The organism is Cellulosimicrobium sp. EB106-03-01-XG111 (assembly GCF_058792115.1).
The window spans coordinates 162,063-219,733 of the sequence record NZ_JBYTEQ010000002.1 but is presented as its reverse complement, the minus strand read 5'-3'; the positions used below and the strand labels follow the sequence as shown (position 1 = coordinate 219,733).

The 57,671-nt window shown below is 74.9% G+C and carries 49 protein-coding genes; 36 read left to right on the top strand and 13 right to left on the bottom strand.

What is annotated here, in order from left to right:
- Positions 1-74: 74 nt before the first annotated feature.
- Positions 75-722: a TetR/AcrR family transcriptional regulator gene (locus tag AC3WT4_RS03010; protein ID WP_492314677.1), complete on the bottom strand. Its 648-nt coding sequence runs from the start codon at positions 720-722 to the stop codon at positions 75-77.
- A 226-nt stretch (positions 723-948) separates the two neighbouring features.
- On the opposite strand from AC3WT4_RS03010, the gene AC3WT4_RS03005 reads away from it, so the two are divergent.
- The 6 genes from AC3WT4_RS03005 to AC3WT4_RS02980 all read left to right on the top strand — a co-directional run bounded on the left by AC3WT4_RS03005 (position 949) and on the right by AC3WT4_RS02980 (position 8,209).
- Complete coding sequence (locus tag AC3WT4_RS03005) at positions 949-2,508, top strand: MFS transporter (protein WP_492314676.1); 1,560 nt, start codon at positions 949-951, stop codon at positions 2,506-2,508.
- A gap of 97 nt (positions 2,509-2,605) precedes the next feature.
- Complete coding sequence (locus tag AC3WT4_RS03000; protein WP_492314675.1) at positions 2,606-4,492, top strand: metallophosphoesterase family protein; 1,887 nt, start codon at positions 2,606-2,608, stop codon at positions 4,490-4,492.
- A 54-nt stretch (positions 4,493-4,546) separates the two neighbouring features.
- The gene (locus tag AC3WT4_RS02995) at positions 4,547-5,251 is read left to right on the top strand and encodes a YceI family protein (protein ID WP_257416842.1); all 705 of its coding nucleotides are present in this window, start codon (positions 4,547-4,549) and stop codon (positions 5,249-5,251) included.
- A 34-nt stretch (positions 5,252-5,285) separates the two neighbouring features.
- Entirely contained in the window at positions 5,286-6,014 is a 729-nt protein-coding gene (locus tag AC3WT4_RS02990; RefSeq protein ID WP_108050244.1) for a metal-dependent transcriptional regulator, read from the top strand.
- Positions 6,015-6,127: 113 nt separating this feature from the next.
- Positions 6,128-7,405, top strand: a complete 1,278-nt coding sequence (locus AC3WT4_RS02985; protein WP_492314674.1) for an MFS transporter — start codon at positions 6,128-6,130, stop codon at positions 7,403-7,405.
- A gap of 147 nt (positions 7,406-7,552) precedes the next feature.
- Complete coding sequence (locus AC3WT4_RS02980; protein ID WP_400113382.1) at positions 7,553-8,209, top strand: vitamin K epoxide reductase family protein; 657 nt, start codon at positions 7,553-7,555, stop codon at positions 8,207-8,209.
- 85 nt (positions 8,210-8,294) lie between these two features.
- Here AC3WT4_RS02980 and AC3WT4_RS02975 read toward each other — a convergent pair whose 3' ends face one another.
- Positions 8,295-8,741 carry a YbjQ family protein gene (locus AC3WT4_RS02975; RefSeq protein WP_051028118.1) on the bottom strand — a complete coding sequence of 149 codons (447 nt, stop codon included), beginning with the start codon at positions 8,739-8,741 and terminating at the stop codon, positions 8,295-8,297.
- 67 nt (positions 8,742-8,808) lie between these two features.
- Between AC3WT4_RS02975 and leuS the strand changes: the two genes are divergently transcribed.
- Positions 8,809-11,808 (top strand): leucine--tRNA ligase, encoded by a 3,000-nt coding sequence (gene leuS, locus AC3WT4_RS02970; protein ID WP_492314673.1) that lies wholly within the window; start codon positions 8,809-8,811, stop codon positions 11,806-11,808.
- A 91-nt stretch (positions 11,809-11,899) separates the two neighbouring features.
- On the opposite strand, the gene AC3WT4_RS02965 is transcribed toward leuS, so the two are convergent.
- Positions 11,900-13,852 (bottom strand): helicase HerA-like domain-containing protein, encoded by a 1,953-nt coding sequence (locus AC3WT4_RS02965; RefSeq protein WP_492314672.1) that lies wholly within the window; start codon positions 13,850-13,852, stop codon positions 11,900-11,902.
- A gap of 157 nt (positions 13,853-14,009) precedes the next feature.
- On the opposite strand from AC3WT4_RS02965, the gene AC3WT4_RS02960 reads away from it, so the two are divergent.
- The 6 genes from AC3WT4_RS02960 (at position 14,010) to holA (ending at position 21,860) form a co-directional block, all read left to right on the top strand.
- Positions 14,010-14,621: a TetR/AcrR family transcriptional regulator gene (locus tag AC3WT4_RS02960; protein ID WP_492314671.1), complete on the top strand. Its 612-nt coding sequence runs from the start codon at positions 14,010-14,012 to the stop codon at positions 14,619-14,621.
- Between the two features lie 99 nt (positions 14,622-14,720).
- A complete protein-coding gene (locus AC3WT4_RS02955; RefSeq protein WP_074809755.1) occupies positions 14,721-15,692 on the top strand; it encodes a DUF5692 family protein in 972 nt (323 codons plus the stop codon).
- 106 nt (positions 15,693-15,798) lie between these two features.
- A complete protein-coding gene (locus AC3WT4_RS02950) occupies positions 15,799-16,680 on the top strand; it encodes a DegV family protein (protein WP_492314670.1) in 882 nt (293 codons plus the stop codon).
- Between the two features lie 120 nt (positions 16,681-16,800).
- Positions 16,801-18,087: a ComEA family DNA-binding protein gene (locus AC3WT4_RS02945; RefSeq protein WP_492314669.1), complete on the top strand. Its 1,287-nt coding sequence runs from the start codon at positions 16,801-16,803 to the stop codon at positions 18,085-18,087.
- Complete coding sequence (locus AC3WT4_RS02940) at positions 18,084-20,792, top strand: ComEC/Rec2 family competence protein (protein ID WP_492314668.1); 2,709 nt, start codon at positions 18,084-18,086, stop codon at positions 20,790-20,792. Before AC3WT4_RS02945 ends, AC3WT4_RS02940 begins: the two co-directional genes overlap by 4 nt.
- A gap of 57 nt (positions 20,793-20,849) precedes the next feature.
- Complete coding sequence (holA, locus tag AC3WT4_RS02935) at positions 20,850-21,860, top strand: DNA polymerase III subunit delta (protein WP_074809752.1); 1,011 nt, start codon at positions 20,850-20,852, stop codon at positions 21,858-21,860.
- A 251-nt stretch (positions 21,861-22,111) separates the two neighbouring features.
- Here the strand turns inward: holA and rpsT are convergent, their stop codons facing one another.
- The 3 genes from rpsT to AC3WT4_RS02920 all read right to left on the bottom strand — a co-directional run bounded on the left by rpsT (position 22,112) and on the right by AC3WT4_RS02920 (position 24,185).
- Positions 22,112-22,372 (bottom strand): 30S ribosomal protein S20, encoded by a 261-nt coding sequence (gene rpsT / locus AC3WT4_RS02930; protein WP_043659362.1) that lies wholly within the window; start codon positions 22,370-22,372, stop codon positions 22,112-22,114.
- A gap of 303 nt (positions 22,373-22,675) precedes the next feature.
- The gene (locus tag AC3WT4_RS02925; RefSeq protein WP_492314667.1) at positions 22,676-23,356 is read right to left on the bottom strand and encodes a type II toxin-antitoxin system PemK/MazF family toxin; all 681 of its coding nucleotides are present in this window, start codon (positions 23,354-23,356) and stop codon (positions 22,676-22,678) included.
- Between the two features lie 250 nt (positions 23,357-23,606).
- The gene (locus AC3WT4_RS02920; protein WP_108051312.1) at positions 23,607-24,185 is read right to left on the bottom strand and encodes a type 1 glutamine amidotransferase domain-containing protein; all 579 of its coding nucleotides are present in this window, start codon (positions 24,183-24,185) and stop codon (positions 23,607-23,609) included.
- Between the two features lie 205 nt (positions 24,186-24,390).
- Between AC3WT4_RS02920 and lepA the strand changes: the two genes are divergently transcribed.
- The 3 genes from lepA (at position 24,391) to AC3WT4_RS02905 (ending at position 28,881) form a co-directional block, all read left to right on the top strand.
- A complete protein-coding gene (gene lepA, locus AC3WT4_RS02915; RefSeq protein ID WP_074809749.1) occupies positions 24,391-26,283 on the top strand; it encodes a translation elongation factor 4 in 1,893 nt (630 codons plus the stop codon).
- The gene (gene hemW, locus AC3WT4_RS02910) at positions 26,280-27,572 is read left to right on the top strand and encodes a radical SAM family heme chaperone HemW (RefSeq protein WP_492314666.1); all 1,293 of its coding nucleotides are present in this window, start codon (positions 26,280-26,282) and stop codon (positions 27,570-27,572) included. Before lepA ends, hemW begins: the two co-directional genes overlap by 4 nt.
- 193 nt (positions 27,573-27,765) lie before the next feature.
- Positions 27,766-28,881, top strand: coding sequence for a DUF2189 domain-containing protein (locus AC3WT4_RS02905; RefSeq protein ID WP_492314665.1), 1,116 nt, complete (start codon positions 27,766-27,768; stop codon positions 28,879-28,881).
- A 61-nt stretch (positions 28,882-28,942) separates the two neighbouring features.
- On the opposite strand, the gene AC3WT4_RS02900 is transcribed toward AC3WT4_RS02905, so the two are convergent.
- Positions 28,943-29,806, bottom strand: coding sequence for a DUF3097 domain-containing protein (locus tag AC3WT4_RS02900; RefSeq protein WP_492314664.1), 864 nt, complete (start codon positions 29,804-29,806; stop codon positions 28,943-28,945).
- A gap of 155 nt (positions 29,807-29,961) precedes the next feature.
- Here AC3WT4_RS02900 and AC3WT4_RS02895 point away from each other — a divergent pair, with 155 nt between their 5' ends.
- The 19 genes from AC3WT4_RS02895 (at position 29,962) to AC3WT4_RS02805 (ending at position 51,508) form a co-directional block, all read left to right on the top strand.
- Complete coding sequence (locus tag AC3WT4_RS02895) at positions 29,962-31,425, top strand: MFS transporter (protein ID WP_492314663.1); 1,464 nt, start codon at positions 29,962-29,964, stop codon at positions 31,423-31,425.
- A 79-nt stretch (positions 31,426-31,504) separates the two neighbouring features.
- On the top strand, positions 31,505-32,521 hold the full coding sequence (gene hrcA / locus AC3WT4_RS02890) for a heat-inducible transcriptional repressor HrcA (protein ID WP_074809911.1): 1,017 nt from the start codon (positions 31,505-31,507) through the stop codon (positions 32,519-32,521).
- A 106-nt stretch (positions 32,522-32,627) separates the two neighbouring features.
- Positions 32,628-33,752: a molecular chaperone DnaJ gene (gene dnaJ, locus AC3WT4_RS02885; RefSeq protein WP_043651775.1), complete on the top strand. Its 1,125-nt coding sequence runs from the start codon at positions 32,628-32,630 to the stop codon at positions 33,750-33,752.
- An 11-nt stretch (positions 33,753-33,763) separates the two neighbouring features.
- Positions 33,764-34,576, top strand: coding sequence for a 16S rRNA (uracil(1498)-N(3))-methyltransferase (locus AC3WT4_RS02880; protein WP_108051318.1), 813 nt, complete (start codon positions 33,764-33,766; stop codon positions 34,574-34,576).
- The gene (locus AC3WT4_RS02875) at positions 34,573-34,935 is read left to right on the top strand and encodes an HIT domain-containing protein (RefSeq protein WP_021482946.1); all 363 of its coding nucleotides are present in this window, start codon (positions 34,573-34,575) and stop codon (positions 34,933-34,935) included. The genes AC3WT4_RS02880 and AC3WT4_RS02875 overlap by 4 nt, the downstream gene beginning before the upstream one ends.
- Positions 34,936-35,057: 122 nt before the next feature.
- Positions 35,058-36,155 (top strand): PhoH family protein, encoded by a 1,098-nt coding sequence (locus tag AC3WT4_RS02870; protein WP_108051320.1) that lies wholly within the window; start codon positions 35,058-35,060, stop codon positions 36,153-36,155.
- Positions 36,152-36,604: an rRNA maturation RNase YbeY gene (gene ybeY, locus AC3WT4_RS02865; protein WP_021482948.1), complete on the top strand. Its 453-nt coding sequence runs from the start codon at positions 36,152-36,154 to the stop codon at positions 36,602-36,604. Before AC3WT4_RS02870 ends, ybeY begins: the two co-directional genes overlap by 4 nt.
- The gene (locus AC3WT4_RS02860) at positions 36,601-37,935 is read left to right on the top strand and encodes a hemolysin family protein (protein ID WP_108051322.1); all 1,335 of its coding nucleotides are present in this window, start codon (positions 36,601-36,603) and stop codon (positions 37,933-37,935) included. The genes ybeY and AC3WT4_RS02860 overlap by 4 nt, the downstream gene beginning before the upstream one ends.
- The gene (gene era / locus AC3WT4_RS02855; RefSeq protein ID WP_074809742.1) at positions 37,932-38,882 is read left to right on the top strand and encodes a GTPase Era; all 951 of its coding nucleotides are present in this window, start codon (positions 37,932-37,934) and stop codon (positions 38,880-38,882) included. The genes AC3WT4_RS02860 and era overlap by 4 nt, the downstream gene beginning before the upstream one ends.
- A 77-nt stretch (positions 38,883-38,959) precedes the next feature.
- Positions 38,960-40,555 (top strand): alpha/beta hydrolase family protein, encoded by a 1,596-nt coding sequence (locus tag AC3WT4_RS02850; RefSeq protein WP_492314662.1) that lies wholly within the window; start codon positions 38,960-38,962, stop codon positions 40,553-40,555.
- A gap of 94 nt (positions 40,556-40,649) precedes the next feature.
- A complete protein-coding gene (locus tag AC3WT4_RS02845; RefSeq protein WP_492314661.1) occupies positions 40,650-42,314 on the top strand; it encodes an outer membrane protein assembly factor BamB family protein in 1,665 nt (554 codons plus the stop codon).
- Positions 42,315-42,485: 171 nt separating this feature from the next.
- Positions 42,486-44,702 carry a DUF7937 domain-containing protein gene (locus AC3WT4_RS02840; protein WP_492314660.1) on the top strand — a complete coding sequence of 739 codons (2,217 nt, stop codon included), beginning with the start codon at positions 42,486-42,488 and terminating at the stop codon, positions 44,700-44,702.
- Between the two features lie 257 nt (positions 44,703-44,959).
- Positions 44,960-46,741 carry a 2-isopropylmalate synthase gene (gene leuA, locus AC3WT4_RS02835; RefSeq protein WP_175008366.1) on the top strand — a complete coding sequence of 594 codons (1,782 nt, stop codon included), beginning with the start codon at positions 44,960-44,962 and terminating at the stop codon, positions 46,739-46,741.
- A 120-nt stretch (positions 46,742-46,861) separates the two neighbouring features.
- Positions 46,862-47,983: an ABC transporter permease gene (locus AC3WT4_RS02830; RefSeq protein ID WP_492314659.1), complete on the top strand. Its 1,122-nt coding sequence runs from the start codon at positions 46,862-46,864 to the stop codon at positions 47,981-47,983.
- Complete coding sequence (locus AC3WT4_RS02825; RefSeq protein ID WP_492314658.1) at positions 47,980-48,690, top strand: ABC transporter ATP-binding protein; 711 nt, start codon at positions 47,980-47,982, stop codon at positions 48,688-48,690. Before AC3WT4_RS02830 ends, AC3WT4_RS02825 begins: the two co-directional genes overlap by 4 nt.
- Positions 48,691-48,810: 120 nt before the next feature.
- Positions 48,811-49,383, top strand: coding sequence for a TetR/AcrR family transcriptional regulator (locus AC3WT4_RS02820; protein ID WP_257419162.1), 573 nt, complete (start codon positions 48,811-48,813; stop codon positions 49,381-49,383).
- Positions 49,384-49,440: 57 nt separating this feature from the next.
- Positions 49,441-50,259 carry a DNA repair protein RecO gene (recO, locus tag AC3WT4_RS02815; protein WP_074809734.1) on the top strand — a complete coding sequence of 273 codons (819 nt, stop codon included), beginning with the start codon at positions 49,441-49,443 and terminating at the stop codon, positions 50,257-50,259.
- Positions 50,259-51,062, top strand: coding sequence for an isoprenyl transferase (locus tag AC3WT4_RS02810; protein WP_492314657.1), 804 nt, complete (start codon positions 50,259-50,261; stop codon positions 51,060-51,062). The genes recO and AC3WT4_RS02810 overlap by 1 nt, the downstream gene beginning before the upstream one ends.
- Before the next feature lie 68 nt (positions 51,063-51,130).
- Positions 51,131-51,508 carry a VOC family protein gene (locus AC3WT4_RS02805; RefSeq protein WP_074809910.1) on the top strand — a complete coding sequence of 126 codons (378 nt, stop codon included), beginning with the start codon at positions 51,131-51,133 and terminating at the stop codon, positions 51,506-51,508.
- A 29-nt stretch (positions 51,509-51,537) separates the two neighbouring features.
- Here AC3WT4_RS02805 and AC3WT4_RS02800 read toward each other — a convergent pair whose 3' ends face one another.
- The 6 genes from AC3WT4_RS02800 to AC3WT4_RS02775 are packed head-to-tail and all read right to left on the bottom strand — an operon-like array spanning position 51,538 to position 56,028.
- On the bottom strand, positions 51,538-52,215 hold the full coding sequence (locus AC3WT4_RS02800) for an alpha/beta fold hydrolase (protein ID WP_492314656.1): 678 nt from the start codon (positions 52,213-52,215) through the stop codon (positions 51,538-51,540).
- 30 nt (positions 52,216-52,245) lie between these two features.
- A complete protein-coding gene (locus tag AC3WT4_RS02795; protein ID WP_492314655.1) occupies positions 52,246-52,854 on the bottom strand; it encodes a DedA family protein in 609 nt (202 codons plus the stop codon).
- A gap of 3 nt (positions 52,855-52,857) precedes the next feature.
- A complete protein-coding gene (locus AC3WT4_RS02790) occupies positions 52,858-53,250 on the bottom strand; it encodes a Fur family transcriptional regulator (protein ID WP_009864106.1) in 393 nt (130 codons plus the stop codon).
- Positions 53,247-54,215: a metal ABC transporter permease gene (locus tag AC3WT4_RS02785; protein WP_492314654.1), complete on the bottom strand. Its 969-nt coding sequence runs from the start codon at positions 54,213-54,215 to the stop codon at positions 53,247-53,249. The genes AC3WT4_RS02790 and AC3WT4_RS02785 overlap by 4 nt, the downstream gene beginning before the upstream one ends.
- Positions 54,212-55,042, bottom strand: a complete 831-nt coding sequence (locus AC3WT4_RS02780; protein ID WP_492314653.1) for a metal ABC transporter ATP-binding protein — start codon at positions 55,040-55,042, stop codon at positions 54,212-54,214. Before AC3WT4_RS02780 ends, AC3WT4_RS02785 begins: the two co-directional genes overlap by 4 nt.
- Complete coding sequence (locus AC3WT4_RS02775; protein ID WP_492314652.1) at positions 55,039-56,028, bottom strand: metal ABC transporter substrate-binding protein; 990 nt, start codon at positions 56,026-56,028, stop codon at positions 55,039-55,041. Before AC3WT4_RS02775 ends, AC3WT4_RS02780 begins: the two co-directional genes overlap by 4 nt.
- Before the next feature lie 161 nt (positions 56,029-56,189).
- On the opposite strand from AC3WT4_RS02775, the gene AC3WT4_RS02770 reads away from it, so the two are divergent.
- Positions 56,190-57,587 (top strand): glycine--tRNA ligase, encoded by a 1,398-nt coding sequence (locus AC3WT4_RS02770; protein ID WP_255179114.1) that lies wholly within the window; start codon positions 56,190-56,192, stop codon positions 57,585-57,587.
- Positions 57,588-57,671 lie beyond the last annotated feature (84 nt).

The window sequence follows — 57,671 nt, the reverse complement described above, 5'->3', positions numbered from 1 at the left end:
GTTGGTGTCACACCTGATCGAAGGGGCCTTGCGCCGGGTGGGCACGAGGGGTCCGTGGCGCTCGTCGGCAGGCGTCAGGGCTCCTGGCGTTGCGCCGCTCCGCCCGGGCGTCGCAGTGCGACGAGCTCCTCGAGGAGGCCGAGGAGGTCGTCGACGTCGTCACCCGGGCGCGGGCCGCGGAAGGCGAGGTCCTCGGCCGGGGGGTCCTCGCCGTCGGGCCCGGGGGTGCCGCCGGTGACGCGCTGCCCGAGCACGTCGCTGCTCAGCGCGGCGTGCGCGTAGAGGCCGTCGCTGAGCAGGACGATCGCGCGGGCGACGACAGGGTCCCCGACCTCGTCGAGGACGGTGCGGGTCCACGCGTCGTGCGCGCCGTCGAGCGCCGCGCGGGCGCGCGGGTACGACCCCTGGGCGAGCCGGGACACGGCCAGGTAGACGAGCTCGAACTCCGTGTCGACGAGCGTCGAGGTGCGGATGAGGTAGTCGACGGCGCCCGCTGGCGCGGCGCGCATCGACTCGACGTCGGCGGCGGTGAGCTCTCGGAGGTGCTCGGTGAGGCCGTCGACGAGCGCGTCCTTGGACCCGAAGTGGTAGAGCAGCCCGCCCTTGGACACCCCGGCGCGCTCCGCGACCGCCTCGAGCGTGGCGGCGCGCTCGCCCTGCTCGACGAGCAGGGACGCGAACGCGCGCAGGACCTTGGCGCGGGCGGCGGGGGGCGGCGGCATGGCACCGAGGGTAGTCGGCCCGTGCCGCCCCGCAGGCCGGGGTCGTCGAGCCCGCGACCCGGGGCGGGGGCGCCGAACCGGGGGAGCCCGCGCGGTGCCGAGCGTCACAGTCGTGCGTGGGATGACGAGGGCATGTCGGCTCGTTACTATACCGTCTGGACGGTCTGGAAGTTCGGCGCCACCGCGTCGCCCCGGCCGCCCGGAAGACGTGGAAGGACCTCTCGCCGTGACGACCCCCGTGACGACGAACCTGACGAGCCAGGCCGCCCCGCACGCGCCCGCGACGCGCGGACCCGCGCGCGGCGCCGCCGGCCGCTGGTTCGCGCTCGCCGTGCTCATGCTCCCGGTGCTGCTCGTGTCGGTCGACAACACCGTGCTCAGCTTCGCGCTGCCCCAGATCTCCGAGTCGCTGCGCCCCACCGGGACGCAGCTGCTCTGGATCATCGACATCTACCCGCTCGTGCTCGCCGGCCTGCTCGTGCCGATGGGCTCGTTCGCCGACCGTGTGGGCCGTCGTCGGCTGCTCCTCACCGGCGCGGTGGGCTTCGCCGCCGTCTCCGTCGTCGCGGCCTACGCGCCCAGCGCCGGAGCGCTCGTCGCGTCCCGTGCCGCGCTCGGCTTCTTCGGCGCCATGCTCATGCCGTCGACGCTCTCGATCCTGCGCAACGTCTTCACCGACCGCGAGGAGCGCCGGCTCGCCATCGCCGTCTGGGCCGCGGGGTTCGCGGCCGGGTCGGCGCTCGGGCCGATCGTGGGCGGGTTCCTCCTCGAGCACTTCTGGTGGGGCTCGGTCTTCCTCCTCGCCGTCCCGGTGCTCGTGCTGCTGCTCGCGCTCGCGCCGTTCTTCGTGCCCGAGTCGCGCGACCCCGCACCGGGCCGCGTCGACGTCCTGTCGATCGTGCTCGTCATGGCGACCATGACCCCGGTCGTCTACGGCATCAAGACCTTCGCGAAGTCCGGCCCGAGCGTGGTCGCGCTCGTGAGCGTCGCCGTCGGGCTCGCCGCGGGCGTGCTGTTCGTGCGCCGCCAGCTCCACCGGCCCGACCCCATGATCGACGTGCGGCTCTTCACGCGCGGCGCCTTCAGCGGCGCGGTGCTCGTCAACCTGCTGTCCGTGTTCTCGCTCGTCGGGTTCCTGTTCTTCGTGTCCCAGGACGTCCAGCTCGTGCTCGGGCTCGGACCCATGCAGGCGGGCGTCGCGCTCCTGCCCGGGCTGGTCGTCATGATCGTCGCCGGGCTCGGCGTCGTCCGGGTGGTGCGGCGCGTGCGCCCGGCGCACGTCGTCGCCGTCGCGCTGCTGTTCTCCGCGACGGGCTACGCGATCGTCGCCGCGGGCGCCGGGCAGAGCACGCTCGCCCTGCTCATGGTCGCGTTCGTCGTGCTCTCGCTCGGCGTGGGCGCGGCCGAGACCGTGTCGAACGACCTCATCGTGTCGTCCGTCCCCGCCGCGAAGGCGGGTGCCGCGTCGGCGATCTCCGAGACCGCGTACGAGGTGGGTGCCGTGCTCGGCACGGCCGTCCTGGGGAGCATCCTCACGGCGTCGTACCACGCGAACGTCGTCGTCCCGGCGGGCGTCCCCGCGGCCGACGCCGTCGCCGCGGCCGAGACGCTGGGCGGCGCGACCCAGGTCGCCTCGACCCTGCCCGCCGGGCAGGCGCAGGCGCTGCTCGACTCCGCGCACGCCGCGTTCGGCAGCGGCGTCGGCACGACGTCGCTCATCGGCGTGGTGCTCATGCTCGTCGCCGCGGGCGTGGCGCTCGTCACGCTCCGCGGCGCCAGGTCCTGACGCCGCGCCGCTCCGTGCGCCCCGCCGGTCCCGACCGGCGGGGCGCACGACGCCCGCGGTTGGCGGGGGAGCGCCGGATCGGCAAGGCTGTGCGGTGATGAGCCGTCCGCACCGCACCCCGCCCCGCTGGGTCCGCTGGACCCTCGGCATCCTGCTCGCCCTCGTGCCGTGCGTCGTGTGGGGGGTCACGACGGCGACGGCCGAGCGCAGCCTCGGCCCGCACGAGGCGCTGTACGAGGTCACGACGAACGGCCTCGTCACCGTCGACCTCGGCCCGCTCGGGACCATCCAGATCGACTCGCCGCTGCCGCTCGGCCTGGGCGCCAACGTCACGGTCGAGGAGATCCCCGCCGACCTCACGGCCGTGGGGCAGGCGGACACGCTCGAGGGCCTGTCGCAGGACCTCGAGGACTACCTGCGCTTCTTCGGCGGCCCGCAGGAGACGATCGGCTCCGTCGCGCGCGCCCTCGTCGTCGACGCGCTGCGCCGGACGGGGTTCGCGGTCCTCGTCGTCGCGGCCGTCGGTGCCGGTCTCTACCTCCTGCTCGGTCCGCCGCGCCGACGCGAGCTCAGCGAGCGGGTCGCGCCGCGGACGTACGAGATCACCGCGGGCGTCGTGCTCGTCTCGCTCGTCGGTGCGTCGCTCGTCGCGAGCGACCCGGGCACGACGTCCGGGCCGTCCCAGCGCGCGTCCGCGGTGTTCGACGGGACCCCGCTCGAGGGCGCGCGCATCACCGGACGGCTCGCGGGCGTCGTCGACACCTACGGCGCGATGCTCATCGACCTCTACCGCGAGAACGAGGACTTCTACGCGCGCGCGGACGCCAACCTCGTCGCGGCCTGGGACCGGCGCGACCGGATCCAGCGCCTCACCGCACCGCGGTCCGCCGCGGCGGCCACGTCCGACGACCAGCCGTCCGACGAGCCGTCCGACGGTGCGTCGCCCGACGCCCCCGACGCGACGGGTGACGCCCCGGACGCGACGGACGCGCCGACGTCGGGCGCCGACGACGCGCCCGACACGGGCGCCGAGGAGCCCGGCGCGCCCGACACCGAGGACGGCGACGAGGCGCGCGACGCGCCGACGCCGCAGCCCGCCCCCGCGGCGGAGGAGGACCTCGTCACGCTCCTCGTGGTGAGCGACCTGCACTGCAACACCGGCATGTCCCCGCTCATCCGGACCGCGGTGGAGCGGTCGGGGGCGTCGGTCGTCCTCAACGCCGGCGACACGACGATGAACGGCACGGCCGTCGAGTCGTTCTGCGTCGACTCGTTCGCGTCCGCGGTGCCCAAGGGCGTGACGATGGTCGTCGCCGACGGCAACCACGACAGCGTCGAGACGTCGGCGCAGGAGCGCGCGAACGGCCAGACCGTGCTGGACGGCAAGGTCGTGGAGGTCGAGGGGATCCGCATCCTCGGCGACCGCGACCCGCTCGAGACGCGGCTCGGGCTCGGCAGCCAGCCGCCCCGCGAGGAGACGCCGGAGGAGTACGCGGCCCGGCTCGCCGAGGTCGCGTGCACCGAGCAGGAGGACGGGGACGGCATCGACCTCCTCCTCATCCACACGCCCCGCATGGGGAACGAGGCGCTCGACTCCGGCTGCGTCCCGAACCAGGTCTCGGGGCACATGCACACCCGGTCCGGGCCGGAGCGCACGGGCGGCGGGGTCCGGTACGTGAGCGGGAGCACCGCGGGCGCGGTCAAGGACCAGCTCCGCATCGGCCCGCTCAAGGGCACCGCGGAGATGACGGTGCTGCGCTTCGATCCCGAGCGGCGGCGCATCGTCGACTGGCAGCTCGTGCAGATCGGGACGGACGAGTCCGCGAAGGTCTGGCCGCGGATCGCGTGGCCCACGCCGTCCGGGGAGCCGGTCGTCGAGGAGCCCGACGAGGTCGGCACCGAGGACGGCACCGAGGGCGACCTGCCCGGCGGCGACGCGCCCGCGGGCGCCCCGGCCGGGGACGAGCCCGCGGGCGAGGGCTGAGCCGCTGCGCGTCGGTGCTCGCCGCGCGCTGCCCGGCACGGCAGGATGGGGCGTATGAGCAGGTCGACGCGCTGGATCGTCGTGTCGGTCGTCCTCGCGCTCGTCGTGGTGCTGCTCGCCCCGTTCGTGTACTCGGAGGTGCAGGAGGGCCGTACGCCGCCCCCGCTGGGTCTGCAGTCGCCGGGGGAGGAGACGGCGTCCGCCGCCCCCGCCGAGCCGGGGCCCTTCGACGTGGACGGCGAGTGGGTCGTCGCGCCGGGCTCCGAGGCGGGCTTCCGCGCGGACGTCCTCGACGTCCCGGCGGACGAGGCGGTGCTGCTCGGCACCACGCCGGACGTCACCGGCACGCTGCGCGTCGCGGACGGCGAGCTGGAGACCGCGACGGTGACCGTCGCGACGACCGCGCTCCGCACCGGGTCGTCCGTGGCGGACCGCCAGCTCCAGCAGGCGCTCGAGACGGACCTGTACCCGACCACGCTCTTCTCCCTCACGTCGCCGCTCGACGTGAGCGAGCTGGCGTCCACCCGGGAGGCGGTCCGGCTCCAGGCCGCAGGGGCGCTGACGATCCGCGACGAGACCCAGCCCGTGACGGTCGCGCTCGACGTCCGACGGTCGGGCCAGGGGGTGCTCGCGACCGGGGCGATCGGTGTGCGCTTCTCCGACTTCGGGATCGCGGTGCCGCCCGGCGCCCCCGTGCAGGTGCGCGACCAGGGCGCGGTGGAGGTGCGGCTCGAGCTCGTCCGGTCCGCGACCCCGTGAGCCCCTGCCGGACGCCGTGACCTAGGGTGGTCGGGTGGATCACCCGACCGACCTGACGCCCGTCGCCCAGGACTACCTCAAGGTCGTCTGGGCCGCTCAGGAGTGGGCGGACGAGCGCGTGACGACGAAGCTCCTCGCCGAGCGGATCGGCGTCGGGGCGTCCACGGTCTCCGAGACGGTCCGGCGGCTCAGCGCGCAGGGCCTGCTGGAGCACGCGCCGTACGGGGCGATCACGCTCACCGAGCGCGGCCGCAGCCTCGCGCTCGCGATGGTGCGCCGCCACCGGCTCCTCGAGACGTACCTCGTGTCCGAGCTCGGCTACGGCTGGGACGAGGTCCACGACGAGGCGGAGGTGCTCGAGCACGCGGTCTCCGACCTGCTCATCGAGCGCATCGACGCGCGCCTCGGGCACCCCACGCGCGACCCGCACGGCGACCCGATCCCCGGCGCCGACGGGACCGTCGTCCGCCCGCCCGCGGTCCCGCTCGCGGAGCTCGTCGTGGGGGACCGCGGCACCGTGGTGCGGATCTCCGACGCCGACCCGGACGTGCTGCGCTACCTCGCCGAGATCGGCGTCGGCCTCGACACGGGCGTCGAGGTCCGCGAGCGCCGCGAGTACGCGGGCATCCTCTCGGTCGTCTGGTCGCCGCCCGCGGAGGGTGTCGCACCGGCGCCGGACGCCCGCCCGGCACCGCCCGCCCAGCTCGGCCTGCGCGCGGCGGACCACGTGTGGGTCGTGCGCGCGGAGCCCGTCTCCGCCTAGACTGGCCGCCTGCCCCGACTTCTCGTCGCCGATGTCGCCGACCTGTCTCGAATCGATTCGACACCCGGTCCGAGCCGCTCGACCGCCCCGCCCGACCGACGCACGAGGACACCATGACCGACGCCACCCCGCCCGCACCGCCGTCGGACGACCCCACGCCCCGCGACGCCGGCCGCCTGCGCGGCGCCGGGCCCGCGCTGCTCGCGCTCGCGATGGGCGGCTTCACCATCGGGACGACCGAGTTCGCGACCATGGGGCTCCTGTCCGACATCGCGACCGACCTCGGCACGTCCATCCCCACCGCCGGCCACGCGATCACGGCGTACGCCGTCGGGGTCGTCGTGGGCGCGCCGCTCCTCACCGTCGCCGCAGCACGCGTGCCACGCAAGACGCTCCTCGTCGCGCTCATGGCGTTCTACACGCTCGGGAACCTCTTCTCCGCCACGGCGGGGAGCATCGAGACCCTCGTCGCCGGGCGCTTCCTCGCCGGGCTGCCGCACGGCGCGTTCTTCGGCGTCGGGGCGGCGGTGGGCGCGGCCGTCGCCGGTCCCGGCCGCCGCGGCCGCGCCGTCGCGACGATGATGGCCGGCCTGACGATCGCCAACGTCGTCGGCGTGCCCCTCTCCACGTTCGCCGGGCAGCAGCTCGGCTGGCGGGCCGCGTTCGTCGTGGTCGGCGGGCTCGGGCTCGTGACGCTCCTCGCGCTGTGGCAGCTGATCCCCGCCGGGGCGGGCAACGAGGACACGAGCGTGCGGCGCGAGCTCGGCGCCCTGCGCAACGGCCCGCTGTGGACCGGTTTCGTGGGGGCCGCGATCGGGTTCGGCGGCATGTTCGCCGTGTACTCCTACGTCGAGCCGACCGTCACGCGGGTGACCGGGCTCGCGTCCGGCGCGGTGCCGCTCGTGCTCGCGATCTTCGGCGTCGGCATGACCGTCGGGACGGTGGTCGGCGGCCGGCTCGCCGACCGCTCGGTGATGCGCACCGTGTACCTCGGGTTCGTGTCGACCGGCGCGATGCTCGCACTCTTCGCGCTCACGGGGCAGCACCCCGTCCCGGCGGTGCTGTCGCTGTTCCTCCTCGGCGTGACGTCGCAGATCCTCGGCCTGTCGCTCCAGACGCGGCTCATGGACCTGTCGCCGTCCGCGCCGTCGCTCGGCGCGGCGCTGTGCCACTCCGCGCTCAACGTCGGCAACGCCAACGGGGCGTTCCTCGGCGGGCTCGTCATCGCCGCCGGCTGGGGCTACCTCGCGCCCGCCTGGACGGGGGTCGTGCTCACCGTGGCGGGCCTGGCCATCATCCTCGTCGTCGGTCGCCGCCCCGCGGGCGTCGTCGTCGCCACGCTGTCCGACGACGAGCACGCGCCGTCCGCGGCCGCCGCGCCGCCGCGGTAGCCCGCCGACCGGCCGAGGTGGCGCGCGTGCGGTGGTCCGGCGCCTCCCAGCCAGGTCCCAGCGGGGCGCGGTAGGTTGTGCCGTGCGCGCACCGCCGTGCGCGCCGTCACGTCCGGCGGGAGCCGGTGACCCACGAGGAGCGTCCCCGTGAGCAAGAGCGCCACCGCCGGTGCGAGCGTGTCCGCCAGGCCCGACGACGAGCTGCTGCCCGCGTCCGGCCCCCGCCCGATCAGCCCGCGCACGATGGGCTGGCTGCTCGTCGTGCTGGGCGCGATCGGCCTCGCCGGCTCGGCGGCGCTCGCGATCGAGAAGTACCTCAAGCTCGCCGACCCGAGCCACGTCGCGTCGTGCAGCGTCAACGCCCTGCTCGACTGCGGCGACGCCATGGACTCGTGGCAGGGGGCGCTCCTGGGCTTCCCCAACCCGCTGCTCGGCATCGCGGCGTTCCCGGTGGTGATCACCACGGGCGTCGTCCTGCTCGCGGGCGCCCGCCTGCCGCGCTGGTACTGGCTCGCGCTCCTCGGTGGGACGACGCTCGGCATGGGCCTGATCGTCTTCCTCATGTGGACGACGATGTACGCGATCTCCGCGATGTGCCCCTACTGCATGGTCGTGTGGTTCGCCATGCTCCCGCTGTTCTGGTACCAGGTGGTCCACGCCGTGCAGGAGGGCTACCTGCCCGCGGGCGAGGGCGTGCGCCGCACGCTCGTCGGCAACCGGCACCTGTTCCTGGCGATCGGCTACGTCGCACTCGTCGCGTGGATCCTGCTGGTCAAGGGCCCGATCATCATCTCGCTGTTCTGACGGGCGTCCCTCGGCCGGTGGTGCCGGGCTGTCGTCTCGGGCCGGAGCCCGGGGCCGCGGTCCTGGGCCGAGGTGCCGGGCCGCGTCAGCGCCAGGCGGGCTGGTCCGGTGCAGCGTCCTGCGGGTAGCCGTGGCCGCCGGGCTGCGGGGGAGCCGACGGCGCGCCCTGGGCCTGGTGGGCGGACTGCGCCGTCGCGCCGGGCTGGCCCGCGGCGAGCGGGCTGACGACGACGGCCGTGCCGTACGCGCACACCTCGGAGAAGGACGCCGCGATCTCGCCCGTGTCGAAGCGCATCCCGACGACGGCGTTGGCCCCGCGGCGCTGCGCCTCCTGCACCATGCGGTGCATGACCTCCTGCCGCGACTCGTAGACGAGCTGCGTGTACTCCTTGACCTCCCCGCCGCCGATCGAGCGGAAGGACGCGACGAAGTTCGCCCCGAGGTTGGCGCTGCGCACGGTCATGCCCATGACCTCGCCGAGCACCGCGTCGATGCGGTACCCGGGCACGTCGTTGGTCGTCACGATGATCACGCCGCACATCCTCGCACGGGGCGGACGGCCGCCGTCGGGCCGTGCGACGGCCGGTAAACTCGGCCGGGTGACCACGCCTGACACGACCTCGATCCCGCACGCCCCGGACGCCCCCGCCGCGGGCGGCCCCGCCCACCGCTACACGCCGGCGCTCGCGGAGCAGATCGAGCTCAAGTGGCAGGAGCTCTGGGAGCAGCGCGGCACGTTCTGGGCCGCGAACCCCACCGGCGACCTCACGGACGGCGACGGCGACCGGCCCCAGGGTGCGAGCCCGTACTTCATCATGGACATGTTCCCGTACCCGTCGGGCGCGGGCCTGCACGTCGGGCACCCCCTGGGGTACATCGCGACGGACGTCGTGGGCCGGTTCCGGCGCATGCGCGGCGAGAACGTGCTGCACGCCCTGGGCTACGACGCGTTCGGCCTGCCCGCCGAGCAGTACGCGGTGCAGACGGGACAGCACCCGCGCGTGACCACCGAGGCGAACATCGCGAACATGCGTCGGCAGCTGCGCCGCCTCGGGCTGGCGCACGACTCGCGCCGCTCGTTCGCGACGATCGACCCCGAGTACGTGCGCTGGACGCAGTGGATCTTCCTGCAGATCTTCGACTCCTGGTACGACCCGGAGGCCCTGCGCCCCGACGGCGGTCGTGGTCGCGCGCGCCGCATCGCCGAGCTCGAGGCCGAGCTCGCGTCGGGCGCGCGACCGGTGCCGGGCGGTGTCGAGGGCGTCGAGGAGGGTGCGGACTGGGCGACGCTCACGCCCCAGCAGCGCCGGGCCGTCGTCGACTCGCAGCGTCTCGCGTACGTGGACGAGTCGCCGGTGAACTGGGCCCCCGGCCTGGGCACGGTCCTGGCGAACGAGGAGGTCACCGCCGACGGCCGCTCCGAGCGCGGCAACTTCCCCGTGTTCCAGCGCAGCCTGCGGCAGTGGAAGATGCGCATCACGGCGTATGCCGACCGCCTCGCGGACGACCTGGACCTCATCGACTGGCCCGAGAAGGTCACGGCGATGCAGCGCAACTGGATCGGTCGGAGCGAGGGCGCGCTCGTGCGGTTCCCCGTGCTCGGCACGCCCGACGGCGCGAACGACGCCGCGGCGGAGTCCGGCGCGGAGGTCGAGGTCTTCACGACGCGCCCCGACACGCTGTTCGGCGCGACGTTCATGGTCGTCTCGCCCGAGCACCCGCTGCTCGACGAGGTCCCGGCGCACTGGCCGGACGGCACGTCGAGCGCGTGGACGGGCGGGCACCGCTCGCCGGTCGAGGCCGTCGCGGCGTACCGGCGCGAGGCCGCCGCGAAGACCGCCGTCGAGCGGCAGGCCGACGCGGGCAAGAAGACGGGCGTGTTCACGGGGCACCTCGCGGTGAACCCGGTGAACGGCCAGGCGATCCCGGTCTTTACCGCCGACTACGTGCTCATGGGCTACGGCACGGGCGCGATCATGGCCGTCCCCGGCGGCGACGAGCGCGACTTCGCGTTCGCCGAGGCGTTCGGGCTGCCCGTCGTGCGCACGGTCGAGCCCGCGGACGGGCTGCCCGAGGACTTCACCGGCCCGTACACGGGCGACGGCGTGGTCGTCGGCTCGGCCAACGAGGAGATCTCGCTCGACGGGCTCGACGTGCCCGAGGCGAAGCGCCGCATCACCGAGTGGCTCGTGGGCAAGGGCATCGGCGAGGGCACGACGACCTACCGCCTGCGCGACTGGCTGTTCAGCCGCCAGCGCTACTGGGGCGAGCCGTTCCCCATCGTGTGGGACGAGAACGACCAGCCCGTCGCGATCCCCGACGCGCTGCTGCCCGTCGACCTGCCGGACGTCCCCGACTACGCGCCCCGTACGTTCGACGCGGACGACGCCGAGTCGTCGCCCGAGGCGCCGCTGGGCCGCAACGACGAGTGGGTCAACGTCACGCTCGACCTCGGCGACGGGCCGAAGCAGTACCGCCGCGACACGAACACGATGCCCAACTGGGCCGGGTCGTGCTGGTACTACCTGCGCTACCTCGACCCGCAGTGGGACGGCGGCGACCAGGACACGGTCGTCGACGCGGGGCTCGAGCGCTACTGGATGGGCCCGGAGCACAACCCGAGCGCGGGCCGCGCCGGCGGCGTGGACCTGTACGTGGGCGGTGTCGAGCACGCCGTGCTGCACCTGCTCTACGCGCGGTTCTGGCACAAGGTCCTCTACGACCTGGGCCACGTGTCGAGCGTCGAGCCGTTCCACAAGCTGTTCAACCAGGGCTACGTCCAGGCGTACGCGTTCACCGACGCGCGCGGCCAGTACGTGCCCGCCACGGAGGTCACGGAGGAGCCCGCGCCCGACGGCTCGGGCGAGGTCGTGTACCGCTGGAACGGCGAGGTCGTGCAGCGTGAGTACGGGAAGATGGGCAAGTCGCTCAAGAACGTCGTCACGCCCGACGAGATGTACGCCGAGTACGGCGCCGACACGTTCCGCGTCTACGAGATGTCGATGGGCCCGCTGGACCTGTCGCGCCCGTGGGAGACGCGCGCCGTCGTCGGGTCGCAGCGCTTCCTGCAGCGCCTGTGGCGCAACGTCGTCTCCGAGGAGACGGGCGAGGTGACGGTCGTCGACGAGCCGGCGTCGCCCGAGACCCTGCGCGCCGTGCACCGTGCGATCGCGGACGTGCGCGTCGAGATGGAGCACATGCGCCCGAACACGGCCATCGCGAAGCTCATCACGCTGAACAACCACCTCACGGCGCTCGACCGCGTGCCGCGCGAGGCCGTCGAGCCGCTCGTGCTCATGACCGCACCCGTCGCGCCGCACATCGCGGAGGAGCTGTGGGAGCGCCTGGGGCACGACCGCTCGCTCGCGCACGAGCCCTTCCCGACGGCGGACGAGCGCTACCTCGTCGAGGACACCGTGACGTGCATCGTGCAGGTCAAGGGCAAGGTCCGCGGGCGGGTCGAGGTGCCGCCGTCGATCTCGGAGGAGGACCTCACGGCCGCCGCGCTCGCCGAGCCGAACGTCGTGCGCGCGATCGACGGCGCCGAGGTCCGCAAGGTGATCGTCCGCGCCCCGAAGCTGGTCAACATCGTCGTCTGACGACCCGACACGCTGAGTGCGGGAGATCGTCGCGTCCGAGGCCCTCAGGCGCGACGATCTCGTGCACTCAGCGGGTGCCCGCGGTGCGGGGTCAGCGGCGGCGGGTGCCGAAGATGGTGCGGGTGAGCTCGCGGCCGAGCTGGGTGCCCGCCGAGCGGAGGAACGAGTCGAGCGGGCTCGACGACCGCGAGCGTGACGACCCGGACGACGGCGACCGCCCCGTCGCGGCCTCGCGCTCGAGCTTCGCCCGCATCTTCTCCAGCTCCGCCTGCTCCTTCTTCGCCGCGCGCTCGGCCTCCTTGGCGGCCTCCTTCGCCGCCTTCTCCTGCGCGGCGGCCTCGGCCTCGGCGGCCTCCGCGGCGGCGCGCGCCGCCGCCTGCTCCTGGACGCGGACCTGGAGGAGCTCGAACGCGGACTCGGCGTCGACGGCGGTGCCGTACCGGGCCGTCGCGGGCGACGCCGCCACGATGCCCTCGAGCACGGACGCCGGCGCGGGGTCCATCGACGACTGCGGCGCGCGGACGCGCGTCCACGCCACCGGGGCCGGCGCGCCCTTCTCGGTGAGCACCGTGACGACGGCCTCGCCCGTCCCGAGCGACTGCAGCAGCCGCTCGAGGTCGTACGGCGACGTGGGGTAGGTGCGTACGGCCGCCCGCAGGGCCGCGGCGTCGTCGGGCGTGAAGGCGCGCAGCGCGTGCTGGACGCGGTTCCCGAGCTGCGCGAGCACGTCGGCGGGGACGTCCTTCGGGCTCTGCGTCACGAAGAACACGCCGACGCCCTTGGACCGCACCAGGCGCACCGTCTGCACGACCTGCTGCAGGAACTCCTTCGACGCGCCCGTGAACAGCAGGTGCGCCTCGTCGAAGAAGAACACGAGCCGCGGCTTCTCGACGTCGCCCACCTCGGGCAGCTCCTGGAAGAGGTCGGCGAGCAGCCACATGAGGAACGTGGAGAACAGCGCCGGACGGTCCTGCACCGCGGGGAGCTCGAGCGCGGAGACGACGCCCCGCCCGTCGGGCGTCGTGCGCAGCAGCTCCGACGTCGCGAACGCCGGCTCGCCGAAGAACACGTCCGCGCCCTGGGCCTGGAGCGCGACGATCTCGCGCAGGATCACGCCGGCCGTCGCGGTCGACACGCCGCCGATGCCCCGGAGCTCGGCCTTGCCCTCGTCGGACGTCAGGTACGCGAGCGTCGCCTGGAGGTCCTTGAGGTCGAGCAGCGCGAGACCCTGCGCGTCCGCCCAGTGGAAGACGAGGCCGAGGCTCGACTCCTGCGTCTCGTTGAGGCCGAGCACCTTGGCGAGCAGGAGCGGGCCGAAGTCCGTCACGGTGGTCCGGATCGGCACCCCGGTGCCGAGGCCGCCGAGCGAGTACACCTCGACGGGGTACGCCGTCGGGCTCCAGTCCTGGCCGATCGACGCCGAGCGCTCCACGATCTTTGCGGACGACGCCCCCGCGACGGCGAGCCCCGACAGGTCACCCTTGACGTCGGCGAGGAACACCGGGACGCCCGCCGCCGAGAGGCCCTCCGCCATGCCCTGCAGCGTCTTCGTCTTGCCGGTGCCCGTCGCGCCCGCCACCAGCCCGTGCCGGTTGAGCATCGAGAGCGCGAACCCCACCTGGACGTCGGCGCGGGGGGACGGGTCGCCGCCCTCCGCGCCCTCCAGCAGCGCGCCGAGCGGGAGCGTGCCGCCGGCGTACGCGTAGCCCGCCGCCACCTGGGCGTCGTACCCGTCGCCGGGGGACGACGGCGCGTCCCGGGCGGGGCCGGTCGGCGCCGGCTCCGGTGGTGCGTCCGTCGGGGACGGCTCGGCCGCGGGAGCGTCCCCGGGCGTCGCGTCGGCAGGGGTCGCGTCGGTCGAGGGGGCGGAGGCCGGGGGAGCGGGGGCGTCCGGCTCGGGGGCGTCGCCGCGCGCCGCCGCCTCGGCGGCCTCGAGCGCCGCCCGCGCCGCGGCGGCGCGTGCCTCGGCCGCCTCCGCGGCGGCCTGCGCGGCGGCCGCGCGCAGGGCCAGGATCTCCGGGTCGGTCGGTGCGTCGTCGCCCATGCCTCGGATCCTAGGGCGCGGCGCGGGCGGCCGCCCGGCCGCGCCCGGACGGTCGTCACGACCCTCGGGGACCTTCGTCCCCGCGGCGCTCCGCTTTATTGACGATGTGTCAATAGCGGTCCTAGCGTGAAGACGTCCCCCTGACGAAGGAGCTTCCATGAGCGCGACGACACCGACGCGGCGACGTCGGTCCGCACCCGAGGTGCGGGCCGAGGAGATCGTCCGCGCCGCCCGTGCGCTCTTCGTCGAGCGAGGCATCGCGAAGACGTCCACCACGGACGTGGCGGAGCGCGCCGGCGTGGCGCGCGGGCTCGTCTACTACTACTTCGCGGACAAGGACGCGCTCGTCGACGCCGTGCTCGACGAGTACGTCGAGGAGTTCACCGCGGCGGTCCGTGCCTGGGACGCCGCCCGCGAGACGGGCGACATCGACACCGCGCTCGTCGACTGCGTGGCGATGTTCCGCAACTACCTGCGCGCGATCGACCCGCTGCGCGACGACCTCCGTCGCCCCGAGAACGGCGGGCTCTACGACCGGTTCCTCGACCGCGCCGTCCGCGCGGTCGTCGCGAGCCTCGAGGCCACCACGGTCGAGGCCTACGCGGCACGGCACCACGTCCGGATCACGCACGTCGCAGAGACGTTCTACGTGCTCGTCTACGGGCTCGTCGGGCTCGTCCGGAACTCCCCGGACGTGGACGACGCGGTCCTCGCGACGATCGTGCGCCAGACGCTGCACCTGGACGAGGAGAGCTCCTCGGACGGGTGATCCCGGGTCCTCCGGCGCGCCGGGACCCGGAAGCCCTCCGAGCGCGCACCGTCCCCGGGCGGCGTGGGACCGCCCGGTCGTCCCCCAGGAGAAGACGACATGTTCCTGTTCGACTCGATCCCGTGGCAGGCGGCCGTCATGTGGTTCGTCGTGCTGGCCGCGCTCATCGCGCTCAACGAGCTCGTGCGCTGGTCGAAGACCGCCGCGGTCGGGATCTTCGTGGTCCTGCCCGTGGTGCTGACGATCTTCGTCTGGCCGCAGACGGCGGGCGCCGGCTCCTCGACCGGCACGTGGTTCCACTGGGTCAAGGTCTACTCGGCCCTCGCGGGCTGCATCGGCTTCATGCTCCTGCGCTACAGCCCTCGGCTGCGCGCCATGCGGTACGCCCTGCTGTTCCCGCCCGCGATCCTCGGGCTCAACATCCTCGAGGCCGTCATCCGGGACTTCCAGGTCACGGGGATGGACGGCGTGGTCGACGGCGTCGTCATGGTGGGCGGCCCGTGGAACGTCATGAACGGGATCGCCGGCATCCTCAACCTCGTCACCATCTGCGGGTGGGTCGGGATCTTCGTGACCCGCGACCGGTTCCAGGACATGATCTGGCCCGACATGATGTGGTTCTGGATCATCGCCTACGACCTCTGGAACTTCGCCTACGTCTACAACTGCGTCGGTGACCACGCGTTCTACGCCGGTGCCGCCCTGCTGATCTCGTGCACCATCCCCGCCTTCTTCCTGCGCAAGGGTGCCTGGCTCCAGCACCGTGCCCACACCCTCGCGTTCTGGATGATGTTCACCATGGCCGTCCCGGCGTTCGTCTCCGACTCGCCGTTCGCGGTGCAGTCCTCCCACGACCCCACGGCGCTCTTCGTGGTGAGCCTGGTCTCGCTCCTCGCGAACGTCGCCGTCGCGGTCTACCAGGCGTACGTGATCGTCTCGCGGCGTCGCAACCCGCTGCGCGACGAGCTCTACGTCGACCACGCGTCCTACCGGCGGCTCGCCGCGGAGCGGCCCGAGGCGCGTCCTGCGGAGCAGGCCGTGCCCGCGGGCGTCGCGACCACCTCGGCCTGACGCACCGGCCACCGGCCCGCGGCGCCGCTCCGGCGTCGCGGGCCGGTCGCGTCCCTGCGCGGCCGGGGTGCGCGACGACGCGTGGTCGCCGTAAGGTGGCGCGGCCATGACCGACCACCGCGTGCACGTCGTCACCGACTCCACGGCCTCCCTGCCCGCAGGATCCGACGAGCGGCTGCGTGCCGTCCCCCTGCACGTGGTCGTCGACGACGAGTCGTACCTGGAGGGCGTCGGCCTCACCGCCGAGGACGTCGCGGCGCACCTCCAGGCCGGTCACCGGGTGACCACCTCGCAGCCGACGCCGCGGGCGTTCGGCGAGGCGTACGCCGCGGCAGCGGCAGCGGGTGCACGCGGGATCGTCTCCGTCCACCTCTCGGGCGAGCTGTCGGGCACGGTGCACGCGGCGGCGCTCGCGGCCGCCGACGCGCCGGTCCCCGTGCGGGTCGTGGACTCGCGGACCGTCGCGATGGGGCTCGGCTTCGCCGCGCGCGAGGCCGCGGCGGCGGCGGCAGCCGGGGCCGGGACGGACGTGGTCGCGCGGCGGGCGATCGAGGTGGCCGACGCGAGCCGTGCCCTCTTCCTCGTCGACTCGCTCGACCACCTGCGCCGGGGCGGCCGGCTCAGCGCGGCCTCGGCCGCGCTCGGGACGGTGCTCGGTGTCCGTCCGCTGCTGACGGTGCGTGACGGCAGGATCGACGTCGTGCAGAAGGTCCGGACCCGGTCCGCCGCCGTCGAGCGGCTCACCGCGGTCGCCGTGGAGTCCGCGGCCCGCCGCGCGCGGCCCGCGCTCGCGGTCCACCACGTGGGGGACGACGACGGCGCCGACCGTCTGGCGGTGACGCTCACCGAGCGCACCGGCCTGGACGTCGTCGTGACGCCGGTGAGCGCGGTGCTCGGGGCGCACGTCGGCCCGGGGGTGCTCGCCGTCGTGGTGGCGGACCTCGCCGACCGCGGCTCCGGGGTGGGAGACCTCTCGGCGACGATCTGAGGTCCCCGACGCCAGGGGCGCCGGTGCGTGGCCGTGCACAGCCGCGCACCTCGTCGCGTCCTCCACAGGCCGGGCCGCGGCGTCGGCAGGGTGCACCGGCCGCGCCCTAGCGTCCACGGCGTGAGCACACCTCGGCACGAGCCCCGACAGCACGCCCGCCCCGGCCGCGACCCCGGGAGGGACGGCGCCGTCGTCCGGCAACGCCTGCGGGCGGTCGCCGGGTCCGGGCGGCCCGCCCTCGCGTGGCACCCGGCGACCGCCGCGCTGCCCCGGGTCGCCCCGCCGGGCGCGACACCGACGCGAGGCGAGCGGTGGTCGTGGGAGCAGCCGGAGGCGGTGGACGGCCCTGCGCCGGACGTCGTCCCGTCCTGGCACCGGCGTCCCGGAGCGCCGGGCGACCCCGGGTCGTCCGGCGCCGACGGCTGGCTGCCGTCGCGGCCGGAGCCGGAGGAGCGTGCACCGTCCCTGCCGTCCGAGGTGCCGGAGGCGGACGAGGCCGCCGGTCTCGCCGCCCGCGGGGGTACGACGTGGTCCGACGACGAGGCGCCCGGCACCGTGGGGGACGCCGACGTGGAGGGGGAGGTGGACCGCCTCCGGCGGCGCGCGGCGCAGACGGCCGCGAGCGCGTACACGGCCGCGCACGGGCACCCGACGGCCCACTCCGGGTTCGGTGACCTCGCCGAGGAGGGCGGCAGGCGGTGGGCGATGCGACCGCGGACCGCGGTCACCGCGCTCGTCGTCGTCCTGCTCCTCGCGACCGGTGTCGTCGTGCTGCGGGCGCCGGCCGGAGGAGTCGAGCCGGTGGCGCGCGCGGGCGCCGCTGCCTCTCCCGCCACGGCGGCATCAGGGGATGGGGTCGCGGCCGACGCCGACGCGTCGCCCGGCGCGGCGGGTGCACCGGCCGCCGACGGCGGCGAGGCCCAGCCCGCGCCCGGTCCTGGCGGGGCGGCCGCGGCGCCGGGCCGGGTGGTCGTGCACGTCGTCGGGCAGGTGGCGGCACCCGGCCTGGTGACCGTCGCGACGGACGCCCGTGTCGCCGACGCGCTCGACGCGGCCGGGGGAGCGACCCCCGACGCCGACCTCGCGGCGCTCAACCTCGCGCGCGCCGTGACCGACGGCGAGCAGATCCACGTCCCTCGGCCCGGCGAGGCGGTCGCGGCGCCGCCGCCCGACGCCCCGGGGGCGGCCTCCGCGGGGACCGGGGGCGCGGGTGGCGCGGTGGTCGACCTCAACGCCGCCGACGCCGCCGCGCTCGACACGTTGCCCGGCATCGGCCCCGTGCTCGCCGAGCGCATCGTCGCGTGGCGCGACGAGAACGGGCCGTTCACCGCCGTCGACGAGCTCGGCGAGGTCAGCGGCATCGGCCCTGCCGTGCTCGAGGACGTGCGCGACCTCGTCCGCGTGTGACCGACCTCCGGCTCGTCCCCGCGGCGCTCGCGGCGTGGGCCACCGCGTTCGTCGCCGTCGGGGCCTCGGCGGCGGACACGCTGCTCGTGGCGCGTGCCACGGCCGTCGTGCTGGGCGTCGTGCTCGTCGCCGGCCTCGTCGCGCTGCGCCGCGCTGCGACCTTCTCCGGGGTGTCCGGCGCCGACGTCGGCGCGAGCGTCGTCGCCGCGCCCTCCGGCCCGGCGTCCGGTCCGAGCCACCGGAGGGCGGACGGACCGCGGCTCCGCCCACCCGTCCGGCCGCCGCTCGGCCCACCCGTCCGGTCGCGGGGCGGACGGCCGGTCGGGTCACGGGCCGGGTCACCGGTCGGCGTGCGCGTGGTCGGGCAGGTGGTGGTCGTCCTCGCGTGCGCGACCGCCGTCCTCCTCTCGGGCGGGGTCCAGCTCGCCGCGCGGGCCCCGCTCGGGGCGCTGGCCGACGAGCGGGCGACGGCGACCCTCGTCGGGACGGTGCGCTCCGACGTCGAGCCGCGGACCGACCCGTGGTCGGGGTCGGCCGACCGGCACGAGGTGCGGGTAGAGGTCGACCGGCTCACCGCACGCGGCGCGACCGTCCCGGCAGCGGGGCCGGTCGTCGTGGCGGGGGCGGGGGACGGCTGGACCGACCTCGCCTACGGGGCGGACGTCGTGGTCACGGGTCGGCTCGACGTGCAGGGGGACCGGACGTTCCTGCGCGCGGACGCCGCGCCGCGCGTCGTCCACGACCCCGGCTGGTTCCTCCAGGGCGTGCACACGATGCGGCAGAGCCTGCTCGACGTGACGGACGGGCTCAGCCCGCAGGCACGCGGGCTCGTGCCGGGGGTGGCGGTGGGGGACACCTCCCGTTTGGACCCGGAGCTCGACGAGGCGATGCGCACGACCTCGCTCACGCACGTCACGGCCGTGTCCGGCGGCCACTTCGTCATCGTCGTCGCGTGCGTCGCGGCGCTGTGCGTCCTGCTGCGCGCGCCGCGAGCCGTCCGCGTCCTCGTGACGGGCGCGGCGATGGTGGGGTTCGTGGCGCTGGTCCACCCGGAACCGAGCGTGCTGCGGGCGGCGGCCATGGGGGTGGTCGGGGTGGTGGGCATCGCGCTCGGGCGCCCGTCCCGCGCGGTGGCGGCTCTCGGTGCGGCCGTGGTCGTGCTCCTCGTCGTCGACCCGTGGCTGGCGCGGTCGTACGGCTTCGTCCTCTCCGTCGCCGCGACGGCCGGGCTGGCCCTGCTCACGGCGCCGATCGCCCGGCGTCTGGCGCCGTGGTGCGGACGGACGGCCGCGCACGTCGTCGCCGTACCGGCGGCAGCGCAGGCGGCGTGCGCCCCGATCGTCGTGCTGCTCGACCCGAGCGTGAGCACGTGGGCCGTCCCGGCGAACCTCGTGGCGGCGCCGGCACTGGGGCCGGCGACGGTGCTCGGCGTCCTCGCGACCCTCGTCGCGCCGTGGTGGCCCGGTGCCGCGACCGCCCTCGCCTGGACGGCGGGTCTCTTCACGGGCTGGATCGCGGGTGTCGCCCAGGTCTTCGCGGCCACGCCCGGCGCGCGGGCGCCCTGGCCGGGAGGTGTCGGAGGGGCCGCGCTGCTCGCCGCGCTGACCGCCGTCGGGCTCGCCGTGGTCCTCCGCTCACGCGCCCTGCAGGACGCGGGGGAGCGCCGCACGCTGCGCCGCGCCACGTCGCCGCCGCTGCGGGCGCGCCTCGCCGGGGAGTGGCGTCGCGCCTCCCGGTCGTCCGGCGTCGGGGAGGGACGCTTCGGACGGGCTGCGGGTTCGCGTCAGGTCCGGTCGCCCCAGGGACCGGGACAGGGACGACCGCACGCTCGCGTCCGCGTCGTGGTCGTGGTCGTCGCCGTCGTCGCCGTGTCCGTCCTCGTCGTCGTGGTGCTCCGGCCGCTCGGCGTGACCGCAGGGCCGGTCCCTGCGGACTGGGCGGTCGTGGCGTGCGACGTGGGGCAGGGCGACGCGCTCGTCGTGCGCTCCGGGCCGCGCGCTGCGGTGGTCGTGGACGTGGGCCCCGCCGGTGCTGCGGCGGGATCGTGCCTCGACGACCTCGGGGTCGAGCGGGTCGACCTGCTCGTCCTCAGCCACTTCCACGCGGACCACGTCGGCGGTCTGGAGGCGGTGCTCCGCGGCCGAGAGGTCGAGCGCGCGCTCGTGAGCCCGGCCGCGGAGCCCGAGGCACAGGCCGAGCGCGTGCTCGGGGACCTCGCGGACGCGGGCGTCCCGGTGCAGGTCGCGCGCCAGGGCGACGCCGGTGCGGCGGGCCGGGAGGACGGCGGCCGTGCCTTCGACGACGGCGTCTCGTGGGAGGTGCTGCAGGCCGGACCGGGCGACGCGAACGACGCGAGCGTGGCGCTCCTCGTCCAGGTGGCGGGACTGGACGTCGTCGCGCTCGGCGACCTGGAGGACGCGGGGCAGGCCTCGCTCGCGCGCACCCTGGACCGTCACGGCACGGGTCCGGTCGACGTCGTCAAGGTCGCGCACCACGGCTCGGCCACGCAGTCGGACCGCCTCGCGGAGCTCCTGGCACCGACGGTCGCGCTCGTCAGCTCGGGCGAGAACGCCTATGGCCACCCCACCGACCGGGCGCTCGATCTCTACCGCGGGGTGGGGGCCACCGTGCTGCGGACCGACGCGTGCGGCACGGTGGCGCTCGTCGTGCGCGACGACGTCCTCTCCGCCGCGGGGTGCGGGTGACGGCGCCGTGCGCGTCTGACGGCACGGCGGGTGGGCGGCTCGTGGCAGGCTGGTGCCATGCCCGCGCCGACCCGCACTGCCCGTCCGTCCGCCGGTCCGTCCCTCGCCTGGGACGACGTCCGGCTCGCGCCGGTGGTGCTCGTCCAGGGGCCCGAGTCGCTCCTCGCGGAGCGCGCCGTCGACGCGATCGCCGACCTCGCGCGCGAGCGCGACCCCGAGGTCGAGAAGGTGACGATCGAGGCCGCGACGTACCAGGCCGGGATGCTCACCGTGGCGGCCAGCCCGTCGCTGTTCGGCGAGGCGAAGGTCGTCGTCGTCGAGGGCGCCGAGTCGGCGACCGACGCGCTCGTCGCCGACGTCGTGGACTACGTGCCGGTCGCCGACCCGGCGACGACCGTCGTCGTCGTGCACGGGGGCGGAGTGCGGGGCAAGCGCATGCTCGACGCGATCAAGGGCAGCGGCGCGCCCGTCGTCACGGTCGAGGCGATCAAGAAGGACTCCGACAAGGTGGCGTTCGTCAACGCCGAGTTCCGCAGGGCCCGTCGTCGCATCGACGCGTCGGGCGTCCGAGCCCTCGTCGAGGCCCTCGGCAACGACCTGCGGGAGCTGGCGGCCGCCTGCAGCCAGCTCGTCACGGACACCGACGGCACCGTGAGCGAGGCCGTGGTGGACCGGTACTACGGCGGCCGGGTCGAGGCGACCGGGTTCCGGGTCGCGGACGCCGCCGTCGCCGGGAACGCGGGGGAGGCCGTGGCGCTCCTGCGGCACGCGCTTGCGACGGGCGCCGACCCGGTGCCGCTCGTCGCGGCCCTGGCGATGAAGCTGCGCGCCCTCGCGAAGGTCGGCGCGATGCGCGGCCGCGGCGGGGTCGCGGCGAAGGACCTCGGGCTCGCGCCGTGGCAGGTCGACCGCGCGCGCCGGGAGCTCGCGGGCTGGACCCCGGAGGGTCTCGCGACGGCGATCAGCGCCGTCGCGCAGGCCGACGCCGAGGTCAAGGGCGCGGGGCGTGACCCGGTGTTCGCCGTCGAGCGCGCGGTGCTGACGATCGCGCGGGCCCACGGCCGCTGACCCAGCAGCCGCGCGACCAGGCACCGGGCTCGAGTCCCCGGCGCCGCGCGGCGCCGGGGATCCGACGAGGTGCCCGGCTCCGCTCCCGCTCGCGACCGTCGTCACGCCCAACGGTGGCGTCGGCCCGGGCCAGACACCCGGCGCCGGACGCACGAAAGGCGCCGACCCGTGCGGGTCGGCGCCCCTCGTGGGAAACCTGTGCGAGCGTCGCGACGATCAGCGTGTCACGACACCGCGGGCGAACCGTGCGCTCAGAGAGCGTTGACGGACTTCGCGATGGCCGACTTGCGGTTCGCGGCCTGGTTCGCGTGGATGACGCCCTTCGAGACGGCCTTGTCGAGCTTGCGGGACGCCGCCTGGAGCGCGGTGGTCGCCGCGTCCTTGTCGCCCGCCGCGACGGCCTCGCGCACGCGGCGCACGTACGTCTTGAGCTCGGACTTGACTGCCTTGTTGCGCAGACGAGCCTTCTCGTTCGTGCGGATGCGCTTGATCTGGGACTTGATGTTGGCCACGTGTGGACTTTCTGGTTCTGTTCGCCGGAGCGAGCGGATAGGTCGTAGAGGGCGACTCCAGCTCCGGGACTGGGGTGGGGAACCCGTGGAGAGGTGCTGGAGCTGTGCCCGCCGACCTGGGCGGACACGCAGCCATCAAGAATACCAGCGGTCTGGTCGGGACCCTAATCGTCCCCCGGGGCCACCGCGCCGTCGCCGCGTGGCCTCCGTGCGGCCCCGCGCGAGGCCCGCAAGGTCGGCGCGAGAGCCGGGGCTACCACCTCCAGAGCCGGGGCCACCGCCTCAAGAGCCGGGGCCACCGCCTCAGCGGTGCCGCGAGATGCCGTCGACCACACGGTCGAAGACGTCGCGTCCGACGACGGCCCCCTCGCGGCGCACCGCGTCCGGGTCGACGCGCACCACGCGGTCCAGCCGGACCTCGCTGTCGCGCCCCTTCGCGTCCCACGGTCCCGACCCGATGTCCAGCCAGTACCGGCCCCAGCGCGCCTCGTCCTGGGCGTCGCGCGAGTGGTCCTTGCTCGTGAGCATCACGCCGAGGAGCCACGCGCCGTCCGACCCGACGAGCAGCACCGGCCGGTCCTTGCCCTCGGAGTGGTCCTCCTCGAACGGGACCCACGTCCAGACGATCTCACCGGGGTCCGGGTCGCCGTCGGGCCGCGGCGCGTACCGCGCGCGCACGGTGCCCTCGAAGTCGCCCGGGTACGCGCCCGCGGAGGCGCCCCGGCCGCCGGTCGTCCCGGGTCGCCCGCCCGCCGCGGGGCGGGGACGAGGACCCGGCGCAGCACCGGGACGCGGCCCGGGCCGCGGGGAGGGCGTGCGGTCGCCGCGGCCGCGGCCCGACGGCGTCCGCTCGCGCCCCGGGGCCCGCGTCGCCGCGGTGCCCTGGCTCGCGCCACCTTGCCCCGCGCCCTGCGAGCGCGTGAGCCCGGAGACCACGGCGCGCGCCGCCTCGGTCAGAAGTCCCAGCCATCGGTTGCGTGCCACGCGCGCACCCTACCGGGCGGACGCGCGTCCGCCCGGGCGCCCCGGGTGCCCCGGACGCCCGGACGGCCGGACCTCGGCGCGCCGAGGCAGAGCCGTGGTCACCCCACCTCGCCGGACCAGGGCTCTACCTCGCGGAACCAGGGCTCTACCTCGCGGGGCCAGGGCTCTACCTCGCGGGACCGGGGCTCTACCTGGGCGGCGCGCGGCGGATGACCCGCCGGTGCGGGTCACCCGGCGCGGACGGTGCGCGTCACCCGGCCAGGACCGCGTCCACCTCGCGCAGGAAGTCGTCGAGGTCCCCGGGGTCGCGCGACGTGACGAGCGTGTACCCCTCGTCGTCGCGCACGACGGACCGGTCGACCCAGGCGCCGCCCGCGTTGAGCACGTCCGTCTCGAGGGACGCGTAGCTCGTGAGCGTCTTGCCCTCGACGGCGGCCGCCTCGACGAGCGCCCACGGGCCGTGGCAGATCGCCGCGACCGGCTTGCCCGCGGCCGTGAACGCGCGCACGAGGCTCACCGCGTCGTCCTGGAGGCGCAGCGCGTCGGCGTTGATCGTCCCGCCCGGCACGAGCAGCAGGTCGTACTCGGCGGGGTCGGCGTCGGCGTGCGTGAGGTTCGGGGTCACGGTGCGGCCGGGGTCCTTGTCGCCCACGAGGGTCTGCACGTCGTCGGCGGACGTGGCTGCGACGTCGACCTCCACCCCCTCGCCGCGCAGGTGCTCGAGCGGGACCACGAGCTCGTCCTGCTCGACGCCGTAGTTCGTCACGATCGCCAGCACGCGGCGCCCGCCCGGGCGGCCGGAGGTGCGGTGCTCGGTGTCCTGGGCCATGAGCGCTCCTCTCGTCGCCGGTCGGCCCGGTGCGGCCGGCCGGTCCTCCACGCTAGGTCGGCTCGCGGCGCCCCGCAGGGCGGGCGGGTGCCCGACGCCGGACGTGGGACAATGGTCGTTCCCGCCCGCCCGAGAGCGACCGTCGGCGCGCCGCCCCCGAGCGCGCGGCCCCGACCCGCACGCCACTCCCAGGAGCGCACCCGCGTTGTCCCCGATCCCCAGTGCCCAGCTGAGCACCCGCATCCAGCCCGCGGCCACGCCGCCCGAGCTGATCCGGAACTTCTGCATCATCGCGCACATCGACCACGGCAAGTCGACCCTGGCCGACCGCATGCTGCAGCTCACCGGTGTCGTCGAGCCGCGCGCCATGCGTGCGCAGTACCTCGACCGCATGGACATCGAGCGCGAGCGCGGCATCACGATCAAGTCGCAGGCCGTCCGCATGCCGTGGGCCGTCGTGGCGGACGGCGTGGAGACGCCGCACGCGCTGAACATGATCGACACCCCGGGGCACGTCGACTTCACGTACGAGGTCTCGCGGTCGCTCGCGGCGTGCGAGGGCGCGGTGCTGCTCGTCGACGCCGCGCAGGGCATCGAGGCGCAGACCCTCGCGAACCTGTACCTCGCGATGGAGAACGAGCTCGAGATCATCCCCGTGCTCAACAAGATCGACCTCCCGGCGGCGCAGCCCGAGAAGTACGCGGAGGAGCTCGCGAACCTCGTGGGCGGCGACCCGGACGACGTGCTCAAGGTCTCCGGCAAGACGGGCGCGGGCGTCGAGGTGCTGCTCGACCGCATCGTCGAGCGCGTGCCCGCGCCGGTCGGCGACGCCGACGCCCCGGCGCGCGCCATGATCTTCGACTCGGTCTACGACACCTACCGCGGCGTCGTGACGTACGTGCGCGTCGTCGACGGCAACCTCAACCCGCGCGAGCGCATCGTCATGATGTCGACGCGCGCGACCCACGAGCTGCTCGAGATCGGCGTCATCTCGCCGGAGCCCATCGTCACGAAGGGCCTCGGCGTCGGCGAGGTCGGCTACCTCATCACGGGCGTGAAGGACGTGCGCCAGTCGAAGGTCGGCGACACGGTGACGAACGCGGCGAAGCCCGCCGCCGACGCGCTCGGCGGCTACTCGGACCCGAAGCCCATGGTCTTCTCGGGCCTGTACCCGATCGACGGGACCGACTACCCGGTCCTGCGCGACGCGCTCGACAAGCTCAAGCTCAACGACGCCGCGCTCAACTACGAGCCGGAGACGTCGGTCGCGCTCGGCTTCGGCTTCCGCGTCGGCTTCCTCGGCCTGCTGCACCTGGAGATCGTGCGCGAGCGGCTCGAACGCGAGTTCGACCTCGACCTCATCTCGACCGCGCCGAACGTCGTCTACGACGTGACGCTCGAGGACGGGACGCTCGTCAACGTGACGAACCCGTCGGAGTTCCCGGGCGGCAAGATCAAGCAGGTCAGCGAGCCGGTCGTGCGGGCGACGATCCTCGCGCCGAGCGAGTTCGTGGGCACCGTGATGGGCCTGTGCAACGACCGTCGCGGCCAGATGCTCGGCATGGACTACCTGTCCGAGGACCGCGTCGAGCTGCGCTTCACGCTCCCGCTCGCCGAGATCGTGTTCGACTTCTTCGACCAGCTGAAGTCCCGCACGCGCGGGTACGCGTCGCTCGACTACGAGCCCTCGGGCGACCAGGTGGCCGACCTCGTGAAGGTCGACATCCTGCTCCAGGGCGAGCAGGTGGACGCGTTCAGCGCGATCGTGCACAAGGACAAGGCGTACGACTACGGCGTCATGATGACGGCGAAGCTCAAGGAGATCATCCCGCGCCAGCAGTTCGAGGTGCCGATCCAGGCGGCCGTCGGCGCGCGCGTCATCGCGCGCGAGACGGTGCGCGCGATGCGCAAGGACGTCCTCGCGAAGTGCTACGGCGGCGACATCAGCCGCAAGCGCAAGCTGCTCGAGAAGCAGAAGGAGGGCAAGAAGCGCATGAAGAACATCGGGTCCGTCGAGGTTCCGAAGGACGCCTTCATCGCCGCGCTCTCCTCCGACGCCGCGGGCGGCAAGGACGCCAAGGACAAGTCGAAGAAGTGAGCCCGGCGCTGCCCGAGGGCGAGCCGGTCCCGCCCGACGGCTCGCTGCCCTCCTGGGTCGGGGGAGGCACGGGCGGCACGGAGCCCGCGGCCCGCGGGTTCGGGGTCTACCTGCACGTCCCGTTCTGCTCGGTGCGGTGCGGGTACTGCGACTTCAACACCTACACGGCGTCCGAGCTCGGCGGGGGTGCGAGCCAGGCGTCGTACGCGAGCACGGCGCTGCGCGAGATCGACCTCGCCGCGCGCGTGCTGCACGACGCCGGGCTGCCGCCGCGCCCTGTCTCGACCGTCTTCGTCGGCGGCGGCACGCCCACGCTTCTGCCTGCGGGCGACCTCGTCCGCCTGCTCGACGGCGTGCGCGACGCGTGGGGGCTCGCCCCGGACAACGAGGTGACGACGGAGGCGAACCCCGACTCCGTGACGCCCGAGTCGCTCGCCGAGCTCGCTGCGGCCGGGTTCACGCGCGTGTCGTTCGGCATGCAGTCCGCCGTCCCGCACGTGCTCGCGACGCTCGAGCGCACGCACGACCCGCGCCGCATCCCGGACGTCGTGCGCTGGGCGCGCGACGCCGGCCTCCAGGTCTCGCTCGACCTCATCTACGGCACGCCGGGGGAGAGCCTCGACGACTGGCGGGCCAGCCTCGAGGCCGCGCTCGCGACCGGCGTCGACCACGTGGCCGCGTACGCGCTCGTCGTGGAGGCGGGGACGAAGATGGCCGCCCAGGTGCGGCGCGGCGAGGTCGCGCTCCCGAGCGAGGACGACCAGGCCACGAAGTACGAGCTCGCCGACGAGCTGCTCACGGCGGCGGGCCTCACCTGGTACGAGGTGAGCAACTGGGCGCGCACCGACGCCGACCGCTGCCGCCACAACCTCGCCTACTGGCGCGGCGACGACTGGTGGGGGATCGGTCCCGGTGCGCACTCCTACGTCGCGGCGACCGGTGCCGGGTCCGCGGTGACGTCGCCCGAGGACGCCCGGGTCGGGGTGCGCTGGTGGAACGTCAAGCACCCGCGCCGGTACGCGGCGCTGCTCGAGGCGGGCACGAGCCCCGCGGCGGGACGGGAGCTCCTCACGCGGACGGAGGGCCGGCTCGAGCAGGCGATGCTCGGCGTGCGGCTGCGCGAGGGTCTCGACCTCGCGGTCCTCTCCCCGTCCGGCCGGCGTGCGGTCGCCGGGCTCGTCGCGACCGGGCTCCTCGACGGCCGCGCGGCGGTCGCCGGCCGCGCCGTGCTCACCCTGCGGGGGCGGTTGCTCGCGGACACGGTGGTCCGGACGATCACGGACGAGTGACGTCGGTGCCGGGGCCGCCTCGACCCGGCACGCGCTCGGCGACCACCGGTGCGCGACGGCGGCGGCGGACCCGGCGTCGTGCCGTGCTCGCGGCTCTCGCCGCGCGGTCCTGGCCACGAACCGCCAAGGTGGACCCAGCACGTCGACGGAGCGTGCGGCCCGCAGCACGTGACGACGAGGAACGAGGTGCACGATGACCGACCCCACGAACCCGGGCGGCGAGCCGCCCCGCGACGACGAGCACACCCCCGCCGACGGATCGGGCGGCCCGCAGCCGGACGCCACGCCGCCGTCGGGCCCCGGCCCCGACCGGCCCGACGCCGCTGCGTCCGGGGACGACGTGCCACCCGCCTCGCCGTACGGCCCGGGCGGTGGAGCGCCGCACGACCCGGCCGCCCCGCGCGACCCGGCCGCCCCGTCGGGCCCGCCCGCGTACGGGGCACCGGGTGCCTACGGCGCCCCGTCCGGTGCGCCGGGCGGCGCGACCGGAGGACAGGCCGCGCCCCCGCCGGGCGCGTCCCCGTCGGGCGGATACCCGCCGCCCGCCGGCGGATACCCGCCCCCTGCCGGGGGATACCCGCCGCCGCCCGGGTCGTACCCGGGCGCCGCCGGAGGGTACGGCGGCCAGCCCGGCTACACGGGACCGGCGTTCGGCGTCGGCGACGCGATCTCCTACGGGTGGCGCCGGGTCACGTCGAACCTGGGGCCGTGGATCCTCGTCGCGCTGATCTTCCTCGCGGTCAACGTCGCGTGGAGCTGGATCACGGGCGGGTTCGACCAGCTCCAGGACCAGTTCGACTACTCCGACACGAACTTCGCCGCCCTCGGCGGGCTCACCTTCACGAGCGCGCTGCTCGCGATCGTCGGCACCGCCATCGGCTACCTCATCACCGCGTTCTTCACGCGCGGCGCGCTCGACGAGGTGGACGGGCGTCGGCCCGACGTCGCCGCGTTCTTCCGCATCGGCAACGTGCTCAACGTGCTGCTCGCCGCGCTCATCGTCGGCATCCTGTCCGGGATCGGGTTCTTCCTGTGCGTCCTGCCCGGCCTCGCGATGCTGCTGTTCTCGGCGTTCGTGTACTACGTCGCGCTCGACCAGGGCGTCGACGCGATCACGGCGATCCGCACGAGCTTCTCGCTCGTCGCGAAGAACTTCGGGCAGGTGTTCCTGCTCCTGCTCGCTCTCGTCGGGATCAACATCCTCGGCGCGATCCCGTGCGGCCTCGGGCTCTTCGTGACGATCCCGCTGAGCTACGTCGCCGTCGGCTACGCCTACCGCCGTCTCACGGGCGGCGTGCCGGCCGCCTGACCCCCGGCCGCAGCCCTCGCCGCGCCCCGGGAGCGGCGCGCCCCGGGCGCCGAGCGACCGGTCAGGGCGCGGTGACGAAGTCGATGAGCTCCTCGACGCGCCCGAGCAGCGACGGCTCCAGGTCGGCGTACGTGCGCACCGTGCCGAGGATGCGCTGCCACGCGCGGCCGACGTCCTCCGGGGTCTCCGCGGGCCAGCCGAGCTCGCGCAGGATCCCGCGCTTCCACTCGGTGCCGCGCTCGATCACGGGCCACCGCTCGAGGCCGATCCGGGCCGGCTTCACCGCCTGCCAGACGTCGACGTACGGGTGCCCGAGCACGAGCACCGTGCCCGCGGGCGAGCGCCGCAGCGCCTCGTCGGCGATGCGCCGCTCCTTGCTGCCGGGCACGAGGTGGTCCACGAGCACGCCCACGCGCCGCTGCGGCGTCGGGCCGAAGTCGGCGAGCGCGGCCGCGAGGTCGTCGACGCCGTGCAACGGCTCGACGACGACCCCCTCCACGCGCAGGTCGTCCCCCCACACCTTCTCGACGAGCTCGGCGTCGTGCTTGCCCTCGACCCAGATGCGGCTCCCGCGCGCGACGCGCGCCCGCTGCCCGACGACGGCCCGCGAGCCCGACGCGGTGCGCGTCGGTGCGGCGGGGGCGCGGGAGGTGACGGGCGGGGTGAGCTCGACGGGCGCGCCGTCGACCCAGAACCCGGGCCCGAGCGGGAACGTGCGGGTCCGGCCCGCGCGGTCCTCGAGCACCACGACGTGCATCCCGCCCGACTTCTCGACCCGCACGACGGCGCCGACCCACCCGGTCTGCACCTCCTCGACGACGAGGCCGCGCTCCGCGGGCTGCGGGCGCGACGCGGGCCGCGCGCGGTGGTGGGTGGGGGCGGGCGTGCCGCCGAGGACGTCGGAGCCGTAGCGGTCGAAGGACACGGCGTCACACTAGGCCAGCGTCCGCCGTGCGCCGCCGAGATCGCCCCGTGCGTCGCCGGATCGGCCTCCCGCGGGCCGACCTCGAACCGTCGGGCCGACCTCGCGCGACGGCTCCCGGCGCGCGCGCCCCCGGGGCGGGGTGGTACCACGGACCGATGAGCCAGGAGCGCGCGGAGCCGGACCCGAACCGCTGGCGCGTGCTGCCGGTCTGCCTCGCGGTGGGCTTCATCACGACGCTCGACGTGTCGATCGTCAACGTCGCCCTGCCGTCGATCGAGTCGTCGCTCGACGCGGGTCCCACGGAGCTGCAGCTCGTCGTCGCGGGCTACACGCTCGCCTTCGGGCTCGCCCTGGTGCCCGCCGGGCGCCTGGGCGACGCCGGCGCTCGGCGCGCGCTGTTCATCGCCGGGCTCGTGGGCTTCGCGCTCATGAGCCTCGCGTGCGGGCTCGCGCCCACCGACACGTGGCTGGGCGTCGCGCGCCTGCTCCAGGGCGTGAGCGCCGGGGTGCTCAATCCGCAGGTCGTCGGCCTGATCCAGCAGGAGTTCCGCGGGTACGAGCGCGGGCGCGCGTTCGGCATGTTCGGCGCGACGATCGGTGTCTCGACCGCGCTCGGGCCCCTGCTGGGCGGCCTCATCATCGCGGCCGCCGGCCCCGAGACGGGCTGGCGCTGGGTGTTCCTCGTCAACATCCCCGTCGTCGCCGTGCTCCTGCCGTTCGCGTGGCGCCTCGTGCCGGGGCCGCCGCGCACCGGCTCGGGCGCGGCGCGCGGGCCGCGCCGGCTCGACCTCATCGGGCTCGGCCTGCTCGGCGCCGCGACCCTCGGCGTGATGATGCCGTTCGTCACGACGACGGGCCGCGGCGACGACGCGTCCCGCTGGTGGTGGCTCGTGCCGGCCGTCGGCGCTCTCGTGGCTGCCGTCGCGTGGGAGCGGCGCTACCAGCGCCGCACGGGCGAGGCGGTGCTCGACCCGCAGGTCGTGGGGCTCGGGTCCTTCCGCAACGGCGCGCTGCTCGGCCTCGCGTACTTCGCGGGGTTCACGGGCATCTTCCTCGTCGTGACGCTCTACCTCCAGGACGAGCTCGGGTACACGCCGCTCCAGGCGGGGCTCGTCGGCACGCCGTTCGCGGTCGCGTCGGGCGTGTCGGCGTGGTTCTCGGGCCGCTGGGTCGCGCGCTGGGGCCGCGAGCTCGTCGTCGTCGGCGTGGTGCTCGTGCTCGTCGGGGTGGTCGCCGCGGAGGTCGTCGTGCGCACGCTCGGGAACGACCCGGGCGCCGTGGGCCCGGCGCTCGCGGTCGCGCTGCTGGTCGCCGGTGCGGGCAGCGGGACGGTCATCGCGCCGAACCAGACGCTCACGCTGTCCGAGGTGCCGGTGAGCCGGGCCGGGGTGGCGGGCAGCATGCTGCAGCTCGGCCAGCGCATCGGGTCGGCCGTCGGGATCTCCGTCGTCCTGTCCGTGTACTACGGCGGGCTCGCGGGCGGCGACTCGGCGGCGGACGCGACCGGGCGCGCGCTCCTGGTGACGATCGGCCTCGTCGCGGTCGCGCTCGCGGTCGGACTCCTCGACCTGCGTTCGCGACGAGCGGAGGACCGCCGGACGGGCCGCGCGGACGCGTAGGATTGGCACTCGGAGGTCGAGAGTGCCGACGCCCGCACGCCCGCCCGGGCGGCGACGGTGCGGCACGCGGGAGGTGGACGTGAGCGAGGAGCGCCGGCTCGAGGTGCTGCGGGCCATCGTCGAGGACTACGTCCTGACGCGCGAGCCCGTGGGGTCGCGCGTGCTCACCGAGCGCCACAGCCTCGGCGTCTCGCCCGCCACGATCCGCAACGACATGGCGGCCCTCGAGGACGCGGGGTACATCGCGCAGCCGCACACGTCCGCGGGCCGCATCCCGACGGACAAGGGCTACCGGCTCTTCGTGGACCGCCTCTCGGGCGTCAAGCCGTTGTCCGCACCGGAGAAGCGCGCCATCGAGACCTTCCTGTCCGAGGGCGTGGACCTCGACGACGTCATCGCGCGCGCCGGGCGCCTGCTCGCGCAGCTCACGGGCCAGGTCGCCGTCGTGCAGTACCCGTCGCTCAGTCGGTCGGGCCTGCGCCACCTCGAGCTCGTGCCCGTCGGCGAGTCGCGCCTCCTGGTCGTCATCATCACGGACACGGGCCGCGTCGAGCAGCGCACGCTCGAGGTAGCGAGCCTGCCGGACGAGGGGACCCTCGTCGAGGTGCGCGCACGGCTCAACGCCGCGGCCGCGGGCAAGCGCCTCACGGACCTCGCGACCGGTCTCGCCGCCGTGACCGAGAGCTTCCACCCCGACGACGCCCCGCTCGTCCGCGCGGTGGGCGACCTCGTCGCCCAGACGCTCGCGGAGGAGAGCGAGGAGCGCCTCGTCCTGGCCGGCACGGCGAACCTCGCGCGCGCGGGCATGCGGTTCGAGCACGCGCTGCGCCCCGTGCTCGAGGCGCTCGAGGAGCAGGTCGTCCTGCTCGGCCTGCTCACCGAGATGGCCGCCGAGTCGGGCGTGAGCGTCCGGATCGGTCGCGAGACCCAGCTCGAGGGCCTCGCGGAGACCTCCGTCGTGACGACCGGTTACGGTAACGACGGTGACACGGTCGCGCTCGTCGGCTCGATCGGGCCCACCCGCATGGACTACCCCGGCACCATCGCGGCGGTGCGCGCGGTCGCGCGCTACCTGTCACGGGTGCTCGGCACGTGAGCCCCGCGGTCTCCCCGCCCGCGGCGGGCCCGCTCGACGACCACCCCCGACCCCTCCCGACCGGCTCCGAGCCGGCCTCACGACCCGCACCAGCAGAGAGTGACGTGTGAGCGACTACTACGAGATCCTCGGCGTGGCCCGTGACGCCAGCCAGGACCAGATCAAGAAGGCGTACCGCAAGCTCGCGCGCGAGCTGCACCCGGACGTCGCGGGCGAGGAGGCGGGCGACCGCTTCAAGGACGTCGCGCGCGCGTACGAGGTGCTGTCCAACCCGGAGAAGCGCCAGCAGTACGACCTCGGCGTCGACCCCAGCGCCCCCGGTGGCGGAGGCGGCGGCCCCATGGGCGGCGGGTTCGGCTTCCAGGACATCTTCGAGACGTTCTTCGGCGGCGCCCAGGCGCAGCAGGGCCCGATCCCGCGCGCCCGCCGCGGCCAGGACGCGCTCGTGCGGCTCGACATCGACCTCTCCGAGGCGACGTTCGGCGCGCAGCGCGAGCTCCAGGTCGACACGGCGGTCGTGTGCGGCACGTGCGGCGGCACCTGCTGCCGCCCGGGTACCTCGCCGCGCACGTGCGAGGTGTGCCACGGCCGCGGCACGGTCCAGCGCGTCGCGCGCTCGTTCCTCGGCCAGGTCATGACGAGCGCGCCGTGCGCCGCGTGCCAGGGCTTCGGCACGGTCATCCCCGAGCCGTGCGCGGAGTGCTCGGGAGAGGGCCGCGTGCGCAGCCGCCGCAGCATCACGGTCAACGTCCCGGCGGGCGTCGACACGGGCACGCGCATCAAGCTCACCGCGCAGGGCGAGGTCGGCCCGGCCGGCGGCCCCGCGGGCGACCTGTACGTCGAGATCCGCGAGCGCAACCACGACACGTTCGTGCGCCGCGGCGACGACCTGCACTGCACGCTCCAGGTGCCGATGACGGCGGCCGCCCTCGGCACCGTGCTGGAGCTGGAGACGCTCGACGGGCTCCAGGAGATCGACCTGCGCCCCGGCACGCAGCCGAACCAGATCGTCACCCTGAAGAACCTCGGCGTCGGACACCTGCACGGCAGCGGGCGCGGCGACCTCAACGTCCACATCGAGGTCCAGGTGCCGACGGCCCTCGACCCCGAGCAGGAGCAGCTCCTGCGCTCGCTCGCCGCGCTGCGCGGCGAGGAGCGCCCCGAGCCCCGGCTCGCCGCCGCGCACCCGGGCGTGTTCTCGCGCCTGCGCGACAAGCTGTCCGGCCGCTGAGCGGGGCGCGCATGAGTGCTCCGGTGTTCCTCGCCGAGACGGGGACCGACGGCGTCGCGCCCGGCGACCGGTACGTGCTCGACGGCGCGGAGGGCCGGCACGCGGGCGTCGTGCAGCGCCGCGGCGCGGGCGAGCGCGTGGACGTCGTCGACGGCGACGGGCTCCGGCTGCGGTGCGTCGTCGAGCACGCCGAGTCGGGCCGCGTCACGCTCCTCGTGCAGGAGGTGGACCGCGAGCCGGCGCCGGACGTCGTCGTGACGCTCGTCCAGGCGCTCGCCAAGGGCGACCGCGACGAGATGGCGATCGAGGCGGCGACCGAGATCGGCGTCGACGTGGTCGTGCCGTGGCAGGCGGAACGCTCCGTCGTCGTGTGGCGCGGCGAACGCGCGGCGAAGTCCCGCGCGCGGTGGCTCGCGACGGTCCGCACGGCGACCAAGCAGGCCCGGCGCGCGCGCCTGCCCCGCGTCGAGGTCGCGCTCGACTCGCGCGGCCTCGCGGCGCGGGTCGTCGACGTCGTCGCGGCGGGCGGTCGCGCGATCGTCCTGCACGAGGAGGCGACGACGCCGCTCGCCGACGTCGTCCTGCCCGCCGGTCCGGCCACGGACGGCGCGCCCGCGCCCGAGGTGCTGGTCGTCGTCGGCCCGGAGGGCGGGATCTCCGACCGCGAGCTCGCCGACCTCACGCAGGCCGGCGCGGTCGCGGCGCGGCTCGGGCCCCACGTGCTGCGCACGTCGACCGCCGGGCCGGTGGCCGTGGCGCTGCTCGCCGAGCGGCTCGGCCGCTGGGGCGTGGCCGGGACGCGTGGTCTAGCCTCGGGGGCATGACGAGCACCGACCTGCGCACCGACCCGGACTGCCTCTTCTGCCGCATCGTCGCGGGGGAGGTGCCCGCCGACGTCGTGGCGACGAGCGAGCGCTCGATCGCGTTCCGCGACATCGACCCGCAGGCGCCCGTGCACGTGCTCGTGGTCCCGCGCGACCACCACGGCGACATCGCGCAGCTCGCGGCGGCGGACCCGGAGCTGCTCGGCGACGTCGTCGCGCTCGCCGACGAGGTGGCGGGCGACCTGGCCGACGGCCAGTTCCGGCTCATCTTCAACTCGGGGCCGCGCGCCGGCCAGAGCGTGTTCCACGTGCACGGCCACGTCATCGCGGGCGCCGAGCTCGGCTGGTCGCCGGCCTGAGCCCTGCGCGAAAGCGCGTGTGACGCCCGGCCGCTCTCGGTACGATGGGAAGCGATCTGCGGGGCGGTGGCCGCCCCGGACCCACTGCCCGACCGAAGGAGCGCAGCGGCGCAAGCCGGCTCATGACCTCTCTGTCCCGAGAACCCGACCCCTCGTCGCACCGGGTCGAGCACCGCATCGTCATCCCGAACCACGTGCCGATGGTGGCGCTCCTCGGTAGCCGCGACTCCGTGCTCCGGGCCGTCGAGGAGGGGTTCCCCACCGTCGACGTGCACGTGCGGGGCAACGAGATCGCGGTCGGCGGGCCCCCGGGGGACGTCGCGCTCGCCGCGCGCCTGCTCGACGAGCTCGTCGAGGTCGTGGAGGCCGGCACCCAGCTCACGGCCGACGTCGTCTCGCGGTCCATCGCGATGCTCACCGCCGCGACGGCGTCGCGGCCGGCCGAGGTGCTGACGCTCAACATCCTGTCGAGCCGTGGCCGCACGATCCGGCCGAAGACCGTGGGGCAGAAGCGCTACGTCGAGGCGATCGACGCGAGCACCATCACGTTCGGCATCGGTCCCGCGGGCACGGGCAAGACGTACCTCGCGATGGCGAAGGCCGTGCAGGCGCTGCAGTCGAAGCAGGTCAACCGCATCATCCTCACGCGCCCGGCCGTCGAGGCGGGGGAGCGGCTCGGGTTCCTGCCCGGCTCGCTGACGGAGAAGATCGACCCGTACCTGCGCCCGCTGTACGACGCGCTGCACGACATGATCGACCCCGACTCGATCCCCAAGCTCATCGAGGCCGGGACGATCGAGGTCGCGCCGCTCGCGTTCATGCGCGGGCGCAGCCTCAACGACTCGTTCATCATCCTCGACGAGGCGCAGAACACGACGACCGAGCAGATGAAGATGTTCCTCACGCGCCTGGGCTTCGGGTCCCGCATGGTCATCACGGGCGACGCGACGCAGGTCGACCTGCCGGGCGGCACCCAGTCCGGCCTGCGCGTCATCGAGGACGTCCTCACCGGTGTCGACGACGTCGAGTTCTGTCGCCTCACGTCCTCCGACGTGGTGCGGCACCGGCTGGTGAGCGACATCATCGACGCGTACGCGCGCTGGGACCTCGCGACGGCGCCGGCGTCGCGACAGGGGACGAGCGGCGGCGCTCGCCGCCGCGACGACGACCGCCGCGGACGCCCCGCGGCACGAGACCGACGGACGAGGGACGACGCGTGAGCATCGAGGTCAACAACGAGACCGAGGCCGAGGTCGACGAGGCCGAGTTCGCGGCGCTGGCACGGTACGTGCTCGACGCGATGCGCGTGCACCCGCAGAGCGAGCTGTCGATCCTCTTCGTCGACACGGACGTCATGAGCGAGCTGCACGTGCGCTGGATGGACGAGCCCGGCCCGACGGACGTGCTGTCGTTCCCCATGGACGAGCTGCGGCCCGGGCGGGACGGCGAGGTCGCCGGCCCCGGCCAGCTCGGCGACGTCGTGCTGTGCCCGGAGGTCGCCGCCCAGCAGGCGGTGACGGCGGGCCACTCGACGGCGGAGGAGATGCTCCTGCTCACGACGCACGGCATCCTGCACCTGCTCGGCTACGACCACGCCGAGCCGGAGGAGGAGAAGGAGATGTTCGCGCTGCAGCGCAAGCTGCTCCTGACCTTCCTCGCAGGCCGGTGAGCGGCGAACCCGTCGCGCTCCTGGCGGCCCTGACCGTCCTGACGGTCGTGCTCGCCGCCGCGCTGAGCGCGGGCGAGGCCGCGGTGCTGCGCGTGACGCGGGCCGCCGTCACGGAGGCAGCCCTGGGCGACGACGCGTCCGTGCCCGCCCGCCCGGAGGGCCGTCGGGCGCTCGCGCTGCTCGCGGACCCGGCGGCGACCGTGCGCTCCGTCGGCTTCGTGCGCGTCGTCGCGGAGGTCGCGGCGGTCACGTGCCTCACGCTGCTCGTCGCGGCGTGGCTCGAGCCGTGGTGGCAGGTCCTGCTCGTCGCTCTCGCGGTGAGCGTCGTCGTCGGGCTCCTCGTGGTGCGCGTGAGCCCGCGGTCGCTGGGTCGTCGGCACGCGGTGCGCGTCCTGCTGAGCCTGTCGCGCCTGCTCGCGATCGTCGTCGGGGCCACGCGCTGGCTCACGCGGCTCGCCCCGGCGCCCGACGAGGGGGCGCACCAGCGCGAGCTCCAGGACATGGTGGACCGCGTCAACGAGTCCGAGGTCATCGAGGAGGAGGAGCGCGAGCTCATCCGCTCCGTGTTCGAGCTCGGGAGCACCCTCACGCGCGAGGTCATGGTGCCCCGCACCGACATGGTCACGACGTCGCGCGACACGCCCCTGCGCAAGACCCTCTCGCTCTTCCTGCGCTCCGGCTTCTCCCGCATCCCGGTGACGGGCACCTCCGCGGACGACCTCGTGGGCGTCGCCTACTTCAAGGACGTCGTGCGCGTCCTGCAGGGCGGCCCCGGGACCGACGCGCGGCCCGTGGGCGAGGTCGCGCGCCCTGCGATCTTCGTGCCCGAGTCCAAGCCGGTGGACGACCTGCTGCGCGAGATGCAGGCGTCGTCGTCGCACATCGCGATGGTCGTCGACGAGTACGGCGGCGTCGCGGGTCTCGTGACGATCGAGGACGCGCTCGAGGAGATCGTGGGCGAGCTCACGGACGAGCACGACCGCCCGGAGCCCGAGGTCGAGGACCTGGGCGACGGCGTCCTGCGCGTGCCCGCTCGCCTCGGCGTCGACGAGCTCGGCGAGCTCTTCGGCCTCGGCCTGGACGACGACGACGTGGACACCGTGGGCGGCCTGCTCGCCAAGGCGCTCGGCAAGGTCCCGCTGCCCGGCTCCGTGGCGGAGGTCCACGGTCTGCGCCTCGAGGCCGACCGTGTCCAGGGCCGCCGCAAGCAGCTCGCGACCGTCCTCGTCTCCGCCGCGACCTCGCCCGACGCCCCGGACGCCGAGCCGGACGATCCCGACCCCGCGGCCGACACCCGTCAGCCCCTCCCCACCGTGAAGGACACCCCGTGAGCACGACCACCCCCGAGCACCGCTCCGGCTTCGCCTGCCTCGTCGGGCGGCCCAACGCGGGCAAGTCGACCCTGACGAACGCGCTGGTCGGCCAGAAGGTGGCGATCACCTCCGGGCGCCCCCAGACGACGCGCCACACGATCCGGGGGATCGTGCACCGCCCCGACGCGCAGCTCGTCCTCGTGGACACCCCGGGCCTGCACCGCCCCCGCACGCTGCTCGGGGAGCGTCTCAACGACCTCGTGCGCGAGACCCTCACCGAGGTCGACGTCATCGCGTTCTGCCTTCCCGCCGACCAGAAGATCGGCCCGGGCGACCGCTTCATCGCGAACGAGCTCGCGGAGCTCAGGCGCGGTCGCCGCGGCACGCCCGTGGTCGCGGTCGTGACGAAGGCCGACCTCGTGGACCGCGGCACGCTCGCCGCGCACCTGCTGGCGGTCGACCGGCTGGGGGAGGCGACGGGCGGCTGGGCCGACATCGTGCCCGTCTCGGCCCAGGACGGCTACCAGGTCGACGTGCTCACCGACGTCCTCGTCTCCCACCTGCCCGAGGGCCCTGAGCTCTACCCGGGCGGCGAGCTCACGGACGAGCCGGAGGCCGTCATGGTCGCCGAGCTCGTGCGCGAGGCGGCGCTCGAGGGCGTGCGCGACGAGCTGCCGCACTCGCTCGCGGTCCAGGTCGAGGAGATCGTGCCGCGCGAGGGCAGCGGCGACGAGGCCACGGGCCGCCCGCCCCTGCTCGACGTGCGCGTCAACCTCTTCGTCGAGCGCGACTCGCAGAAGGCGATCGTCATCGGCCGGGGCGGATCGCGGCTGCGCGAGGTCGGCACGCGCGCACGGCACGGCATCGAGGCGCTGCTCGGGGCGAGGGTCTACCTCGACCTGCACGTGAAGGTCGCCAAGGACTGGCAGCGCGACCCCAAGCAGCTCCACCGGCTCGGCTTCTGACGCGGGGGGACGTCCCCCGTGCCGTCGTCGGGACGGCACCAGGGACCGGCCGGCGGCCCGCGGCGTACGATTCCTCGGTGATCTTCCGGACCGCCGCGACGACGGCAGCCCTCGCGATCGTCCTCGCGATCGTCGGAGCGGTCACCGGGCCGCAGTGGGACCCGGTGCCCGTGACCGAGCACCTCGTCCCCGAGACGCCCGACACGACCGTCGGCGGGCAGCCGCCCGGCGGGGCCGCCCCGGTCGGCACGTACGACGTGCGCGAGACGGACGTGACGGTCCGGCTCGACGGCGCGACGGTCGGGGGCGTGCTGCGCGAGCCCGTCGACGCGGGCGACGACCTCCCGGGCATGGTGTTCGTGCACGGGGCAGGGACCGGCCTGGCGTCGGAGGCGTTCGTGGACGTGGCGACCGACCTCGCGAGCGCGGGCGTCGTGACCCTCGTCCCGGACAAGCGCCTGGACACCTACACCACGCGCCACCGCGACTACGAGGCGATGGCGCTCGACTACGCGCGCTCCGTGGACCTCCTGCGCGCCCGTCCGGGCGTGGACCCGGAGCGCGTGGGGCTGTACGGGGAGTCCGAGGGCACGTGGATCGTGCCCGTGATGGCGGCCGACGACCCGACCGTCGCGTTCACCGTCCTCGTGTCCGCGCCCGTCGTGCCGCCGCGCCAGCAGGCCGCGTTCGCGGTCGACAGCTACCTGCGCAACACCGACGTGCCCCACGGGGTGTTCCGGGCGATCCCGCGCGCCGTCGGGATGGCGATCCCCGGCGGCGGGTTCGAGTACGCCGACTTCGACGTCGAGCCGTTCCTCGAGCGGCTCACGCAGCCGGTGCTCGTCGTGTACGGCACCGCGGACCCGTCGATGCCCGTCGAGCAGGGTGCGCGGCAGATCCTCGACGCCACCGGGCCGTCGTCGCAGGTGCCGGGCGGGGCCGACGTCACCGTGCGGTACTACGCGGACGCGAACCACGGGATCAAGATCGACGACGTGCTCGTGCCCGACTTCCCGCGGGACGTGAGCGCCTGGGTGACGTCCCTGCCCGCGAGCGCGACCGCGCTGCCCCAGGTCGCGGGCGCCGAGCCCACGCAGCAGTACCTCGCCGGGCCGGTCCCGTCGCCGCGCTGGCTGGGCAACGGCGACCTGTTCGTGGGCCTCGTCCTCGCCGCCGTCGGGCTGCTCGTGCTCGGCCCGCTCGTCGGCCTCGTCGGCGGCCTCGTGCGCCGGCTGCGGCGCGTGGCGGGTCGGCCGGGCGCCGCCGCCGGCCTCGCCCCCGGCTTCCGGGTACCGCTGCTGGGCCTCGGGGTCGGCGCGTTCGCGACGACGGTCGCGCTCGTCGTGTACCTCGTGGCGACCGCGCGGCTCGCGCTCGACTACGAGAAGGACGCGTGGGTCGTGCAGGGCGGCTGGACCGGGGTGCGGCTCGTCGGTCTCGCGACGCTCGTCGCGGGCGCTCTGCTGGTGAACCGGGCGGCCGAGGTCCGCTCCGCGCGCCGCGCGCACGACGAGCGCCGGGGCACCGACCGGGAGGTCGCGGAGGAGGGTGCGAGCGTGCTGCAGGTCGCCCGGGGCGTGACCCCGCGCGTCATGCTGTGGTGCGTCGTCGCGGGCGCCACGGTCCTGCTCGTCATCCTCGCGTACTGGGGCGTCTACCAGCTCGGCATCTGACCGCGCCGGTGCGCCGGTGCGCCGTCGTCCGGGCCGAGGCGGTCGCGCCGCCGCTCGCCCGGCGCGGCCCGGTGGGCGTGCGTATCGTGGACGGGTGAGGCGCCGTCGGCTCGCGGAGGACCGGGCGGCTCGTGCCGGGCACGCCACCCACGAGCCGACGACCGACGGTGCCGGGACGGCGACCGGCGGCTTCGAGCTCCTGCCGCCCGAGCTACGGACCGACGACCGGTTCGACGCCGCCCTCGACGCCGCGCTCGGCGGCTCTGCCGAGGCCCCGTCCCGTCCTGTGCACGACGAACCACGACCCCGGGACGACGCCGCGACGACCGCCGTCCGGGGACGGCACGGCCGGGCGGCCCGCGACGTGCTGCCGCCGCCGCGCGGAGAGCGCGCGAGCCGGGGCACGCCCGCGGCGTCCGCCGCGCCCGCCGCGCCCCGTCCGTCGCGGTCCGACGTCCGCCGGCCGCCCCGGTCCGCCGGGGGCGGCGAGCCTGCGGACGGTCGAGCGGCCCGGCGACCCTGGTACCTGCACCCGGTCCCGTGGGTGGCGCTCGCGGTCGCCGCCGCGTTCGCCGGCTCCGTCGCCTTCACCGCGTCGATGGAAGACGCGCGACCCGTCGACGTCACCGCCCTCGCGGGAGGGCTGCGCCCGCTCGAGGACCCGCCGGAGCCGCGGTGGTCGGTCCCCGTCGAGCCCGGCACCGAGGTCGTCCCCGCGGTCGGCGCCGTCGTGACCGTCGACGGGGCGCTCACCGCGTACTCCGTCGCGGACGGGACGGTCCTCTGGCGGTCCGAGCGCCTCGGCGACCGCGCCACGTGCCTGCCGGCCTCGGGCGAGCCCGCGCGCGACGTGGTGGTGTGCGCCGTCCCGACGGGGTGGCGCGAGCAGGTGGCCCGGCTCACGACCGTGCGCGCGGCGACCGGCGAGGTCGTGGGGGAGCGCACCGCCGAGACGGCGGGGCGCCTGTCCGTGGTACCGGTCGGCGCGACGGACGTCGTGCGGGCGTGGTGGCGAGGCGACGAGGTGGTGGTCGTGCGCGAGGACGCCGCGACGGGAGAGGTCCGGTGGGAGCGGTCGCTCGCGCACGACGGCCTCGGGAGCGGCGGCGACGTCGTGCTCGACGTGCGCCGCGGCGTCGTGGACGTCCTGGCGCCGGGCGTGGCGGCGGCGCTCACGGAGGACGGCCTGTCGCTCGTCGAGGACGACGTGTGGACCATCGTCCGGCTCCAGGACGGGCGCTACGTCGGCAACGAGTACGGCCGCGGCACCGCCACGGTGTTCACCGCCGCGGGCGAGCCCGCGTTCCGGATCTCCGGCCGCGTGCTCGAGGCGCCCCTGTCGGACGGGTCCGCGCCGGGCGTGATCGTCACGAACACGTTCGGGAGCATCGTGGGCGTGGACGCCGCGACCGGCTCGGAGCTCTGGTCGCTGCCCGGCACCGGCATGCGCGCCGTCGCGCGCGTCGACGGCCGCGTCGTGGTCCAGACGGACTCGGCCTACCGCAGCGTCGACGCCCGCACGGGCGAGGAGGTGTGGGCGGTCACGCTCGAGGACGGTGGCCCCGGGCCGGTGCTCACCGACGGCAGGTCCTTGTTCGTCACGGAGCGGCAGCGCCGGCAGCCGGGGCTCGTGTCGATCGCGCTCGACGACGGGGCGGTCGAGTGGCGCTGGGCGCTGCCGGAGGGCACCTACGACGTGCTCGCGGTCGAGGGTCGGCTCTTCCTCCTCGGGACCGGCGGGCTGACGGCCGTCTCCTGAGGCGGTGGGCGGGGCGCGACGCCCTGCGGCGTCGCCGTCGGCGCCGTCCGGATGGTGGTCCCGGGCCGCGTGGGCGCTTGAGCCGCACGTGATGAACCGGTAGAAACGGTCGGGGCCCCTCGGCCCGGCGTGCGTGCGACCGGCACCGCGCGACAGCGTAGGGAGTGCACGATGACCAACCAGACAGAGCCGGCCGAGGACCCGCAGCCCGGTGCTGCGGGCACCGGGCCGACACCGGCGCCCCAGGGCGCCGCGGCGGGTGACGGGGACTCCACGGCCGAGCGCGCACCGGACGGTGCGACGGGCTCGGCAGGGTCGGACCCGGACGCGGCGGGTGCCGCGCGGGCCGGGGAGAGCGACCAGGCGTCCGCGCGCGAGACCGCCGGTGCCCCGACGGCGACCGCCACGGCGTCGCCCTTCGCCGGGATCCCCGTGAGCGACTACGTGCGCGACGGCGTCGCCGCGCTGCTCCTCCTCGTCTCCCTGGCGCTGCCGTGGGACGTGTCGAGCCGCGCGTCGGACAAGATCGAGGTCGTCCTGCTGACGATCCTCTCGCTGCTGACGCTCGCGCTGCCGTACCTCGCGCGCACGGGCGTGCTCCCGACGACGTGGACCGTGCACACCACGCGCCGGGTCCGCCTGCTCGCCAACGCGCCGTACGTGCTGCTCGTGCTCGTCTACCTCGTCGTCGACGTCGTGGGCGGAGGCGACCTCGCCGACGGCTGGGGCGGGGTCGGCTCCGCCGCCGCGCTCGGCCTCGCGGGCGCGCTCCTCGCGGCGCAGCCGCGCGAGAGCGAGCTCGGGCCGCAGGACCAGGACCGCGCGGTCACCGACCGGTGGCTCCAGGCGCTCCTCGCGCTCGCGGCGCTCCTCGCCCTCACCGTGCTGCTCACGGTGATCCTCACCGCCACCGGCACGCGCCTCGGCGGCGCCCTGTTCGTGCTGCTGGTGATCGTGGCCGCGGTGTTCGTCCTCGCGCTCGCCGGGCTGCCGACGTACGGCACGTGGCGCCGGTCCGAGGCCGCGCGCCTCACGCTCGTCGGGCTGGGCGTCATGCTCGCCGTGGGGTTCGTCCTCGGCTCGGGCAACAACGGGCTCGTGACGATCGAGAGCACGCACGGCGGCCGGTTCGGGCTCGTGCTCGTGCCGGCGCTCGCGGCCGTCGCCGCGGCGCCCGCCGTGCACCGCGCGATGGCCGCGGCGGACCCGGTGACCACCTGGGTGCGCGTGGCCGTCAACGCCCTCGACCTCGTGCTCGTCGTCGCGGGCTACGTCGCCGTGAGCGCCGTGCTCACCCTGGCCGACGGCGCACGCGGCGTCCCGGTCGTCCTCGCCGTGATCGTCGGGGTCCTCGCGGCGGCCGTCGCGTTCGTCGCCCGCCGCTCGCTCGTGCGCGACGCCGCGACCGGGCGTCCGCTCGCGCTCGGCGGCGCCGGCGTCGTGGCGCTGCTCGGCATCGTCCTGCTCGTCGTGACGTCGAACCGTGTCGTGCTGGGCGGCGGCGTGGAGCACGTGCTGCTCGCGTTCGGCCTCCCGCTGCTCGTCGTCGGGGCACTGACGGTCCCGCGCGAGGTCCGTGCGTACTTCGCCGAGCACCGTCCCGTGCCTGCGGCGACCGGGGCCGAGGCGACGCGCGCCTACGTGTGGCAGCCGCCCGCGCCGAAGCCGCCCAAGCCGGCCCGGCCCGCGCCCGCCCCTGCGGGCCCGCCGACCGGTGCGCACCCGACGACCGGGCACACGGGTGCCTACCCGGGCACGGGCGCCTACCCGGCCACGGGGCCGACGGGCGCCTACCCGCCGGCCGGGCACACCGGGCCGGTCCCGACGCAGCAGGCCCCGGACCGCCGGTTCGCCGCGGGGTCCGACGCGACCGAGGTGCTGCCGGTCCAGCCGGTCGAGCCGGAGCGCAGCGGGTACGCGGCGCGTCCCGGTCTCACGCCCGACGAGGGCCCGTCGACGGCGGTCCTGCCCGCCTACCAGGAGGAGCAGCCGGGCACCGGCCCGCAGCCGACCGCCCAGCAGCCCGGACAGGGGTACCCGCAGCAGGGCTACGGCCAGCAGCAGGGGTACCCGGCCTCCGGGGCGGGCCAGCAGGGCTACGCACCGCAGGGCTACGACCAGCACGGCTACGGTCAGCAGGGGTACGCCCAGCAGCCCGCGGCGCAGCAGCCGTCGTACGCGCCCCCGGCCCAGCCGGCGGGCTTCACCGCGGCCCAGGCGCTCGACCCGGGCACGCCGCTCGAGGTCCTGGCGCAGATCGTCCAGGACGCGCCGCACCTGCGGCCCCAGGTCGCGGCCAACCCGTCGACGTACCCGGCGCTGCTCGAGTGGCTCGGCAACCTCGGCGACCCCGCGGTCGACGCGGCGCTGCGCTCGCGGCGCGGCTGACGCACCCTGACGCCCGGCCGGTCCTCCGCACGAGGGCCGGCCGGGCGTCCTCGCCTGCGGCGCGGCCGGGTGCCCCGGACGGCGTGCCCGAGGAACGGACGTCCCGGGCGCCCCGGCGACGGAGGAGTACAGTGGCGTCGTGCACCTGATGCGGCGGCTCCTCCTTCGTTGCCGCGGCGAGGCCCTCTAGCCGGTTCCTCGTCGCGGTGGTTGGTGTGCCGGCTGACACCGATCAGGACGACCCCGAAGGACCGACGATGAACGCCTCCGCCCCCGCCTCGACGCCCACCGCTACGGACCCGAACCCGCAGCAGCCGTCGGGCATGCCGATCCACAAGTACCTGCCGTTCCACCGGCAGATCGACGTCTCCCTGCCCGACCGCACGTGGCCGGACAAGCGCATCGAGACCGCGCCCCGCTGGTGCGCCGTCGACCTGCGCGACGGCAACCAGGCCCTCATCGAGCCCATGAACGCGGAGCGGAAGCTGCGCATGTTCGAGCTGCTCGTCGAGATGGGCTACAAGGAGATCGAGGTCGGTTTCCCCTCGGCCTCGCAGACCGACTTCGACTTCGTGCGGATGCTCATCGAGGAGGACCGCATCCCGGACGACGTCGTCATCCAGGTCCTCACGCAGTCCCGCGAGCACCTCATCGCGCGCACGTACGAGGCGATCAAGGGCGCGAAGCAGGCGATCGTCCACCTCTACAACTCGACGTCCGTCCTGCAGCGCGAGGTCGTGTTCCGCTCGGACGAGGACGGCATCATCGCGATCGCCGTCGACGGCGCGCGGCTGTGCAAGAAGTTCGAGGAGACGGTCCCCGAGACGACGGTCTACTACGAGTACTCGCCGGAGTCGTACACCGGCACGGAGCTCGAGTTCGCGGCCCGCATCTGCAACGAGGTGCTGGAGGTCTTCGAGCCCCGCCCCGACCGCAAGGTCATCATCAACCTGCCCGCCACGGTCGAGATGGCGACGCCGAACGTCTACGCCGACTCGATCGAGTGGATGAACCGGCACCTGCACCACCGCGAGAACGTCGTGCTGTCGCTGCACCCGCACAACGACCGCGGCACGGCGGTCGCGGCCGCCGAGCTCGGCTACCAGGCCGGGGCCGACCGCATCGAGGGCTGCCTGTTCGGCAACGGCGAGCGCACCGGCAACGTCTGCCTCGTCACCCTCGGCATGAACCTGTTCAGCCAGGGCGTGGACCCGCAGATCGACTTCTCCGACATCGACCACGTGCGCCGCACGGTGGAGTACTGCAACCAGCTCGGCGTCCCCGAGCGCCACCCCTACGCGGGCGACCTGGTCTTCACGGCGTTCTCCGGCTCGCACCAGGACGCCATCAAGAAGGGCTTCGACGCGATGGCCGTCCGTGCGGAGGCGGAGGGCGCCACGGTGGACGACATCACGTGGGCCGTCCCGTACCTGCCGATCGACCCCAAGGACGTCGGTCGCTCGTACGAGGCCGTGATCCGCGTCAACTCGCAGTCCGGGAAGGGTGGCATCTCCTACCTGCTGAAGTCGGAGCGCCACCTCGACCTGCCGCGTCGCCTGCAGATCGAGTTCTCGCAGTCCGTGCAGCAGCACACCGACGCGCACGGCACCGAGGTGACGGGCGAGGACATCTGGCGCATCTTCTCGGACGAGTACCTGCCCGTCGAGCCCGGTTCCGGCCTGGAGCCGTGGGGCCGGCTCAAGCTGCGCTCCACGCGCGCGTCGTCGAGCGAGGACGGCCCGGACACCCTGAGCGTCGACGTCGTCGACCGCGGTGAGGAGCTGACGCTCGAGGGCACGGGCAACGGCCCGGTCGCCGCCTTCGTCGACGCGATCGCCCAGGTGGGGGTCGACGTCCGCGTCCTCGACTACGCGGAGCACGCGCTCTCGGAGGGCGGTGACGCGACGGCTGCGGCGTACGTCGAGTGCCAGGTGGGCGACGACGTCCTGTGGGGCGTCGGGATCGACCCGTCGATCACGACGGCCTCGCTCAAGGCCATCGTCTCCGCCGTGAACCGCGCGGAGCGTGCCCAGGGCTGACCGCCGCCACGCCGATCTCGCCGACGGCCCGGACGACCTCGTCGTCCGGGCCGTCGGCGTTTTGTCGACGCGGTGTTGGTAAGATGCCGACGCACTGTCGACAACATTGGAAGGCTCCTCATGTTCCTCGCGTTGCGCGAGCTCGTCTTCGCGCGCACCCGCTTCCTGCTCATGGGCGGTGTCGTCGCGCTCGTCGCGGTCCTCGTCGTCCTGCTCTCCGGGCTGTCCGCCGGCCTCGTCAACGACGGCGTCTCCGGCCTCAAGCGCACGCCCGTCACCGACTTCGCGTTCGACGAGGGCACCGGGACCGACGCCGCGTTCACCCGGTCCGTCATCGAGACGGACCAGGTCGGCACCATGGCCGAGCAGCCGGGCGTGCTCGAGGCCGCGCCGTACGGCCTGCTCCTGGCGAACGCGCACCAGGAGGACGGCTCACCCGTCGACCTCACCCTCGTCGGCGTCGAGCCCGGCTCGTTCGTCGCGCCCACCGCCGTGGCGGAGGGGAGCCTGGTCGGTGCGGAGGACGGGATCGTCGTCTCCGCGACCGCCGCCGACGACGGGCTCGCCGTCGGGGACACCGTGGCCCTCGCGCGGCCCGAGCGCACGCTCACGGTCGTGGGCGTCCTCGAGGACCAGCACACGTTCGGCCACGTCGACGTCGCGTACCTCCCGCTCGGCACGTGGCAGGAGCTGCTCGCCGGTGCCGAGGAGCCGGGAGCCGACGTCCCGGACGTCGCGACCGCGGTCGCGCTGCGCACCGACCCCGGCTCGTTCGACCGCGAGGCCGCCGACGCGGCGTCGGGCACGGTGACGCGCACGCTCACCAAGTCCTTCGACGCGTCGCCCGGGTACACGGCCGAGACCGCCACCCTCCTGCTCATCCAGGTGTTCCTCTACGCGATCTCCGCGCTCGTCGTGGGCGCGTTCTTCACCGTGTGGGTCATCCAGCGGCGGCACGAGATCGCCGTCATGCGCGCCATGGGGGCGCGGCGCCGGTTCCTGCTCGCGGACTCCCTCGGCCAGGCGGCCGTGCTCCTGCTCGCCTCGATCGGCGTGGGCTTCGCCCTCGGCATCGCCGCGGGTGCGGGCCTCGGTGCCACCCCGATGCCGTTCGCGCTCCAGGCGCCCGACCTCGTCCTGGCCGGCGTCCTGCTCTTCGTCCTCGGGATGGCCGGAGCGGCCGTCGCCGTCGCGCGCATCACCTCCGTCGACCCCCTGACCGCCCTGGGAGGGCAGCGATGAGCACCACCACCCCCGCCACGCCCGTGCTCGAGATCGACCGCGCCACCGTCCGCCACGGCGACGGCGACACCACGGTCGTCGCGCTCGACGAGGTCAGCCTGAGCGTCGCCGCAGGCGAGCTCGTCGGCGTCGTCGGGCCGTCGGGCTCCGGCAAGTCGAGCCTGCTCGCGGTCGCGGGTGCGCTCACCGCACCGGAGTCCGGGACCGTCCGCCTCGAAGGGGTCGACCTCGGCGCGACGAGCGAGCGCGAGCGTGCGCGCCTGCGGCGCGAGCGCATCGGGTTCGTCTTCCAGTCCGGCAACCTCCTGCCGGCGCTCACGAGCGTCGACCAGCTCCGGCTCGCGCTGCGGATCGCGGGCATCGACGAGCGCGACCCGCGCGCCCGCGACCCCCGAGAGCTCCTGGAGTCCGTGTCCATGGGCCACCGCGCCGACCGTCGTCCGGACCAGCTCTCGGGCGGCGAGCGGCAGCGCGTGGGCATCGCCCGTGCGCTGGTCGCGAGCCCGGCGCTCCTGCTCGTCGACGAGCCCACGGCCGCGCTGGACCGGGCGCGCGGCCACGAGGTCGTGAGCCTCCTGGCCCGCGAGGTCGAGGCCTACGGTGCCGCGGCGCTCATGGTCACGCACGACCACGACGTGCTCGAGCACTGCCACCGGGTCGTCGAGATGGTCGACGGCCGGCTCGGCCTGCCCGCCGTCACGGGCTGACGCCGGTGGGCGGCTCCGGGAGAGCCGCCCACGCGCCCCCGGTCGGGCATGATGGTCCGGCCGGGGGCCGTCGTGCTCCCGGGGGAGTGCTCCGAGAGCGCTCCGGGAAGGAGGACCATCGTGCCCAAGATCGCCGCCCCGACGGTGGCCGAGCACCGCGCCGCGCAGCTCCGGGCCCTGCTCGACGCCGCGCGCGACCTCATCCGCGAGGACGGGAGCGGTCTCACCCTCGCCGCCGTCGCGGCGCGTGCCGGGCTCGCCCGGTCGAGCGTCTACCAGTACTTCCGGTCGCGCGGGGAGCTCCTCGACGCGGTGGTCGCGGACGTCGTGCCGCGCTGGTCGGCGCGCATCACGGCGGCCGTCGCGACGGCCGCGTCCCCGGAGGACGCGATCGTCGCCTACGCGCGCGAGAACCTGCTCCTCGTCGCCGAGGGCGAGCACGCCGTCGTCGCCGCGCTGCGCGCCGAGGCGAGCCGGGAGGCGCTCGCCGAGCAGAGCGCGGCGATGCACGCGACGATCCTCGTCCCGCTCGTCGAGGCGCTGGAGCAGCTCGGCGTCCCGGACGCCGCGCGCTCCGCGGAGCTCGTCAACGCGGTGGTGCTCGCCGCGGCCCGCCAGGTGGAGGCCGGCGAGGACGCGGAGACGACGCTGGCCCGCGTGCGCGCCGTCCTCGGGTGCCTCGCGCCGGCGTGACCGACGCCGTCGGCGGGTGGTGCGCGCCGTGTCGGCGGCATGACGGACAATAGGGGCGTGGTGCTGTACCGAGACGACGCGATCGTGCTGCGCGCCCAGAAGCTGGGCGAGGCGGACCGCATCGTCACCCTCCTGACGCGCGAGCACGGGAAGGTGCGCGCCGTCGGCAAGGGCGTGCGCCGCACGTCGTCCCGGTTCGGTGCGCGGCTCGAGCCGTTCATGGTCGTGGACGTCCAGCTCTACGCGGGCCGGTCGCTGGACACGGTGACGCAGGCGGAGACGATCGGCCCCTACGCACGCCGGATCTGCGAGGACTACGGCCTGTACACGGCGGGCGCCGCGATGCTCGAGACCGCGGAGCGCCTCGTCGCCGACGAGCGCGAGCCCGCCGTGCAGCAGTACTGGCTGCTCGCGGGCGCGCTGCGGGCGCTCTCGGAGCACGCGCACGCGCCGGGGCTCGTGCTCGACTCCTACCTCCTGCGCGCGCTCGCCGTCGCGGGCTGGGCGCCGTCGTTCGTCGACTGCGCGCGCTGCGGGGAGCCGGGCCCGCACCACGCGTTCGCCGTCGCGCAGGGCGGGGCCGTGTGCTCGCGCTGCCGCCCGCCGGGCTCGACGGCGCCCGCTCCCCAGACCTTCGCCCTGCTCGCCGCGCTGCTCGCGGGGGAGTGGGACGCGGCCGACGCGTCGGACGCCCGGCACCGCAAGGAAGCGAGCGGCCTCGTGGCCGCCTACAGCCAATACCACCTGGAGAGAACGTTGCGATCACTGCGCATGGTGGAGCGGGACGCCCCCGCCCCCCACGTCCCCGCCGTCCCGCACGCCGACGAGGCTGACGCCTCCGCGGACCCGCGCGCCGGTGCCGGGGCGGACGCCTGATGGCGCGGCGCACGTACCAGCCACCGTTCCCGCACCCCAGCGGTGCCCGGCCCCCGGCGATCCCGGCGCAGTTCGTGCCGAACCACGTGGCCGTCGTCATGGACGGCAACGGCCGCTGGGCCAACGCACGCGGGCTGCCGCGCACCGCGGGCCACGAGGCCGGCGAGGCGGCGCTGCTCGACGTCGTCGCGGGCGCGATCGAGATCGGCGTCAAGCACGTGTCCGCGTACGCGTTCTCGACCGAGAACTGGAAGCGCTCGCCCGACGAGGTCCGCTTCCTCATGGGCTTCAACCGCGACGTCATCCGGCGTCGCCGCGACGAGATGGACTCGTGGGGCGTGCGCGTGCGGTGGGCGGGGCGCCGTCCGCGGCTCTGGGCGTCCGTGATCAAGGAGCTCGAGGTCGCGGAGGAGCAGACGAGGCAGAACGACGTCTGCACGCTGACGATGTGCGTCAACTACGGGGGCCGGGCCGAGATCGCCGACGCCGCGGCCGCCATCGCGCGCGAGGTCGCCGCCGGGCGGCTCGACCCGCGCAAGGTCACGGAGCGGACCGTCCAGCAGCACCTCGACGAGCCCGACCTCCCGGACGTCGACCTGTTCCTGCGCAGCTCGGGCGAGCAGCGCACGTCGAACTTCATGCTGTGGCAGGCGGCGTACGCGGAGCTCGTGTTCCTCCCGGAGCCCTGGCCCGACGTGGACCGCCGCTCGCTGTGGCGCGCCGTCGAGGAGTACGCGCGCCGCGACCGCCGCTACGGCGGTGCGGTCGACGCGGTGGACGGGACGGCGGGCGGCACGGCCTGACGTCGTGCGCGGGGCGGCGCGGGCCCGTGGCCGGGACGTCGTGGGAGGCGGCCGGTAGCGTGCGCGGCATGACTCTCAGCATCGGCATGGTGACCGTCGACTCCACCGACCCGCGACCGCTCGCCCGGTGGTGGGCGCGCCACCTCGGCGGGCGGGTCGTCGACGAGGCGGACGGCTGGTTCCTCGAGGTGGTGCCCGCCGACGGGGTGACGGCTCCGGTCCTGGGGTTCCAGCGCGTCGAGGACCCGACGCCGGGCAAGAACCGGCTGCACCTCGACCTCGGCACGTCCGACCGCGCGGCGGACGTCGCGGCGCTCGTGGCGGACGGCGCGACCGTCGTCGGGGAGCACACGATGCCGGGCTTCGGCTGGACCGTGCTCGCCGACCCGCAGGGCAACCAGTTCTGCGTGGGGGCGCCCGAGTCGTCGGCGACGACCGTCGGCTGAGGCGGTGGTCGCCCCGTCGGGGCGGCCCCTCAGCGCGCCAGCGCGTCGAGGCGGGCGGCGAGCTCGGCCGGGCGGCTGAGCGCCACGAGGTGTCCGCCGGGCATCGTCTCGACCTCGGCGCCGAGCCGCTCGCGCGCGACGGCGCGCTGGAAGGGCAGCGGGAAGAGCCGGTCGTCGTCGCCCTGGAGCACGACCGTGGGCACGGCCGGCCAGGCGCGGGCGGGCCACGGCTCGGCGAAGGACCGCTCGGACGGCTGCCGGTCGCTGCGCTGCACGACGGCCGCGACGGGCTCCGGCACGTCGTGGAAGAAGTCGTCCACGGGGTCGAACGGGCCCAGACCGGTGGCGGCCCGACGCGCGGCGTGGTCGGTCGCGCGCCACCAGTCGCCCCCGCTCTCGCCCGGGCGCGGGATCATCGGGTTGAGCAGCACGAGCAGGCGGACCGGCTCGCGCTCGCACACGAGCGGACCCACGTACGCGCCCATGGACTGGGCGACGACGACGAGGTCGCCCCGTTCGGCGGGGGCCGTCGTCCGGTGCAGCGTCGTGACCGCGACGTCGGTGAGGTCCGCCCAGCCGTGGTCCTCGTCGTGCTGGGGGAGGTCGACCGCGACGGCTCGGTGACCGAGCCGGTCGAGCTCCGGCACGAGCAGGTCCCAGTACGCGGGGTCGCCGCCGGCGCCGGGCAGCAGGAGGAAGGTCGTCATGGGGGTTCGGACGGCCGGGCGCCCGTCATCTCATCGGTCGGCGCGCGGCGGGTCCTCGTCGCGGGAGAGCCCCGGCCCGGCGCCCTCCCCGGGGCCGTCCCCGACGGAGGCGGCGGTCGGCACGACCGCGGGGTCGCCGCCCGGGCGGGCGGCCCGACGCCGGACCGTGAGGACCACCGCCACGACGACCGCGACCACGATCGCGAGGAGCACCGCGACGCCGGTCGGCGAGCCCGTCGCGGCGGCGAAGGCGGCCGTCCACACCGCCCACCCGACGGTCGCGTAGATCGTCGCGTGCACCACGCACCCGAGGGTCATGGCCGCGAGGTAGCGCCCGAACGGCATGCGCACGACGCCCGCGGCGGCGTTGATCACGGTCTTCGTCCCGGTCGCGAGGAACGACGCGGGCACCGCGAGGACGCCCCACCGCCGCACGGTCTCGATCCCGCGCGCGGCCGAGCGGCCGGACAGCCACGCGTGGACGCGCGCGACCCAGGGCTTGACGGGGCGCGTGCGGTCGAGCGTCCACGTCGTGACGAGGCGCGCGATCCAGTAGGTCGCCTGGGTCCGCACGAACGCGATCGCGAAGAAGAAGGCGAAGAGCGCGGCGAACGGGGCGCCGTCCAGCGCGTCGGGCACCGCTCAGTCCTGGACGGCGGTGGCCCGCGCGCAGCCCGCGCACGTGCCGAACAGCTCGATGGTGTGCTGGATGTCGACGAACCCGTGCGAGGTGCCGACCTGGTTGGCCCAGGCCTCGACCGTCGGGCCGTCGATCTCGACGGTCCGGCCGCACGCCCGGCACACGAGGTGGTGGTGGTGCTCGCGGCGCTCGCACCGGCGGTAGAGGTTCTCGCCCTCCTCGGTGCGCAGGACGTCCACGTCGCCGCCGTCCGCGAGGCTCTGCAGCGTGCGGTAGACGGTCGCGAGCCCCACGTTGTCGCCGCGCGTGCGCAGGATCTCGTGGAGCTGCTGGGCGCTGCGGAAGTCCTCCAGGTCCTCCAGCGCGTCCGAGACGGCGGCGCGCTGGCGGGTCATGCGCTGCACGGGTCACCTCCGGTGGTGCGGTGGGTCGACCCCGAGGGTACGAGGTCGAGCTCGACGTCGTCGGGGATGTCCGGGTGGGGGTCCCGGGCGACGCGCGGCCGCCGTCGGGCCCACAGGGGTCGCAGCGCGGCCACGACGAGGTACGTCGCGATCGCGAGGACGACGATCGTCGCACCCGGCGAGACGTTGTTCCAGTACGTGAAGGACAGCCCGACGACGCACACGACCACCCCGACGACCGACGCGACGAGCATCGTGCGGCGGAACGAGCGCGTGACGAGCTGGGCGACCGCGACGGGCACGATCATGAGGGCGCTGACGAGCAGCAGCCCGACGACCCGCATCGACACGGTCACGGTGAGCGCGGCGACGACGGCGACGGCGATGTTCAGCGTGCGCACCGGCAGGCCCGACGCGCGCGCGAACTCCTCGTCATGGCTCACCGAGAACAGCGCGGCGCGCAGCCCGACGCCGACGAGCAGGATCACCGCGCTGAGCACGACCGTGAGGACGAGGTCCGACGACGTCACCGTCGAGATCGAGCCGAACAGATACTGCATGAGGCTGCCGGACGAGCCACCCGCGAGGCCGATGAGCAGCACGCCGCCCGCGATGCCGCCGTAGAAGAGGAGCGCGAGCGCGAGGTCGCCGCTCGTGCGGCCGCGCTCGCGCACGACCTCGATCGCGACGGCGCCGAGCACCGCCGCGACGACCGCGCCGGGGATCGCGAGCGCGTCGTTCGGCACGACGCCCATCGCCGCCCCGACGAGCCATCCGAGCGCGACGCCGGTGAGCGCGACGTGCCCGATGCCGTCGCCGAGCAGCGAGAGCTTGCGCTGCACGAGGTACGTGCCGACGACGGGGGCGCTGACGCCGACGAGCAGCGCCGCGAGGAGGGCGCGCTGCATGAGCGGGTCGGTGAGCAGCAGGGAGATCTCGGAGAACAGGGTGGTCATGAGGCCGTCCTGGGTGCGTGGCCTGCGGAGAGGTCGGGGTTCAGGGTGTCGGTGAGGCCCGTCTCCGGGCCCGCGGGGCGGTTGTCGCCGTCCACGGGCTCGTGCGGGTGCAGGTGCTGGTGGGTCGCGCCCGCGTGCGTGGACGACGCGCGGGGCGGGGCGCCGTCGTGCACGACGCGCCCGTGCCGCAGGACGACCGCGCGCTCGACGAGCGGGGCGAGCGCCCCGAGCTCGTGGAGCACCACGAGGACGGTCAGGCCGTCGTCCACGAGCCGCGTCATCGTCGCGGCGAACGCCTCCTGGCTCGGCTTGTCGACGCCCGCGACGGGCTCGTCGAGGACGAGCAGGTCGGGCCGACGGACGAGGGCGCGCGCGATGAGCACGCGCTGCTGCTGCCCGCCCGAGAGCTCGGCCGTCGAGTCGTCGGCGCGGTCCGCGAGGCCCACGAGCTCGAGCGCCTCGACCGTGCGGTCGCGCCAGCCGCGCGGGAGCCGGAGGCGGCCCCCGCCGAGGAGCCCGGACGCGACGACCTCCGACGCGGTGGACGGCATCCCCGACGGCGCGCTCACGCGCTGCGGCACGTAGCCGAGCCGCCGCCACGGCAGCCGCGGACCGAGCGGCGTGCCGAACAGGTCGACGGAGCCGCGGGAGAGCGGCACGATCCCGACGAGCGCGCGGACCAGGGTCGACTTGCCCGAGCCGTTCGCGCCGAGGAGCGAGACGACCTCGCCCGCGCGGACCGAGAGGTCGATGCCGCGCAGGATCTCGCTCCCGCCGAGCGTCACGTGGACGTCGTGCGCGGCGATCAGCTCCGGTGCGCTGGTCATGCGCACGCGAGTCCGGCCGTGAGCGCCTCAAGGTTGGACTCCATGACCTCACGGTAGTCCGTCGCGCCCTCCGCGAGGCTCTCGAGCGGGTCGAGCAGAGCGGTCCGGACGCCGAGGTCGTCGGCGAGCGTCTGGGTCACCTTCGGGCTGACGAGCGTCTCGAAGAAGAGCGTGGTCACGCCGTTCTCCCGGACGACCTCGCCGACCTCGCGCAGGCGAGCAGGCGAGGGCTCCGCCTCGGGGTCGATCCCGGAGATCCCGACCTGGTGCAGGTCGTAGCGCTCGGCGAGGTAGCCGAAGGCCTCGTGCGAGGTGACGAGCGTCGCGCCCGCGCACGGCGCGAGCGCCTCGGCGAACTCGGCGTCCAGGTCGTCGAGGTCCGCGGTGAGGGCGGCGGCGCCGGCCGCGTAGTCGTCCGCGTGGTCGGGGTCGATCGCGGAGAGCTCGTCGGCGACGGCGTCGCCCACGGCGGCCAGGCGCGTCGGGTCGAGCCAGAAGTGCGGGTCCGTGGGGCCGTGGTCGTGGCCGTCCCCGGACTCGTCCGCGTGCTCGGCGTGCTCCTCCGCGGTCTCGTCGGCGTGGTCGCCCTCGTCGCCGGGGTGCTCCTCGAGCCCGGCCGACGCCGCGGCGTCGACCACGTGCTCGGGGGCACGCTGCTCGATGCCCTCGTCCACCGCGGGCTGGAAGCCCGAGAGGTAGACGACGAGGTCGGCCTCGCCGATCGAGCGGACCTGCGCGGGCGCGAGCTCGAGGTCGTGCGGCTCGGCCGCGGGCGGCGTGAGGTTCGAGACGTCGACGTGCTCCCCGCCGACCTGCTCGACGACGTACTGGAGCGGGTAGAACGACGCGAGCACCTGGAGCCGGCCGTCGTCGCCGCCCCCTCCCGAGCCGCCGGCACCGGGGGAGCACGCCGCGACGAGCGCGGCCGTGGCGAGGGCGGCGGTGGTGGCGAGGGCGCGACGGCGCCGGGCGGGGGAGCGGTGCATGACCACCAGTCTCCGCCTTCTTGAGAATGAATGTCAAAACCGTTCCCGGTGAGCCGGGTCACGGCCGGGTACGCTGGTCGGTCGGCGCCCGTGCGGGCGTCGCCCACCCGTCCAGCCCCCACGAGCCACGTGCGGGGCCGTGAGCACCAGGAGTGATGTCCGTGGCCGCAGCGCCCTCACCCACCGCCCGTCTCGACGCCGTCGTCTCCCTCGCCAAGCGGCGCGGGTTCGTCTTCCCCTCGGGCGAGATCTACGGCGGCACCCGCTCCGCGTGGGACTACGGGCCCCTGGGCACCGAGCTCAAGGAGAACATCAAGAAGCAGTGGTGGCGCGCGATGGTCACGAGCCGTGACGACGTCGTGGGCCTCGACTCGTCCGTGATCCTGCCGCGCCAGGTGTGGGTCGCGTCGGGTCACGTGGGCGTCTTCACCGACCCGCTGACGGAGTGCCTGCACTGCCACAAGCGGTTCCGCGAGGACCAGATGATCGAGGAGTTCGAGGAGAAGAAGGGCCGTGCGCCCGAGGGCGGCCTCGCCGAGATCGTCTGCCCGAACTGCGGCACCCGCGGGCAGTGGACCGAGCCGCGCGACTTCAACATGATGCTCAAGACGCACCTCGGCCCGGTCGAGGACGAGTCGGGCCTGCACTACCTGCGCCCCGAGACCGCGCAGGGCATCTTCGTGAACTTCGCCAACGTCATGGGCGCGAGCCGCAAGAAGCCGCCGTTCGGCATCGGCCAGATCGGCAAGTCGTTCCGCAACGAGATCACGCCGGGCAACTTCATCTTCCGCACGCGCGAGTTCGAGCAGATGGAGATGGAGTTCTTCGTCGAGCCGGGCACGGACGCCGAGTGGCACCAGTACTGGATCGACACGCGCACCGACTGGTACGTGGACCTCGGCATCCAGCGCGACAACCTGCGCCTGTACGAGCACCCGCAGGAGAAGCTCTCGCACTACTCGACCCGCACGGTCGACATCGAGTACCGCTTCGGCTTCTCGGGCTCGGAGTGGGGCGAGCTCGAGGGCATCGCGAACCGCACCGACTTCGACCTCAAGACGCACGCCGAGCACTCCGGCAAGGACCTGTCGTACTTCGACCAGACGAAGAACGAGCGCTGGGTGCCCTACGTCATCGAGCCGGCCGCGGGTCTCACGCGCTCGCTCATGGCGTTCCTCGTCGAGGCGTACACCGAGGACGAGGCGCCGAACGCGAAGGGCGGCGTGGACACGCGCACGGTCCTGCGCCTCGACCACCGCCTCGCGCCGGTCAAGGCCGCCGTGCTCCCGCTGAGCCGCAACGAGCAGCTCTCGCCCAAGGCGAAGGACCTCGCGACCGAGCTCCGCAGGTACTGGAACGTCGACTTCGACGACGCGGGCGCCATCGGCCGCCGGTACCGCCGCCAGGACGAGATCGGCACGCCGTTCTGCATCACCGTGGACTTCGACACGCTCGACGACCAGGCCGTGACGATCCGCCACCGCGACTCGATGAGCCAGGAGCGCGTCGCGCTCGACAAGGTCACCGAGTACCTCGCCGGGCACCTGCTCGGCGCCTGACGCCCGACCGGCCCGGCGCACCGGTGCCGGGCACGCAGGAGGGGCGGGACCGTACGGTCCCTGTCTCTTCTCCACATCTCCGCG

Coding starts and splice junctions, on each gene's coding strand:
- AC3WT4_RS02875 (WP_021482946.1), top strand. CDS start 34,573: ATGACGAGCACCGACCTGCGCACCGACCCGGACTGCCTCTTCTGCCGC.
- AC3WT4_RS02780 (WP_492314653.1), bottom strand. CDS start 55,042: ATGACCAGCGCACCGGAGCTGATCGCCGCGCACGACGTCCACGTGACG.
- AC3WT4_RS03010 (WP_492314677.1), bottom strand. CDS start 722: ATGCCGCCGCCCCCCGCCGCCCGCGCCAAGGTCCTGCGCGCGTTCGCG.
- AC3WT4_RS03000 (WP_492314675.1), top strand. CDS start 2,606: ATGAGCCGTCCGCACCGCACCCCGCCCCGCTGGGTCCGCTGGACCCTC.
- AC3WT4_RS02905 (WP_492314665.1), top strand. CDS start 27,766: ATGACCGACCCCACGAACCCGGGCGGCGAGCCGCCCCGCGACGACGAG.
- AC3WT4_RS02960 (WP_492314671.1), top strand. CDS start 14,010: ATGAGCGCGACGACACCGACGCGGCGACGTCGGTCCGCACCCGAGGTG.
- AC3WT4_RS02880 (WP_108051318.1), top strand. CDS start 33,764: ATGAGTGCTCCGGTGTTCCTCGCCGAGACGGGGACCGACGGCGTCGCG.
- AC3WT4_RS02805 (WP_074809910.1), top strand. CDS start 51,131: ATGACTCTCAGCATCGGCATGGTGACCGTCGACTCCACCGACCCGCGA.
- AC3WT4_RS02965 (WP_492314672.1), bottom strand. CDS start 13,852: ATGGGCGACGACGCACCGACCGACCCGGAGATCCTGGCCCTGCGCGCG.
- AC3WT4_RS02920 (WP_108051312.1), bottom strand. CDS start 24,185: ATGGCCCAGGACACCGAGCACCGCACCTCCGGCCGCCCGGGCGGGCGC.
- AC3WT4_RS02800 (WP_492314656.1), bottom strand. CDS start 52,215: ATGACGACCTTCCTCCTGCTGCCCGGCGCCGGCGGCGACCCCGCGTAC.
- AC3WT4_RS02825 (WP_492314658.1), top strand. CDS start 47,980: ATGAGCACCACCACCCCCGCCACGCCCGTGCTCGAGATCGACCGCGCC.
- AC3WT4_RS02775 (WP_492314652.1), bottom strand. CDS start 56,028: ATGCACCGCTCCCCCGCCCGGCGCCGTCGCGCCCTCGCCACCACCGCC.
- holA (WP_074809752.1), top strand. CDS start 20,850: ATGCCCGCGCCGACCCGCACTGCCCGTCCGTCCGCCGGTCCGTCCCTC.
- AC3WT4_RS02830 (WP_492314659.1), top strand. CDS start 46,862: ATGTTCCTCGCGTTGCGCGAGCTCGTCTTCGCGCGCACCCGCTTCCTG.
- AC3WT4_RS02895 (WP_492314663.1), top strand. CDS start 29,962: ATGAGCCAGGAGCGCGCGGAGCCGGACCCGAACCGCTGGCGCGTGCTG.
- leuA (WP_175008366.1), top strand. CDS start 44,960: ATGAACGCCTCCGCCCCCGCCTCGACGCCCACCGCTACGGACCCGAAC.
- AC3WT4_RS02810 (WP_492314657.1), top strand. CDS start 50,259: ATGGCGCGGCGCACGTACCAGCCACCGTTCCCGCACCCCAGCGGTGCC.
- AC3WT4_RS02950 (WP_492314670.1), top strand. CDS start 15,799: ATGACCGACCACCGCGTGCACGTCGTCACCGACTCCACGGCCTCCCTG.
- AC3WT4_RS02840 (WP_492314660.1), top strand. CDS start 42,486: ATGACCAACCAGACAGAGCCGGCCGAGGACCCGCAGCCCGGTGCTGCG.
- AC3WT4_RS02870 (WP_108051320.1), top strand. CDS start 35,058: ATGACCTCTCTGTCCCGAGAACCCGACCCCTCGTCGCACCGGGTCGAG.
- AC3WT4_RS02785 (WP_492314654.1), bottom strand. CDS start 54,215: ATGACCACCCTGTTCTCCGAGATCTCCCTGCTGCTCACCGACCCGCTC.
- AC3WT4_RS02790 (WP_009864106.1), bottom strand. CDS start 53,250: ATGACCCGCCAGCGCGCCGCCGTCTCGGACGCGCTGGAGGACCTGGAG.
- AC3WT4_RS02955 (WP_074809755.1), top strand. CDS start 14,721: ATGTTCCTGTTCGACTCGATCCCGTGGCAGGCGGCCGTCATGTGGTTC.
- AC3WT4_RS02995 (WP_257416842.1), top strand. CDS start 4,547: ATGAGCAGGTCGACGCGCTGGATCGTCGTGTCGGTCGTCCTCGCGCTC.
- AC3WT4_RS02985 (WP_492314674.1), top strand. CDS start 6,128: ATGACCGACGCCACCCCGCCCGCACCGCCGTCGGACGACCCCACGCCC.